The 57,671-nt window shown below is 40.4% G+C and carries 61 protein-coding genes and 2 tRNA genes (2 of these 63 running past the window's edge); 22 read left to right on the forward strand and 41 right to left on the reverse strand.

Annotation, left to right across the window (positions count from 1 at the left end; all coding sequences use genetic code 11):
- The 4 genes from F612_RS0103425 to F612_RS0103440 all read right to left on the reverse strand — a co-directional run.
- Positions 1-1,099 carry the 5' portion of a dicarboxylate/amino acid:cation symporter gene (locus F612_RS0103425; protein WP_019556350.1) on the reverse strand. The gene continues 164 nt to the left of window position 1, outside the view, so the window shows 1,099 of its 1,263 coding nt (coding positions 1-1,099); it begins with the start codon at positions 1,097-1,099; its stop codon lies off the left edge, out of view.
- Positions 1,100-1,220: 121 nt separating this feature from the next.
- Positions 1,221-1,517, reverse strand: coding sequence for a rhodanese-like domain-containing protein (locus F612_RS0103430; RefSeq protein WP_019556351.1), 297 nt, complete (start codon positions 1,515-1,517; stop codon positions 1,221-1,223).
- A gap of 166 nt (positions 1,518-1,683) precedes the next feature.
- A complete protein-coding gene (locus tag F612_RS0103435; RefSeq protein ID WP_019556352.1) occupies positions 1,684-2,190 on the reverse strand; it encodes a phosphatidylglycerophosphatase A family protein in 507 nt (168 codons plus the stop codon).
- A 122-nt stretch (positions 2,191-2,312) separates the two neighbouring features.
- Positions 2,313-3,521 (reverse strand): argininosuccinate synthase, encoded by a 1,209-nt coding sequence (locus tag F612_RS0103440; RefSeq protein ID WP_019556353.1) that lies wholly within the window; start codon positions 3,519-3,521, stop codon positions 2,313-2,315.
- Between the two features lie 1,063 nt (positions 3,522-4,584).
- Between F612_RS0103440 and F612_RS0103450 the strand changes: the two genes are divergently transcribed.
- Both F612_RS0103450 and F612_RS0103455 read left to right on the forward strand, forming a co-directional pair.
- Entirely contained in the window at positions 4,585-4,938 is a 354-nt protein-coding gene (locus F612_RS0103450; RefSeq protein ID WP_019556354.1) for a DUF883 family protein, read from the forward strand.
- 6 nt (positions 4,939-4,944) lie between these two features.
- A complete protein-coding gene (locus F612_RS0103455) occupies positions 4,945-5,226 on the forward strand; it encodes a hypothetical protein (protein ID WP_019556355.1) in 282 nt (93 codons plus the stop codon).
- 1,089 nt (positions 5,227-6,315) lie between these two features.
- On the opposite strand, the gene F612_RS13105 is transcribed toward F612_RS0103455, so the two are convergent.
- A complete protein-coding gene (locus F612_RS13105) occupies positions 6,316-6,480 on the reverse strand; it encodes a DUF1328 domain-containing protein (protein WP_019556356.1) in 165 nt (54 codons plus the stop codon).
- Positions 6,481-6,968: 488 nt separating this feature from the next.
- On the reverse strand, positions 6,969-7,298 hold the full coding sequence (locus tag F612_RS0103465; protein ID WP_157760448.1) for a PRC-barrel domain-containing protein: 330 nt from the start codon (positions 7,296-7,298) through the stop codon (positions 6,969-6,971).
- Positions 7,299-7,649: 351 nt separating this feature from the next.
- Here F612_RS0103465 and F612_RS13110 point away from each other — a divergent pair, with 351 nt between their 5' ends.
- A complete protein-coding gene (locus F612_RS13110; RefSeq protein ID WP_083917282.1) occupies positions 7,650-7,820 on the forward strand; it encodes a PLDc N-terminal domain-containing protein in 171 nt (56 codons plus the stop codon).
- Between the two features lie 427 nt (positions 7,821-8,247).
- On the opposite strand, the gene F612_RS0103475 is transcribed toward F612_RS13110, so the two are convergent.
- Entirely contained in the window at positions 8,248-8,952 is a 705-nt protein-coding gene (locus F612_RS0103475) for a Crp/Fnr family transcriptional regulator (protein ID WP_169335983.1), read from the reverse strand.
- Positions 8,953-9,250: 298 nt separating this feature from the next.
- On the opposite strand from F612_RS0103475, the gene F612_RS0103480 reads away from it, so the two are divergent.
- On the forward strand, positions 9,251-9,451 hold the full coding sequence (locus tag F612_RS0103480) for a CsbD family protein (protein ID WP_019556360.1): 201 nt from the start codon (positions 9,251-9,253) through the stop codon (positions 9,449-9,451).
- Positions 9,452-9,518: 67 nt separating this feature from the next.
- Positions 9,519-11,114, forward strand: a complete 1,596-nt coding sequence (locus F612_RS0103485; RefSeq protein ID WP_019556361.1) for a PRC-barrel domain-containing protein — start codon at positions 9,519-9,521, stop codon at positions 11,112-11,114.
- 380 nt (positions 11,115-11,494) lie between these two features.
- Here F612_RS0103485 and F612_RS13375 read toward each other — a convergent pair whose 3' ends face one another.
- The gene (locus F612_RS13375; RefSeq protein WP_019556362.1) at positions 11,495-11,623 is read right to left on the reverse strand and encodes a hypothetical protein; all 129 of its coding nucleotides are present in this window, start codon (positions 11,621-11,623) and stop codon (positions 11,495-11,497) included.
- Between the two features lie 572 nt (positions 11,624-12,195).
- On the opposite strand from F612_RS13375, the gene F612_RS0103495 reads away from it, so the two are divergent.
- From F612_RS0103495 to F612_RS0103505, 3 genes are all read left to right on the forward strand, one after another.
- Positions 12,196-13,560 (forward strand): mechanosensitive ion channel family protein, encoded by a 1,365-nt coding sequence (locus F612_RS0103495; RefSeq protein WP_019556363.1) that lies wholly within the window; start codon positions 12,196-12,198, stop codon positions 13,558-13,560.
- Positions 13,561-14,079: 519 nt separating this feature from the next.
- On the forward strand, positions 14,080-14,976 hold the full coding sequence (asd, locus tag F612_RS12125; RefSeq protein ID WP_019556364.1) for an archaetidylserine decarboxylase: 897 nt from the start codon (positions 14,080-14,082) through the stop codon (positions 14,974-14,976).
- 33 nt (positions 14,977-15,009) lie between these two features.
- On the forward strand, positions 15,010-15,348 hold the full coding sequence (locus tag F612_RS0103505) for a P-II family nitrogen regulator (protein WP_019556365.1): 339 nt from the start codon (positions 15,010-15,012) through the stop codon (positions 15,346-15,348).
- Between the two features lie 91 nt (positions 15,349-15,439).
- Here the strand turns inward: F612_RS0103505 and F612_RS0103510 are convergent, their stop codons facing one another.
- The 5 genes from F612_RS0103510 to F612_RS0103530 all read right to left on the reverse strand — a co-directional run bounded on the left by F612_RS0103510 (position 15,440) and on the right by F612_RS0103530 (position 19,875).
- Positions 15,440-16,210 carry a hypothetical protein gene (locus tag F612_RS0103510; protein ID WP_019556366.1) on the reverse strand — a complete coding sequence of 257 codons (771 nt, stop codon included), beginning with the start codon at positions 16,208-16,210 and terminating at the stop codon, positions 15,440-15,442.
- A 205-nt stretch (positions 16,211-16,415) separates the two neighbouring features.
- Positions 16,416-17,849: a nitrogen regulation protein NR(I) gene (gene ntrC / locus F612_RS0103515; RefSeq protein ID WP_019556367.1), complete on the reverse strand. Its 1,434-nt coding sequence runs from the start codon at positions 17,847-17,849 to the stop codon at positions 16,416-16,418.
- Positions 17,850-17,854: 5 nt separating this feature from the next.
- Positions 17,855-18,919, reverse strand: coding sequence for a nitrogen regulation protein NR(II) (gene glnL / locus F612_RS0103520; RefSeq protein ID WP_019556368.1), 1,065 nt, complete (start codon positions 18,917-18,919; stop codon positions 17,855-17,857).
- Positions 18,906-19,583: a metal-dependent transcriptional regulator gene (locus F612_RS0103525; protein WP_019556369.1), complete on the reverse strand. Its 678-nt coding sequence runs from the start codon at positions 19,581-19,583 to the stop codon at positions 18,906-18,908. Before F612_RS0103525 ends, glnL begins: the two co-directional genes overlap by 14 nt.
- Positions 19,584-19,620: 37 nt before the next feature.
- Positions 19,621-19,875, reverse strand: coding sequence for a hypothetical protein (locus F612_RS0103530; RefSeq protein WP_019556370.1), 255 nt, complete (start codon positions 19,873-19,875; stop codon positions 19,621-19,623).
- A gap of 143 nt (positions 19,876-20,018) precedes the next feature.
- Between F612_RS0103530 and F612_RS0103535 the strand changes: the two genes are divergently transcribed.
- Together F612_RS0103535 and F612_RS0103540 are read left to right on the forward strand one after the other, a co-directional pair.
- Complete coding sequence (locus tag F612_RS0103535) at positions 20,019-20,792, forward strand: NAD(P)-binding domain-containing protein (protein ID WP_019556371.1); 774 nt, start codon at positions 20,019-20,021, stop codon at positions 20,790-20,792.
- Positions 20,793-21,079: 287 nt separating this feature from the next.
- Entirely contained in the window at positions 21,080-21,532 is a 453-nt protein-coding gene (locus F612_RS0103540; protein WP_019556372.1) for a hypothetical protein, read from the forward strand.
- A gap of 269 nt (positions 21,533-21,801) precedes the next feature.
- Here F612_RS0103540 and F612_RS0103545 read toward each other — a convergent pair whose 3' ends face one another.
- Positions 21,802-22,518, reverse strand: coding sequence for a YebC/PmpR family DNA-binding transcriptional regulator (locus F612_RS0103545; protein ID WP_019556373.1), 717 nt, complete (start codon positions 22,516-22,518; stop codon positions 21,802-21,804).
- A 211-nt stretch (positions 22,519-22,729) separates the two neighbouring features.
- On the opposite strand from F612_RS0103545, the gene F612_RS0103550 reads away from it, so the two are divergent.
- The 3 genes from F612_RS0103550 to F612_RS0103560 all read left to right on the forward strand — a co-directional run bounded on the left by F612_RS0103550 (position 22,730) and on the right by F612_RS0103560 (position 24,108).
- Complete coding sequence (locus F612_RS0103550) at positions 22,730-23,269, forward strand: YaeQ family protein (RefSeq protein WP_019556374.1); 540 nt, start codon at positions 22,730-22,732, stop codon at positions 23,267-23,269.
- Between the two features lie 113 nt (positions 23,270-23,382).
- A complete protein-coding gene (locus F612_RS13115) occupies positions 23,383-23,547 on the forward strand; it encodes a DUF2986 domain-containing protein (RefSeq protein ID WP_019556375.1) in 165 nt (54 codons plus the stop codon).
- A gap of 87 nt (positions 23,548-23,634) precedes the next feature.
- Entirely contained in the window at positions 23,635-24,108 is a 474-nt protein-coding gene (locus F612_RS0103560; RefSeq protein WP_019556376.1) for a YehS family protein, read from the forward strand.
- A gap of 333 nt (positions 24,109-24,441) precedes the next feature.
- Here F612_RS0103560 and F612_RS0103565 read toward each other — a convergent pair.
- From F612_RS0103565 to F612_RS0103640, 16 genes are all read right to left on the reverse strand, one after another.
- Positions 24,442-24,517: transfer RNA gene (locus tag F612_RS0103565), tRNA-Lys, on the reverse strand.
- 40 nt (positions 24,518-24,557) lie between these two features.
- A tRNA-Lys gene (locus tag F612_RS0103570) sits at positions 24,558-24,633 on the reverse strand.
- A gap of 267 nt (positions 24,634-24,900) precedes the next feature.
- A complete protein-coding gene (gene queC, locus F612_RS0103575; RefSeq protein WP_019556378.1) occupies positions 24,901-25,614 on the reverse strand; it encodes a 7-cyano-7-deazaguanine synthase QueC in 714 nt (237 codons plus the stop codon).
- Positions 25,614-26,615, reverse strand: coding sequence for a tol-pal system protein YbgF (gene ybgF / locus F612_RS12880; RefSeq protein WP_019556379.1), 1,002 nt, complete (start codon positions 26,613-26,615; stop codon positions 25,614-25,616). The genes queC and ybgF overlap by 1 nt, the downstream gene beginning before the upstream one ends.
- Positions 26,616-26,765: 150 nt before the next feature.
- Positions 26,766-27,347 (reverse strand): peptidoglycan-associated lipoprotein Pal, encoded by a 582-nt coding sequence (gene pal / locus F612_RS0103585; protein WP_019556380.1) that lies wholly within the window; start codon positions 27,345-27,347, stop codon positions 26,766-26,768.
- A gap of 67 nt (positions 27,348-27,414) precedes the next feature.
- Complete coding sequence (gene tolB / locus F612_RS0103590; RefSeq protein ID WP_019556381.1) at positions 27,415-28,803, reverse strand: Tol-Pal system beta propeller repeat protein TolB; 1,389 nt, start codon at positions 28,801-28,803, stop codon at positions 27,415-27,417.
- A 65-nt stretch (positions 28,804-28,868) separates the two neighbouring features.
- Positions 28,869-29,909 carry a cell envelope integrity protein TolA gene (gene tolA / locus F612_RS0103595; RefSeq protein ID WP_019556382.1) on the reverse strand — a complete coding sequence of 347 codons (1,041 nt, stop codon included), beginning with the start codon at positions 29,907-29,909 and terminating at the stop codon, positions 28,869-28,871.
- Positions 29,909-30,370 (reverse strand): ExbD/TolR family protein, encoded by a 462-nt coding sequence (locus F612_RS0103600; protein WP_019556383.1) that lies wholly within the window; start codon positions 30,368-30,370, stop codon positions 29,909-29,911. The genes tolA and F612_RS0103600 overlap by 1 nt, the downstream gene beginning before the upstream one ends.
- Positions 30,371-30,401: 31 nt before the next feature.
- On the reverse strand, positions 30,402-31,088 hold the full coding sequence (tolQ, locus tag F612_RS0103605) for a protein TolQ (RefSeq protein ID WP_019556384.1): 687 nt from the start codon (positions 31,086-31,088) through the stop codon (positions 30,402-30,404).
- 59 nt (positions 31,089-31,147) lie between these two features.
- Positions 31,148-32,158 (reverse strand): Holliday junction branch migration DNA helicase RuvB, encoded by a 1,011-nt coding sequence (gene ruvB, locus F612_RS0103610; RefSeq protein ID WP_019556385.1) that lies wholly within the window; start codon positions 32,156-32,158, stop codon positions 31,148-31,150.
- Between the two features lie 54 nt (positions 32,159-32,212).
- Positions 32,213-32,851, reverse strand: a complete 639-nt coding sequence (ruvA, locus tag F612_RS0103615; protein ID WP_026329606.1) for a Holliday junction branch migration protein RuvA — start codon at positions 32,849-32,851, stop codon at positions 32,213-32,215.
- Between the two features lie 62 nt (positions 32,852-32,913).
- A complete protein-coding gene (gene ruvC, locus F612_RS0103620; protein WP_019556387.1) occupies positions 32,914-33,432 on the reverse strand; it encodes a crossover junction endodeoxyribonuclease RuvC in 519 nt (172 codons plus the stop codon).
- A gap of 68 nt (positions 33,433-33,500) precedes the next feature.
- A complete protein-coding gene (nadA, locus tag F612_RS0103625; protein WP_026329607.1) occupies positions 33,501-34,568 on the reverse strand; it encodes a quinolinate synthase NadA in 1,068 nt (355 codons plus the stop codon).
- 23 nt (positions 34,569-34,591) lie between these two features.
- Positions 34,592-36,376 carry an aspartate--tRNA ligase gene (gene aspS / locus F612_RS0103630; protein ID WP_019556389.1) on the reverse strand — a complete coding sequence of 595 codons (1,785 nt, stop codon included), beginning with the start codon at positions 36,374-36,376 and terminating at the stop codon, positions 34,592-34,594.
- Positions 36,377-36,548: 172 nt separating this feature from the next.
- Complete coding sequence (locus tag F612_RS0103635; RefSeq protein WP_019556390.1) at positions 36,549-37,256, reverse strand: DUF502 domain-containing protein; 708 nt, start codon at positions 37,254-37,256, stop codon at positions 36,549-36,551.
- A gap of 262 nt (positions 37,257-37,518) precedes the next feature.
- Entirely contained in the window at positions 37,519-38,157 is a 639-nt protein-coding gene (locus tag F612_RS0103640) for a CBS domain-containing protein (protein WP_019556391.1), read from the reverse strand.
- A gap of 235 nt (positions 38,158-38,392) precedes the next feature.
- Between F612_RS0103640 and F612_RS0103645 the strand changes: the two genes are divergently transcribed.
- The 4 genes from F612_RS0103645 to F612_RS0103665 all read left to right on the forward strand — a co-directional run bounded on the left by F612_RS0103645 (position 38,393) and on the right by F612_RS0103665 (position 41,603).
- Positions 38,393-38,995, forward strand: a complete 603-nt coding sequence (locus F612_RS0103645) for a peroxiredoxin (RefSeq protein ID WP_019556392.1) — start codon at positions 38,393-38,395, stop codon at positions 38,993-38,995.
- A 134-nt stretch (positions 38,996-39,129) separates the two neighbouring features.
- Entirely contained in the window at positions 39,130-40,017 is an 888-nt protein-coding gene (locus F612_RS0103650; protein ID WP_019556393.1) for a farnesyl diphosphate synthase, read from the forward strand.
- Between the two features lie 277 nt (positions 40,018-40,294).
- Entirely contained in the window at positions 40,295-40,672 is a 378-nt protein-coding gene (queD, locus tag F612_RS0103655; protein ID WP_019556394.1) for a 6-carboxytetrahydropterin synthase QueD, read from the forward strand.
- Between the two features lie 145 nt (positions 40,673-40,817).
- Entirely contained in the window at positions 40,818-41,603 is a 786-nt protein-coding gene (locus F612_RS0103665) for a prepilin peptidase (protein WP_033394398.1), read from the forward strand.
- Between the two features lie 148 nt (positions 41,604-41,751).
- Here F612_RS0103665 and F612_RS0103670 read toward each other — a convergent pair whose 3' ends face one another.
- On the reverse strand, positions 41,752-42,042 hold the full coding sequence (locus tag F612_RS0103670) for a DUF3579 domain-containing protein (protein WP_019556397.1): 291 nt from the start codon (positions 42,040-42,042) through the stop codon (positions 41,752-41,754).
- Between the two features lie 379 nt (positions 42,043-42,421).
- Between F612_RS0103670 and aroG the strand changes: the two genes are divergently transcribed.
- Complete coding sequence (aroG, locus tag F612_RS0103675) at positions 42,422-43,492, forward strand: 3-deoxy-7-phosphoheptulonate synthase AroG (protein WP_019556398.1); 1,071 nt, start codon at positions 42,422-42,424, stop codon at positions 43,490-43,492.
- A gap of 132 nt (positions 43,493-43,624) precedes the next feature.
- On the opposite strand, the gene thiL is transcribed toward aroG, so the two are convergent.
- The 8 genes from thiL to glyA all read right to left on the reverse strand — a co-directional run bounded on the left by thiL (position 43,625) and on the right by glyA (position 50,862).
- A complete protein-coding gene (gene thiL, locus F612_RS0103680) occupies positions 43,625-44,650 on the reverse strand; it encodes a thiamine-phosphate kinase (protein ID WP_019556399.1) in 1,026 nt (341 codons plus the stop codon).
- A 180-nt stretch (positions 44,651-44,830) separates the two neighbouring features.
- A complete protein-coding gene (gene nusB / locus F612_RS0103685; RefSeq protein ID WP_019556400.1) occupies positions 44,831-45,316 on the reverse strand; it encodes a transcription antitermination factor NusB in 486 nt (161 codons plus the stop codon).
- Entirely contained in the window at positions 45,316-45,777 is a 462-nt protein-coding gene (gene ribH, locus F612_RS0103690) for a 6,7-dimethyl-8-ribityllumazine synthase (RefSeq protein ID WP_019556401.1), read from the reverse strand. Before ribH ends, nusB begins: the two co-directional genes overlap by 1 nt.
- 105 nt (positions 45,778-45,882) lie before the next feature.
- On the reverse strand, positions 45,883-46,998 hold the full coding sequence (ribBA, locus tag F612_RS0103695) for a bifunctional 3,4-dihydroxy-2-butanone-4-phosphate synthase/GTP cyclohydrolase II (RefSeq protein WP_019556402.1): 1,116 nt from the start codon (positions 46,996-46,998) through the stop codon (positions 45,883-45,885).
- Positions 46,999-47,000: 2 nt separating this feature from the next.
- Positions 47,001-47,651 carry a riboflavin synthase gene (locus F612_RS0103700; protein WP_019556403.1) on the reverse strand — a complete coding sequence of 217 codons (651 nt, stop codon included), beginning with the start codon at positions 47,649-47,651 and terminating at the stop codon, positions 47,001-47,003.
- On the reverse strand, positions 47,652-48,809 hold the full coding sequence (ribD, locus tag F612_RS0103705; protein WP_019556404.1) for a bifunctional diaminohydroxyphosphoribosylaminopyrimidine deaminase/5-amino-6-(5-phosphoribosylamino)uracil reductase RibD: 1,158 nt from the start codon (positions 48,807-48,809) through the stop codon (positions 47,652-47,654).
- Positions 48,810-48,859: 50 nt separating this feature from the next.
- Positions 48,860-49,324 carry a transcriptional regulator NrdR gene (nrdR, locus tag F612_RS0103710; RefSeq protein ID WP_019556405.1) on the reverse strand — a complete coding sequence of 155 codons (465 nt, stop codon included), beginning with the start codon at positions 49,322-49,324 and terminating at the stop codon, positions 48,860-48,862.
- Positions 49,325-49,590: 266 nt separating this feature from the next.
- Positions 49,591-50,862, reverse strand: coding sequence for a serine hydroxymethyltransferase (gene glyA / locus F612_RS0103715; RefSeq protein WP_019556406.1), 1,272 nt, complete (start codon positions 50,860-50,862; stop codon positions 49,591-49,593).
- A gap of 204 nt (positions 50,863-51,066) precedes the next feature.
- Between glyA and ettA the strand changes: the two genes are divergently transcribed.
- The 4 genes from ettA (at position 51,067) to F612_RS0103735 (ending at position 54,727) form a co-directional block, all read left to right on the forward strand.
- A complete protein-coding gene (gene ettA, locus F612_RS0103720; protein WP_019556407.1) occupies positions 51,067-52,737 on the forward strand; it encodes an energy-dependent translational throttle protein EttA in 1,671 nt (556 codons plus the stop codon).
- A 2-nt stretch (positions 52,738-52,739) separates the two neighbouring features.
- Positions 52,740-53,651, forward strand: coding sequence for a GGDEF domain-containing protein (locus F612_RS0103725; RefSeq protein WP_019556408.1), 912 nt, complete (start codon positions 52,740-52,742; stop codon positions 53,649-53,651).
- A 40-nt stretch (positions 53,652-53,691) separates the two neighbouring features.
- Positions 53,692-54,183: a DsrE family protein gene (locus tag F612_RS0103730; protein WP_019556409.1), complete on the forward strand. Its 492-nt coding sequence runs from the start codon at positions 53,692-53,694 to the stop codon at positions 54,181-54,183.
- Positions 54,184-54,286: 103 nt separating this feature from the next.
- Positions 54,287-54,727, forward strand: a complete 441-nt coding sequence (locus tag F612_RS0103735; protein ID WP_019556410.1) for a hypothetical protein — start codon at positions 54,287-54,289, stop codon at positions 54,725-54,727.
- A gap of 233 nt (positions 54,728-54,960) precedes the next feature.
- Here the strand turns inward: F612_RS0103735 and soxB are convergent, their stop codons facing one another.
- Both soxB and purL read right to left on the reverse strand, forming a co-directional pair.
- Positions 54,961-56,874, reverse strand: coding sequence for a thiosulfohydrolase SoxB (gene soxB / locus F612_RS0103740; protein WP_019556411.1), 1,914 nt, complete (start codon positions 56,872-56,874; stop codon positions 54,961-54,963).
- A gap of 168 nt (positions 56,875-57,042) precedes the next feature.
- A protein-coding gene (purL, locus tag F612_RS0103745) for a phosphoribosylformylglycinamidine synthase (protein WP_019556412.1) crosses the window boundary here: on the reverse strand, positions 57,043-57,671 show its end. The gene runs 3,241 nt beyond the window's last position; only the last 629 of its 3,870 coding nucleotides appear in the window; its start codon lies beyond the right edge, outside the window; it ends in the stop codon at positions 57,043-57,045.

The following is a 57,671-nucleotide window of genomic DNA, read 5'->3' on the forward strand; positions in this document are numbered from 1 at the left end:
CCAAAATGATACTAATAGCAACCAAACTGGCCGAGGGGATTCCTGCGACTCCAATAGAAGTGGTTAATGCAACCACCACAATTAAAAATTGGGTTGCGAAATCTAACTGAAAGCCAAACAGTTGCGCAATAAATATCGCAGCAACACACTCATAGAGCGCCGTGCCATCCATATTCACGGTCGCGCCTAATGGGAGCACAAAACTGGCTACGCGGTTTGAGACACCCGCTCTATTTTCCAAGGAGTTCATTGAAATCGGCAAGGTAGCAGATGAAGAACTGGTTGAGAAGGCTGTCAGTAATGCTGGCGCCATCGCTTGATAATGTAACCATGGGTTTTTAACTCCGCCAACATACCGCAAAATGAGCGACATGACGATGAGAAAGTGAATTGTTAAAGCGGCCACCACCGTCATAAAGAATAGTGCCAGATTTTCAAATTGATCAAACCCTGTTTTAGCAACGGATGCGGCAACTAACCCAAAAACACCCAATGGTGCAAATTTCATAATCAGGCCAGTCAACAACATCATGATATCAAACACACCCTGCCAGAAGTTTTGCAAAGTCTTTTGTCCATCACCCTTGATTTGCGTCAGGAAAAAACCGAATAACAAACTAAAGAAGATCAAGCCAAGCATTTGTCCTTGGGCAGCTGCATCGACAATGTTGGTTGGAATCATGCGCAGGAAAACATCGACTACATCACCAGCAGATTTACCTTCAATCGCTTGAGTCACATCGGCATTAGCCTCAATCATCGGCGGCGGATTACCGGTCACACCTGGCTGAATAACATTCACCAGTACCAACCCAATCATAATCGCAATAAAACTCGTCGCGACGTAATATGTTAGGGTCTTAATTCCCATACGACCGAAACCACCATTACCACCAATATTGGCTATGCCGGTGATAATGGCAGACATAACAAGAGGGACAACAATCATCTTTAGGGCATTTAAGAACAATGTCCCGATAAAAGTGTAGACGGATAACCAAGGGACCCCAAAAATAGTGCCCTCTATGCCGGAATAGCTTCCCATAATGGCGGCTAAAACCAGTGCGATAAGGATTTGCCAATGTAGCGCTAATGTCATATATCTGCCTTGTTATGTTGAGTTATTTGAGTTTTCTTGAGCTATAAAAAAAGCACTTAAAACGAATCTGCTTTAAGCGCTTTTTCAGGTAAAAGTGCCGGGATCTATGAACCCCAGTTTTTTATAAATCAGGACATTGATCCCAAGCCATAAAAGAGCCTAAGTTATACACTTCATCAAAACTTTGAGATAACAAAATCTGCATTGCCATATGTGAACGTTGTCCAGAACGACAAAAGACAATCACTGGAATATCTTTATCTAAGATGCTTTCACCAACACGGTCAATATCTTGTAATGGAATATTAATAGCACCAGGCAACTTACTCATTGCAAACTCTTCTGGAGTTCGAACATCAACCAATTGTGCATTTTTTTCTTTGATTAAACGCTTTGCATCATCACATGGAATAAACATCTTTTATCTTAACTCCCAAATATTTTAATATATTAATTTGATGCGTAATATACCTTAAAACGCTCAAGATGCCAAATTCAAACTTATTATATCTAACCAAATAAACCGATTGAAATTTTATTAAAAAGATTTCAATCGGTTATAAGGAAAGTCATTCGCAAAGTTATTAACTTATTTTAAACAGATGGTAACCCCAAATCACTGCAACAGCATATATGGCCGCCAAAATATCATCTAGCATAATGCCAAAACCGCCCTCTACCTTGTGATCCACCCAAAGAATTGGCCAGGGCTTCCAAATATCAAATAAACGAAACATGGCAAAAGCCAGCATCCAATACAGGAAACTTTGTTCAGGAAGTAATATCAGCACCAACCAAATGCCGACAAATTCATCCCACACAATACCACCATGGTCATGCACATCTAAATACTCTGATGACTTGCCACAGATAGTGCTACCAAACAACGTTCCTAATAACAAAACCGCCCAAGCCAACCATTCATTCCATAACAATAATGGTATAAACAACAGTAAACCTAATAAAGTTCCAGCCGTGCCTGGGCCCTTTGGAAGAAGGCCTGAACCAAACCCAAAACCAAGCATTAAAACAGGATTGGACCATAATTCGCTAAAACTTGGAGCAAGCACTTTAATCGATTTATTTTTCATCAATACCTCAGTATTAATCTAGTTTGAATAGCGCTTGAGTCCAATGTTTTCGAAACATTCGAATAAAGTCTACATAAAAAAACAGCGCTGAAATCAACGCTGTTTTATGCATTACTCGACCTTTATTTGCGTCGCTTAGCCGCTGTTTTAAGACGTAGAGCATTCAATTTAATAAAACCTTCAGCATCCTTATGATCGTACGCACCACCATCTTCTTCAAAAGTGGCAATCGCTTCATCAAACAGGCTATATTCAGAGGTACGCCCTACTACGGTAATCGTACCTTTGTATAATTTAACACGGACATTACCCGTTACGAACTCTTGCGACTTATCAATCATGGCTTGTAACATTTCACGTTCTGGTGCAAACCAAAATCCGTTATAAACCATCTCTGCATACTTCGGCATTAACTCATCTTTAAGGTGCGCAGCATTACGGTCTAGCGTTAATGATTCCATAGCACGATGGGCTTTAAGCATAATGGTTCCAGCAGGCGTTTCATAACAACCACGCGCTTTCATACCCACAAAACGATTTTCAACAATATCATCACGACCAATACCGTTTGCGCCACCCACTTTATTTAAGTATTCCATGACGGTTGCTGGAGACATGCTTTCACCATTGATCGCGTTGATATCACCTTTTACGAAACTAATATCTAAGTAGGTTGATTCATCAGGTGCATTCTCTGGTGAAACGGTCCATAACCACATATCTTCTTCTGGTTCATTCGCAGGATCTTCGATGATTCCGCCTTCGTAAGAGATATGTAATAAGTTTGCATCCATTGAGTAAGGAGATTTTTGACCTTTTTTCTTCTCTACCACAATGCCGTGTTTATCAGCATAAGCCATTAGCTTTTCTCGAGACAGTAAGTCCCACTCACGCCAAGGTGCAATGACTTTTACATCTGGCATTAAAGCGTACGCGTTGAGCTCAAATCGCACCTGATCATTACCCTTACCTGTGGCACCATGCGAAATAGCATCCGCACCAACGGCCTGTGCAATTTCAACTAAACGTTTAGAGATTAATGGTCGTGCAATTGAAGTACCTAAACGGTACTCACCTTCATAGATCGCGTTAGCACGCATCATCGGAAAAACAAAATCTTTAGCGAATTCTTCACGTAAATCTTCAATATAAATTTCTTTAACGCCCATCGCCACGGCTTTAGCGCGCGCTGGTTCAACTTCTTCACCTTGGCCAATATCTGCGGTAAAAGTAACCACTTCGCACTGATACTCGTCTTGTAACCACTTAACGATAATTGAAGTATCCAGGCCACCTGAATAAGCTAAAACGACTTTTTTTATACCCGACATAATTTTTTCCTTACAGAATTCGATTATTTGCGCGAATTATACATGAATTCAGGTTATTCAACATGAATTTAGACGAATCATTTTCTTATAAAATGGCTGATAGAAGGCAAGTTCAAGAAGTGAAAGAAGGTAATATTGTTGCAACAAAAGCAGACTTTTTCTTCCTACAGAGCAGGTAAACCCACAAAGGAGATAACAGTAACGTCTTTGAATTAACTTCACTTTAAGTCCTCATAAAACCTTCCGAATTTAGGATGTTTTTTAGATGAAAGCTAAAACTCAATTATTAAAATTTTAAGGAAAATCAAACTATTCGGATAGTTTCGCTTTATCCTGATAAACTCAATACTATTATTGATGCAGACATTAAATGTTATCCACCTATATGGTTCGTCTAGAATAGAGATTGAACATTTTCTGGTTACTGGACGGCTCACTTATAACGATACGTCAATGACTGTAGTGTGAGGCATGAATTAGAATATCTTTGTAACACTGTCTGGGATACCCCTAAATTTAATATTCCATAAGTGCTAAGGAATCAGAGCAAACCATAGCAGCGAATTATGTCAATAACGAAATGCGCAAAAATTGATTTCAACTAAAAATGGGGTTAGACAGACATTGACGATTATTTTTTTAATGACATTATTCCAATCTAATTTCAGACTATCAGAAAATGCGCTATCACAATCAAATCACTCGTAAATTTCCTTAATAAATTGCTCGTTTTTGCATTACTTTCACCGCCACTTGGAGATACGATTTTCTTTTTTCCCCGGCCATTTAGAAGAAAAAACACTGCACTGATTCTAATTTCAGTTTCCAACAATATCATTTGTAAACAGTGCAAAAGTTTGTGATTTCACTCTGATAATAAATAAGTATAAATACTTGCGATAATCACACTCAGTGAGTAAAATTAAACTTAATCTATAAAAAATTACTTATTACTATTCTACTAACTGAATATAGTGATTTTTGAATAGTAAAAATACATAATTTCATCAACGTACGATGAATTTATATTTGAAAAGCAACCTTAAATTAAGAGGATTAACCCATGGCAACACTAGATAACAGAAATAGCACAACACAAGACAACAAAGATAACACTAAAGGCAACGACAACGAATTACGTAAAGAATTCAATGAGCTTAAAAATCAGGTTAATAGCTTGGTAGGTCTCCTGAATGAACAAGCACATGAAAAATCATCAAGCATTAAACATAAACTTGGTGAAGATTTGGAGAAATATCAGGAGAAAGCAAAAGAACAAATGCGACATGCTCTTGAGTTAGGTTCAGAAAATTTGGATAAGGTTGAAGAAAAAATTCAAAGCCATCCACTTGTGAGTCTGGCATTGGCATTTGGTGTTGGTTATGTACTTTCTAGAGCCATCAGTAAGGACAAGTAACTTCACATGAAAATGTTATCTGAGGCCTTCATTAGTCTTTGTGATCTAGTCGAGGCTGAAGGCCGCTTACTAAAACACAAAACACTGAAAATGGTAGGTACCATACTGCTGATGATATTGGCATCACTGCTTTTTTTAATGACATTGATATTAGTGATGATTGCAATTTATCATGTATTGATTCTAAATTGGAGTGAGCCCATCGCTTATCTTGGTATTGCATCTTTAAGTTTACTTTTCACGGGAGGCATACTTTGGGTAGCCGTTTATCTGAACAAGAAGCCGTAGTACTGGCTAAAAATAAACTAAGACTTGCGTCCGCGCAAGTCGATTATTTTGCAGCAATTACCAACCCTGTGAAACAACATCCACTAACAAGTGTTGGTGTTGCTTTCGCTGCAGGTATTGTAGCGAGTAGAGTCTCAAAAAAAGGTTCATCAACGAGCCTAATAGGCCTACTTATAAGCACAATAATGAAGCTTTAATATTTAGGAATAACGGTTCAAAGACAGAACATAATTCACAAATACACCCTTCACTTTCTGCCAATCCAGGGCTTACTCATATGCACTGTCATTGGCATTTACATCTCGTCCGCTCAAAATTACTTTAGGTGAGATGTGCAGTACCATTGAGGCTAGTTTTGAACATCTTTTACTTTCAACATAGACACTCATTCAACATATTTTTATGTTGAAATAACATGAACAGCCGAGTAAATATGATTTCAAGGATTGATTTGCAAGTATTTATAAGAGGACAAAATCTATCACTTAATTTTACAAAAAAGATAAACATAAAATCTAAATACCGTTAATCTTATCGATATTGCTGAAGAATCTTATTGATTAAATACATCTAATTCTTCTTGCGAGGGCTTCAATAAAAATAAAAGATGCCTGCAAACTCTTCCTTTACAACTCTTTCTGTTTTTTTCAAGATGACACTTTCATATTCAATGGGTGATAGGCCTTGAACACGACCATAAAGCTCTCTAATACTGTAAAAAATCACCCTATAATTCGATGGGTTCGCACAGATTGGAACTTTAATCTTTACAGACAGTTTATTTACTTTTGGATTTTAAATAGATATTTTTAAAGAGAGAGACCGCTTTATACAACGGCATTAAGATAACACGAACATTACTGCTTCGACCCGCATGGGTTGGTTGCTAGAACATGCATGATATTCGAAAAAAATTGCCCACTGACACTCGAATATTGTATGTCAAATCTGGAGTAAACCAGTTCTCAATTGACCATTGCTTCAAAAGCCATAATCTGATCTAGGCTCACAGTGAAAGCGACATGAATAGTTAATTATCATGTCGCCAGCATAAACCATACTTATAAATCTTATCGTTTTATAAGTCGTCTATAAAGGAGGTCTTCTTCCTGTTATGAAGAAAATAATGGCTAATATTAAACCAACTACAAATAATATCCACGCGATACTTGTGGCTGTACCTGCTATTCCAGAAAACCCTAATACACCGGCTATTATGGCGATAATTAAAAACGTAACTGCCCAACTAATCATGACGAACTCCTTGGTTATAAATTATTCTGTTAATAAATCATTCAGCCTAAAGTCAATTTTGATTTTTGATATTGCCAGAAGCGCTTTAATATTTTACCGCTACTTTAAATATCACAACCAATGCCTCTAAAGATTAACAAGCCATTTCAAATGCTAAAACGACTATCTCAAGATTTTTCAATTTACTTTTCTCACTAAAGCTATCGATACTTACGATATCAAGAGCATAACAAAGCCAACTAGGGCTCTACCTATCCACCTTTATCGTCCGTCGCCATCTGAGAAATCTCTATCCAAGAATCAAATGCACAATCTGATACCGGATATAGGCTCAATGACTCTGGCTTTTATAGACCCTTTTTCCGATGTCAAGCTATTGCACGCTATGTCATCATGGATGCAACCAAGTTTTTAACTTAATTACCAGTGTGTCTAACTTGGATGATTAATTTTAGTCATACTCAATATCAAATAAATAGAGTCAGTGTCTAAAATCTATAGTAATCAGATATTGACTGCTGCCACGTTAAATCGGCTGTATTCGGCCAATTATCTTTGTCAAATCCAGGTGCATTTTCCAACCTCTCTTTGCTGACATTCATGACAAAACATTTGTCACTGGCATCTAGGGTTAAAGCTTCAATTGGCACTGCAAACAATTTATTGCCCATTCCGAGAAAACCGCCAAACGTTAGGACAGCGTATTTTATATCGCCCCTGTCTGTGTCTATCATGAAATCTTCAATTTTACCTAAGCTTTCGCCTGAGGCATTTTTTATATCATCGCCGATGAGTGTAGTTGCTGATAAAAGCATCATATCTTCCTTTATAAAATAGTAAATAAAAGCCCTAACAATATAGTTAAACCTAAATTAGCAATATAACTAATCATTTCAAATCAATATCCATATCCATATACTTGAAATAAAGGGCTACTTACAGTCACTAAACGACTGGTTAAGTTAAGTATAACTACTAGTTTTTAGGCTTGCTTTAAAGTAAAGCAAAGGAGATATTCTTTTTTCTGTTCTAAAATATTTTCTATTAAATCGTTAGTTTGAGACTAATAATCTAGCTTAACTACCTGATATATAATACATTTAACTATACATATTAAACCTAATGCATTAGAACTTCTGCATTTTATATAAATTTTTTAGGATAAAATCATGTTAACAACAACTTTAGGAATTCTTCATTTAATCATCGCTGTATGGGCCATTCTGAGTATTTTTAAATCGGGGGCATCCACTCTAAGTAAAATAATTTGGGCACTCATTGTGCTTATTTTCCCTATCGTTGGTTTGATTATATGGTTTGTGGCGGGGCCAAAACCTTGATCTAAAAAATCAGTGAACATTAGAATCTGCTCATTCAACAAGTGAACACTCCCCTCTGATTTATCGCAATAAATTCCGATTATGGGGGGGGGTATCACTATAAATAATTCGGCTCGCCAATAAAAAAATTTAGTAACCATTTCCTTAATAACCCTTATCAAGGTGATTTAATGATTATCTAACGTGCACTTTTCACAGATTGACTCAATAAATATAGAGTCATACTGCACTGAGTATTAAGCTGAATAAAACAAGTATAAAAACTTACAGATCCAGAGGTTCCACCCTTAATTTTTTAAATAGAAAACAATCATCCTTCTGTTCAAGTAATAAAACCCTCGATGGTGCCCTTTCACCCCTCCTTGGTTATTATTAGAATGGGTTCAACTTATAGTCATATGACTTTATGAAAAAACTATTGAACATCTTAGTCACAAGGAAACCATGAAGTGTCCATTTTCGTGTAACGATCTTCATAGTCACATAATTTCATCAAGCTCAGTTCGTCCAATAGTTTGATACTGGCATTCGTGCGTTTCACTAACTGCATCCCCACCAAATAGCTAAACGCACGACTAACGGACACGTTTGTTAAACCAATCGAATCACCGATTTCCGTTTGAGTGAGTGGCAAATGAAATTCATTCGTCATACTTGAATTTGTTATTCTCAAACGAAAAATAAGATCAAGAAGAAAATACGCGAGTCTAGCCTGAGCCCCCATACGACTCACGGCCTTTAAGCGATCAGTCGCAACAATTTGCTCACGCACAGAGATACTAAATAAAAGTGCCGACAACTTCGGCGAACACCTGAAAATTTCATCTAAATTCTGTTTGGAAAATGGACACAAAACACCTGCTGTAGTGCTTTTAAGGTCAGCCGGCTGTTCATGATAAATGCCTTCAAATCCGATTATATCACCAGGGTGATGAGTTTTAATTACCATTCGTCGACCGTCATATAAATCGGTATAACTTATAAACCAACCCTCTTTTACGACATATAAATTTTTTGATTCATCCCCAGAATAATGAACTACAGCATCCTCAGCGTAATATCTTTCATTTTTTTCCAGAATAGTCAGTAGTTTCTCCAGTCTATCGTCTATATCTATGTAATTATTAAGCATTATCACAAGACAACTTTTTTTATTTACCATGAGTTTATTCCTAATTATCTGATTTTAATACTGAATTTTTACGATCACGTCCTCTTTAAACAGTTGTATAACGGGTTTAAACAACTGTAATTTGCTACGAAAACGGCCTTATTATACTACGCACTTTTAATTATTATATATTTTTGCTTTAGTTTAAAGCACGTCATTCTGTAGCGTGAGATTATGTCTTCAGTAGATATCGTCATATCTATTGTTTAACGACTGGTTAAATGACCAACCAGACAATTAATAATGCAAGGAGAAAAAAATGAATACTGATATTTTAGAAGGTAAGTGGGATCAACTTAAAGGTAAGGTTCAACAACAGTGGGGCGAGCTAACCAATGATGATGTCGATGTGATTGATGGGAATGTACAAGAATTAGCAGGCAAAGTGCAGGAACGTTATGGCATTGAAAAAGACGAAGCTGAAAAACAGGTTGATGACTGGTGCAACAAGCACAAATAAGTTATTTAATACCCTAAAAAATAGCGCTCTACCCTTATTTATATACTCACTCTTAATGGAGAATACTATGAAAATTAACAAACAGGCAATGGCTGTCACATTTCTTATCGGTAATGCAGCCTTATCTAGCCAGGCATTTGCAGAATCACACTCTGAGATGAAGAGCAATTCATCGAGTGCCATTCATTCTAACACTATGAATTCAAATAAAAATTCTTTTAATTCCTCGGTTGAGTATGGAAAAAATCGAAATGCTCAGAGTCCATATCAGGTTAGAATCAGTGAGGTTCTTGGTGAAACGGTTGAAAAATCAAATGGTGATAACATCGGCGAGATTGATGATATCGTTTATTCAGGTAAAGACCAAAAGCTCATGGCAATTATTTCGGTGGGTGGATTCTTAGGAATTGGTGAAAAGCTTGTGTCAGTGCCTTATAACGAACTGCGAGTGAGTGCAAATGGTGATGATGTTTATCTTGACTCGACTAAAGATGCATTAAAAGCGAAGCCTGAATTTAAATACAATGATGGTGAAATGACAGGTCATGAAAGAAGAATGAACAGAATAAAATCCTCTGCAAACTCCCGTAAAAGCACTTATGCCAATTCAATTGAATATGGAAAAATGCGTGGCGATAAAAGCCTTTATCAAGTTCGTGCGAGTGAGCTTATTGGTGAAACCGTTGAAAAATCAAACGGTGATAACATAGGTGAAATTGATGATTTAGTCTACTCTGCTACGGACCACAAATTGATGGCTATTATTGCGGTTGGTGGATTTTTAGGTATGGGTGAAAAGCTTGTTGCTGTGCCTTACGACGAGCTGCGTGTTAGTGCCGATGGTGATAATGTTTATCTTGATTCGACTAAAGACAAATTAAAGGCTAAGCCTGAGTTTAAATATAATAAAGGCGAAAAAACCGGTATGAAAATGAACAAAGAAAATTCATCCGTTAATTCGAATAGCCTTTATGCCAACTCTGTCGAGTACAATAAAATGCATGGTGCTAAAAGTGCCTATCAGGTACGTGCTAGTGAGCTTATTGGGGAAACTGTAGAGAGACCAAATGGGGATAACATCGGTGAAATTGATGATTTAATCTATTCTGGTAAGGACCAAAAGCTTACAGCCATTATCGCAGTAGGTGGATTTTTAGGAATGGGTGAAAAACTAGTTGCAGTACCTTACAATGAACTGCGTGTCAGTGCGGGTGGCGACAATGTGTATCTCGATTCGACCAAAGACGCGTTAAAAGCTCAGTCTGAATTTAAGTACAATGATGGTGAATTGTCAGGCATGAAAATAAGAGCCGATAGAGAGAAGTCATCCACGAGTTCTCACAAGAGTTCTTATGCTGATTCAGTAGAATATGGAAAAATGCGTGGTGCTAAAAGCCTCTATCAAGTTCGTGCGAGTGAGTTGATTGGAGAGACCGTTGAACAATCAAACGGGGATAATATCGGTGAAGTCGATGATTTAGTCTACTCTGCTACAGATCATAAGCTGATGGCCATTATTTCGGTCGGTGGGTTTTTAGGGATGGGCGATAGACTGGTTGCAGTACCTTACAATGAGCTCCGTGTCAGTGCAAATGGAGACAATGTCTATCTTGATTCGACTAAGGATGCTTTAAAAGCTAAGCCTGAATTTAAATATAATTAAATACAGACCACTGTACAAGCAATGAAAAACTAAATAAATTCAAGAATATTACACTATCTTGAAGCAATACCTATTTAGTTTGTAATCGAAGAGGCCCCATTTGGGGCCTCTTTTTTTATGAAACCTAAAAGCTTTAAAAGCGGTCCTATTTCACTACAGTCTTTACTGTCTTTTTTTGAATAGAATCATTTAAAGGGTATCTTTGCGCAGTTTAAACAGGTATTTTCAATCAAAGTATCTAAACAATTACGTACTTATGGCAAACTCATTTTGAAATCAACACCCTTTAAAATGCTCCGATAGCATAAAGACCTAGAGCAATACGGTGAATTTTCCCAATCTTATCGAAGTAAATCAATTAGAGCGCTTTTCTTCTGTCTTCATACTCGTTTAGCGAAAGCAAAAGTGATCAAAATAATGACTAAAGAGATAAACAATTGAGGCATTATCTCAATGGTACTTCGGGCCATATCTTTCAGTTGCAGAATTAGAATTTTAATGGGTTCCATCTATACTTCCTTTTTCAGGTAAATAATTTTTAAGAAATGCAAAAGACTGCAAGACTTTACTTAGTACTTTTAAGTATAATAAATCTATTGTAAGTAATACTACCGTCTAAGTTCTGAATGAATGGCTTACAAATAAGTGCTTAAGCACTTGCTGACAATATTACTTACGCGTACATTATTGCCAAAATAAAATGATCCATAAAAGCAGAGACAGTTATTGATGCCCTGCTATCTTGATAAGAAACAACACACTAAGCCTTTTACCACTTTAGCACCGTTTATCACCTTAAAAAATCATAGATATTTTTAGATTAGTGGTTTTAGAATGTCTATTTTTTTGCTTAATAGCGATTACATTATATTTATATGTAACGTTTTATGAGATTTCATAATGTGGTTAACATATTAAACAAAATCTATATGTGAACTCGCTAAATAAAATAGTTTAGAGTGAAGAATCCTAAATAATAATCTATGAAACAGTCAATCTATTTATGAAAAAATTTATAACCATCTTTTCAACAACAACTTTATCTGCACCCTCGTCAAGGAACATAGTCTTTTTGTCTGTGATGTTTTTAGTGCTTGCAGTATCGCCATCTGTTTCTCATGCAGATGTTATCAATAATCTACTCGGCGGAACATCAGATAAAATAGAAAATACGCTCCCCGAAAAGGTAATAACAACTGAAAATACGCAACTGAGTGACCTTAAAATTCAGAAACGCTTAAGTGAAATTTTTGCAGAATTAGAGACTTTGAATAAATTAAAAATTGATGTTAATAAAGGAGTCGTCACTCTTAGAGGGAATGTCACATCATCCAATATAGTTAGTAAAGCAATTCGTTTAGCAAAACAAGTTGAAGGGGTTGTTGAGGTTGAAAACGAAATCGTTATTACACGAAGTGTTGAAAAAAGACTTGAATCTACCTGGAACAAAATATTAAAACTGGGTAACCAAATCATCACCTCCTTACCATTATTTATATTGGCCCTGATTGTGTTTTCACTTGCATGGTTTATCGGAGGCTGGATCTCCAACAAACAGGGTTTTTTTAGACACCTTACAAAAAATCCATTTATTGCAAATTTACTGGGGCAAATCACTCATCTGATGTTCATAGTCATAGGCTTGGTGCTAGCACTTTCACTGCTCGATGCAACGGCCCTGATTGGGACGATCATAGGCGCAGCGGGTATTCTTGGACTCGCGATTGGTTTTGCGGTTAGAGATACCGTCGAAAACTATATTGCAAGCATTCTACTCAGCTTACGTAATCCTTTCCAAGTAAATGAATATGTTGATATTGATGGACATTCAGGCAATGTAGCAAGGCTGACCTCACGTGCCACGATTTTAATTTCGGCAGATGGCAACCACATTAGAATCCCAAACTCTCAGGTATTTAAAGCCGTTATAATAAATTACACTCGATTTTCTGAAAGGCGTTTTAGCTTCGATCTTGGTGTTGATGCGGCTCAAAATTTGAGTGATGCACAGCAAGTGGCCATAGAGACATTGAACTTAGTTGAAGGCGTGCTTAATGACCCTAGCCCACTTGCCCTGATCCAAGAGTTGGGGGAATTCAATGTCATTATCCGTGTTTTTGGATGGGTTGATCAAGATCGCTATAGTTTTGCAAAAGTCCGCAGTGAGGCAATTAAAAGATCAAAACAGGCGTTTGATGATATGGGTATTGTAATGCCTGAGCCAATCTATCAAATCAGAATATCAGATGATAATTTGGCTTCTGCAACCTCCGCCATTATGAACAAGCCCCAAACATCAACCAAGAACAAAGCTGTTAAAACGACTACAAGCACGAACCAAGAATTCAGTGATGTCAAACCTGATGAGACTGCAAAGGAACATATACAAGAAGAAACAACAGCTGATAATGAAAACCTCCTGAGTCAACAAGCACCAAATGAATAATCCGAACTATAGTCTCCCCATAGATTAGAGAAGTCCTGTCTAATTCACTTAGAAATTGCCTGTAAATATGACTTGGCACAGTTGAGCAATTTGAATTGCTCTATTTTGGCTTATTTGTCTGAAGACTAAATGAACTACCGGCAAGTAGCTCTGTACTACCTACCTACCTCACTCTACGCACGATGCTACAAAGATACAGACCATGATGCTGGCTGAATGAGTTAGCACGAGCGTTCTTTAAAAAGACCATCTCCCTATTTTTTATAAATGCATTTTATTTAAAGTTGAGCACTCTTAAAAATACTCAAAACTAGTGAGTGAACCCATGACAAACCACAAAATACCTCTTAGCCAAAAATAAAAAGTCTTTGCCATGTCCTTGCAATGAATAAATACCTTATTAATGCATTTTTAAAACCTCAGAGCTTTGCAAAGTGAATTAGATAGCCAGCTTGTAATATTTACTTTAAACTCCCATTTATTAATAATATGTCCCTCACTTTTAAGGAAACCTTTGCAATGACAAAACTCATGGACTTTATCAAGGTCGCCCCTCAGTACTTCATTCCGAAACATCTATTATCATCAATTATGCACTGGTTTATGCAAGTTGAAACGCCATGGATAAAGAATGGAATTATTAAATTACTGACCAAGACTTATGGCATTAATGTCAGCGAAGCTGCGGATGAAAACATTAATAACTACCCACACTTCAATGCTTTTTTTACACGAGCTTTGAAAGACAATGCACGTCCTGTTGATCAACGTGAAAGCTGTTGGGTCAGTCCTGTTGATGGTTTAATCAGCCAATCAACCCACATTGATGGTAATAAAATTATTCAAGCTAAGTGCCAGCATTATACTGTTGAAGCATTGGTAGGCGGAGACATCGAATACGCCAAGACCTTCCGTAATGGTGATGCAGCGGTTATCTACCTTTCTCCGAAAGATTATCACCGCATCCATATGCCTGTCACCGCAAAACTATTATCGATGACTTATGTACCAGGCGACTTATTTGCAGTTAACCCAGCCACTGTACGAAATATTGAAGGGTTATTCGCGAGAAATGAGCGTTTAGTGATCCGCTTTGAAAACGATCATGGGGCTTTCTGCTTGATTATGGTCGGTGCCATTTTTGTCGGTAGCATGGAAACGGTTTGGGAAGGGAAAATCACCCCGGAGTATTCTCCCACGATTCAACACTGGGATTACACAGAACAAAATCTAAGTTTTGAAAAAGCAGAAGAGATTGGTCGTTTTAATATGGGATCGACGGTTGTTTTATTAACTCCCGATAGACAATTGCCACAATTAGGGAAAATAAATATTAACACCCCTATCCAAATGGGACAGCATCTGGCAGACTATCCAATAATAAATAGCCACTCCGAAGCAGATATTTTGGCTTAATCTACATTTAACTACTCGTTTTAAGGAAATTACATGAAATTAATTACAGCGGTTATTAAACCTTTCAAATTGGACGATGTACGTGATGCCTTGCATGAAATTGACATTCACGGCATGACGGTCAGCGAAGTGAAGGGTTACGGTCGTCAAAAAGGCCATACTGAAATGTATCGTGGAGCTGAGTATGTGGTTGATTTTCTGCCTAAACTCAAGCTGGAAATTGCAGTGACGGCAGACTTAGCTGAAGCAGCCATTGAGTCGATTATTAATGCGGCTCAAACGGGTAAAATTGGTGACGGCAAAATATTTGTCACCAATATTGAACAAACCATCCGTATTCGTACTTCAGAAACAGGCCCAGAAGCCATTTAAAACATGGGTTTATAACGTTTATTTTTTTCTTAAATAAAAAACGCCGTTGAAATAAACTATTTTAACGGCGTTTTTATACTCAAATTTCAAACTATAACGTAGAAACCCCTATTACGTTTTTTTGACTTTTGGAAGCACTACTTTCACCCAAAGGCATGACCTCCCATTCCCAATGGATATCCGCTTTAGGCTGCTCAACATCCCACCAGGGATCAAAACGATCCAGCTCTACACCTTGCGAATCTAATTCAATATCTACTCTATCAGCGATAAGACACACCTCGCCACTAAACTGTTTTAGATACCTAAGATGGGCAAAGATGAGTTGTTTACCAACAATATCTGCTTCAGATTCAGATAAATCAAATTCATTCATTAACCATCTAACCGGGATAAGTGGTAATTGGGTGATTAGGTTCAATGAAATAACCAAGTCAATCGAACTATCATCTAACCACATGAATGGCGACTGTACTAAAGTTTGTCCCTGGCAGAGCCACTCCAGTGATTCTGTAACATCATGCTCTATCAACTCAATATTGCTGTAATTGGACGCCATTCGACGCGCGGGTTTTAAAAAAACCAAATCAACTAAGACTACCTTAAAAAACTGCGATGATAAATAACTTAATGGAATGTCATTTAACGAGCCAGCACCAAATATCAATACTGTACGTTTTTGAACGGCTCTTTGAGTCGCTGCAAAAATCGTTTGTTTACACCTTAAATAATGAGCATCCCACTGTCGCTGACATCGTTTAGAACGAGCGCCCATCGCAATCGCTTCTTTCAAAAAACCCATCTGTTTGGCGACTGGCAGTTCCGTTGAACTTGCAACATATTGCCAAAGTTCTTTAATCATATTAAGACGTCCTAATTTGGATCATATTGAATACTATTTGTTAAACCTGAATTGTCCTTAAATCAATACTGAGCAGGCCAAGTCAACTTATCATGAAACTTACCCGAACTATTTAAACTTGTTTAAAGGTGATAAAAACTAACTTTAAACAGTTCTTAATATTGAAGTCATAAATAAGTCTCTAAGTTCGACACTATCACATATTTTAGTCTTCCAAACCTAATGACTGTATCTTACGGGTTAATGTATTACGTCCCCAGCCTAATAAAACAGCGGCTTTTTGTCGGTGGTTTTGGCTTGCTTTCAATGCGGCTTCTATCAGGACTTTTTCGAACATCGCTTCAGCCGTGGTATGCAAACCTTGTTTGCCTGTCATCAAAAAAGCATCTGCCCACTGCTTTAATGGCATTTCCCATTGGTCACCTTCAACATCGGCAGGTGCTAAAGAGATAGGCGACTGTAATTCAAGCGGCAAATCTTCTATAAACACGGTCTTATCCGGAGCCATAATCGTCAGCCAAGTGCAAAGACTCTTAAGTTGTCTGACGTTTCCAGGCCAAAGCAAAGTAGATAAAAATTTCTCAACTTTCGGACTTAATGTTTTCTCTTCCAGGCCTAATGATTTTGCTTCTAGCTCCATATAAAAACGTAACAGTAAAGGTACATCTTCACGGCGCTCACGTAAGGCTGGAACTTTAATGCGAATGACATTTAAGCGATAAAGTAAATCTTCACGGAAGCGCCCTTCTCGGACCAGTTCTTCCATATTTTGATGCGTCGCTGCGACAATACGCACATTGGTCAAAACAGGATTTCTACCTCCCACTCGATAAAAGCTTCCATCATTTAAGACTCTTAAAAGACGGGTCTGTAAATCTACTGGCATATCCCCTATTTCATCTAAAAAAAGAGTGCCGCCATCTGCCTCTTCAAAGCGACCAATACGTCGTGAATGTGCTCCGGTAAAGGAGCCTTTTTCATGACCAAACAGCTCTGATTCCAAAAGTTCTCTTGGAATTGCGGCCGTATTTAAAGCCACAAAGGGGCCATCAGCTCGCGGACTAAGTTCGTGTAATGCTTGCGCTACCAGCTCCTTACCGGTACCCGTTTCACCATTAATTAATACCGTAACATCCAATTGAGAAATGCGCCCTAAAATACGGAAAACCTCCTGCATTGCGGGAGCTGCACCAATGATATTCAAAGGCTGCTTACTTGTTTTAGTGACTCGTTTTGGTTTAGAAACCCCACCTGATAAGCGACGTTTTACAGCACGGGCTATCAAGGAAGTGGCTTCATCTATATCAAAAGGCTTAGGAAGGTATTCAAAGGCTTTACTTTGGAAGGACTTCACTGCGGTATTCAAGTCAGAATGCGCCGTCATAATAATGACCGGAATTTTGGCATCCTTTTCATGAATCGCTTCCATAAATGTTAAGCCGTCCATTCCGGGCATTCTGATATCACTGAGCACGGCCACTGGTGGAAATTCGTCAAAAACAGAGAGCGCGGTGAGGGGTGAGTCAAACACTTTCACAATATACGGCTTATCTTCGAGAGCGGCTTCTAATACCCAGCGAATTGAGGCATCATCATCGACAATCCAGACGATTGGATTTATTTCTTGTAGGTCACTCATGTTCGTTATTCCTTTTGTTTCAATGGTAAATAAACATTGAATACTGTTAGTCCAAGTTGACTCTCAGCGACAATTAAACCGTCATGTTTACGCAAAACATTTTGCGACACTGGTAGACCTAATCCCGTACCCTGTTCTTTACTGGTCACCATTGGGTAGAAGATAGAATCAAATACAGCGTCTGGAATTCCCTCCCCTTCATCCATAATACTAATGACAGCCACTAATGGATACGTTTGCGTGCCAAGCGTAAACTTGTGTTCAACACGGGTTTTAATGGTTAAAAAACCACCGTGTTTTTCCATTGCTTGGAGCGCGTTTTTAATCAAGTTAAGTATGGCTTGAACCATCGCTTCAAAATCCATCAATATTTCTGGAATACTTGGATCATAGTCAAGTTTTATGTAAACATTAGGCGGTTTTTCTCCCTGAATGATCTGCAACACATAACGAATAAGCTCATGAATATTATGCAGTTCTTTTTTTTCACCGCTTTTAGGGCCTAACATACTATCGACAAGATTCGTTAGACGCAAAACCTCTTTAGAGATAATTTCTAGAAAGGCCAAGTCTCGATCACCTGGCTCATGGCGTTTCTGAAGTAGTTGAGTGGCTCCTAAAATACCTGCTAAGGGATTTTTAACCTCATGAGCAAGCGTCTTTATTAGAAGATTTCCTGCCTCGTACTGGTGCCACCGTTCATCTTCCTCGACAATCCGATGATGGCGTTCGGTATTGTATATTTCGAATAGCCAGCCTTTTTTACCTTTGAGTTCACAAGGTGAGACAGTACAACTGACACGGATTTTATACAGATCTGGTAAATCAATTGAATACTCATGTATGGTGACTCTTTTTTCCGCGGCCAACTGAATATCACTGATCAGCCCGGGGAGTAAAGCAGACCATGGTTTACTTTGAACTCGGCTTTGACTCATCTGAAACAACTCACTTGCTGCCACATTAAGGTACTGTATCCTTTCAGCATCATCGATCCAAATAACGGATGTGACGAGCCCATCAAAGATCTCTTCGCAGAATTCGACTGAGCTTTTGTTAACTGTGTTCATTTTCTTCACTCACCATTAATGCCATTGCCAATCGATAATCAATGGCATGTAGTTCAGTATCATTAACCGCTATCAATAAAGGACCGTTTAACGGTGCGCTATTTTTCACTTCGATCCATTTTCCGGTCGTTAAACCAATAGAAGATAAATACCTTAACTCCTCAGGACTGCGATTTTTGATACGTTTAAGTTGAACCGACACACCTAATTCAATTTCATTTAAAGGTGTCCAATTTTGTGGGGTCATAATGCCTTCTACAGAAGGAATGGGTGCTCCGTGTGGGTCATGGGTTGGTTGTCCCAAATCATTCCACATACGGTTGGCTAGCATATTTGAAATTGAATGCTCTAGAACCTCGGCTTCCGCGTCCACTTCATCCCAAGAATACCCTAGACGTTCCACCAAATATTGCTCTAATATTCTGTGTTTACGAATCATATTTAAGGCTATTTTTCGCCCAGAAAACGTTAAGCTCACCCCATAATAAGGTGCATGCTCAATATGACCTTTTTCAGACAATTTCTTCAGCATATTTGAAACAGATGCTTGAGAGATAGATAACCTTTCAGCAATCGCGGAGGTTTGCACACCCTTACCTGATGGCGCGTGATCCTCTAGCTTATAAATAATTTTTAGATAATCTTCTAAGGCTTTCGACACCATAATGTTTTCCTTAAATGTGAATCGAGGATGTAATGATTTAATCAACACCCATCATCATTGCACGTACCACGTCCGCATCTGGAAATGAAAACACATACAAAATCACGAATGTAATCATAAAGAAAATTCGGGTAACCGTTTTAAGTGGAATACGAGGATGACTGATAATAACCAATGCAAGACCCGAAACAATACCACCACTCGCGCCAAGCGTCGCCGCTAGCATGGCTAATAAAGCACCCAATGCCATGACATAATAATGCCAAGTAAACTTTGCTTTTTGTTCATTCATTGCTAAGATTCCTATCATTCAAATTTAATCGCTATTTTACAAGAAAAGGCATCTCTAAAAACGCTATTTTCCATTTTAGGGTTCCATTTTGGTGCATTTTATAATTTTCTGTAACAAAGACATAACTTAAAAAGAGGTTTGCTATGAAAGATCCTATTATTGTCATCGGCTTAGGTGAATTAGGCAGTGTGTTTGCACGTGGCTTTTTACGCTTAGGCCATCCTGTTCAGGGAGTGACACGTCACATGGACAAACAAGCACTGGCGGATCAGATACCCAACCCCGCTGCAGTCTTGATTTCGGTGGGTGAAGCGGATATCAGTGACGTACTGACCACGTTGCCCAAACAATGGACAAACCAAACGATCCTCATTCAAAATGAGCTATTGCCTCGTGATTGGGTCGCCGCGAATATCTCAAATCCGACGGTAGTTTCTGTCTGGTTTGAAAAGAAAAAAGGCATAGATAGTAAAGTCGTTCTACCTTCTCCGGTGTATGGTCCAAATGCCAAGTTAGTATTTGAAGCGTTGGCACAACTTGATTTACCAAGTTTTATTCTCGATTCAAAAGAAGAACTCAATTATGAATTAGTGCGTAAGAACCTATATATTCTTACGACTAATATAGCCGGTCTAGAGGTCGGTGGGAATGTTGAAGCCTTAACCAAACAACATCACGAGTTCATGACAGCGGTGGCCAATGATGTGCTTGATATTCAAGATTGGCTAACTGGCCAAAGCAATGATCGAAGCCGTTTAATGGAAGGTTTACTTGAAGCGATTAGGGGTGATTTAGAACATGGCTGCATGGGACGCTCTGCATCGGCACGATTAAAGCGCGCCATGAGGTTTGCCCGTCAGGCTGAACTTGAGGTCAAAACACTCAACTTAATAGCTCGCAAACACCTTAAAACATAACTCCTTGAAGACGTTATAAAACCACCAGGCCTGGTGGTTTTACTAGATCTCTATGATGCCTAAGTCTTTGACATACCTTTCCTACTCAGCCTCATATGACATATTTATTGATTATTGTTTATCAGCAACACCGAATTAACGAACCATTATAGCCAACCGAATCATTTTATAAATACCTCTATAAAATGCATTTTATATACGTATACTCTCTCCACAGATTCTGTCTTCTAGAATGTTACTAACTCGTCAGCATTTGCTGTCAACAATATAATTTATGAAGGGCTTGTATGACTAAAAGTTTTAACCGTTTTTCTCCGAAATTGATGTTTGCAAAAATGTTTTCTTTTATCTTCTTTGCACTTTCTGCATCGATTATATTTTTACTGATCAAAACAGTCGTTATGGGCATTGTAAATAACACCGACATCATGCAAATATTTTTAAACAGTATTAATACCGGCATTATTGCTCTAGCGGTTTTCGAACTCGCTTTGGTTATAAATAAAGAATACGGTACTGAAAAAGAAGAGCATGATGCCATTAGCAGTTTAAGACAAACATTACCGCGATTCATTGGTACAGTTTGCGTGGCTTTGTCACTTGAAGGACTGATTATGGTTATTAAGTATAGCCAGTTAGATATGGCCGGAAATTTATATTATCCAGTAGCCATTATTACCAGCACCGCTTTATTGTTAACAGCATTAGGTCTTTTTATACATTTAACGCGTGAGAGATAAAACAGATAATGGTTCACTTGATCGCTGCATCCAAATTGAATCCGATGCTTAGAAGTGATCGCTTTGACAAGTAGATCGGGATGAAGGCAGTCAATGTCAGTACGTAAACTGTATTCATTTAATTCTGCTTTCATTAAAAAATGTTCTAAAAAGTACTCGTTACACCTTTCAAGAAGCTTGCGTATAACACGGATAAAAGGGAATAAAAAACCGCCTACTTCTTTCCCAGAAGTAAGCCGTTGTTTTGAAAGAACCTTAAAAAGTTGTCTTTAAAATTCTGCATCGTAATAGAACTTTTGGACATCATCCAAATCATCCAATAAATCGAAGAACTTGTTTAATTGTTCCAAATTCTCTCCGCTCACCGGGTTGAGAATTTTAGGTAGAAATTGAATTTCATCAATTTCAAAGTCAAGTTCACCGAAGGCATCAATCAATGCATTTTTTGCTTTAGCGTATTCAGTATTAGGCGCATATACTGTAATAAAACCCTCTTCAGACTCAATATCAGTCACATCTACGTCGGCCATCATTAAGGCTTCTAAAGCGGCTTCTTCATCCTCTCCTTGAAAGGAGAGCACAGCTGAATGATCAAACATATGGCTCACGCTACCTTGGGTACCGATTTTACAATCAACCTTAGTAAAGCAGTGACGAACATCGCCAAAGGTGCGATTAGGGTTATCGGTTAAGCAGTCGATAATCATCATGGTATTTCCTGGACCATACCCTTCATAACGTGCCAAGGCAAAATCTTCACCACCACCACCTTGCGCTTTGGCAACTGCTTTTTCAATAACATGTGTTGGTACTTGGCTCTTTTTAGCGCGCTCAATCAAACCACGTAATGCTAAGTTACCATCGGTATCTGCACCTCCGGTTTTAGCACAGACATAGATTTCGCGACCAAATTTACCGTAAACTTTTGTCTTCGCATCTGCCGTCTTAGCCATAGATGCTTTACGGTTCTGATAAGCTCTTCCCATTACGTTATTGCTCCTTTAATTTTTAACCCCAAATTTTACACGATTACACACTTGTTTAAACAGACTTTTAAGGAATATATCGGCCAGGCCTGGTTAAAAACAAAATTATTCATCTTTTTCATGTATTTCCCTGTAAAATCACTGCCCAAACTTCGTATAAACTGCTCCTAAATGTTAGTGACGAATTTTCTACTAACCAAAGGTGTGTTCCGTGGCTTTAAAACCCAAAATTTTCAAACTAAAATTAACTCTGTCTGATCTCAATCGAAATTATTATGACACGCTTAATTTAACACTCGCCCAACACCCTTCTGAAACCGCTGAACGTATGATGGTGCGAGTCGTGGCGTTTGCATTTAATGCTCGAGAATTCCTCAGTTTTACCAAAGGACTAAGCGCCATTGAAGAGCCAGATCTTTGGGCGAGAACCTTAGATGATCAAATCGCTTTATGGATTGACATTGGTGAGCCTGCGACAGAGAGAGTCAAAAAATCAACTCGATTGGCGCACGCCGTAAAAGTTTACAGTTTCAATACCAAATCAGATGTTTGGTGGAGTCAAAACCAAGTCGCCTTCAGTAAACTAGATGCCTCTCTTTACCGCTTAGAATGGCCTCAAATTCAAGGCCTTGCTAAACTCATACAAAGAAGCATGGACTGGTCTGTCACCATTACAGGTGATTCAGCCTACTTTGCGACGGAGTCAGGGGAAGCCGAGATTACAGTACAAACCTTACAATTGGCTGAGTAAGCTCTTTACAAAGAGCATCCTTGGCTATCAATTATTTCGTAGTTAAGATAACGCTTGCTGTATAGTTAGAATTAAATCCTGAATTTTAAAAACAAATTAGATTAAGACCTTTTATGAATAGACGCAAAAAAATTATCCAAAAATTATCCAAAAATCATAAGCGGGCTCAGGCTAAAAAACAGCCTAACAAGAAACCTCCTTATATTGCCAAAGCGGATAGAGAAGAAATTGAAGCAAGTTCTTCAGAAAATCAGGCCGAGCAGTCTACAGGCGCTTAAATTCTACCCAAACAATTCCACTCTCTTTACAATCCATCCAACCCACTGCGCCGTTGCACAATAAGGGTTTTGACCAGGAAACACTAAATGACACATAATGATATCTTACGCCGCCTTCGTTTCACCTTTGATTTAGACGACGCTAAAATGATTGCAATCTTTGCCTCTGCGGGTCAGGAAACAACGCGTGAACAGCTAAGTAATTGGTTAAAAAAAGAGGATGATGAATCTTATGTCGAAATGGCTGAAGTTGAATTAGCGGCTTTTCTAAATGGATTCATCAATGAAAAACGCGGTAAAAAAGAAGGTGAACAACCTGTCGCAGAAATGCATTTAACCCACAATATCATTTTCATGAAACTGAAAATTGCTTTAAATCTTAAAGCTGAAGACGTCTTAGAAATCTTAGCATTAGCAGACTTCCGTTTAAGTAAGCATGAACTGAGTGCTTTCTTCCGTAAGCCAGGCCATAAGCATTATCGTGAATGTAAAGATCAGATTTTACGCAACTTCTTAAATGGTCTCCAAAAAATGCATCGCCCCACACCCGAACAAGCTTAAAACTTTCCCGGCTGACGGTACACACCCTTCTCAAACTCAAATAAATTCGGTTCCATACCAAAAGCCTAACTTTAACATTACATTGCTTAAATAGGCTTTCCAGTGTCTTTAATCCAACTTATTAACCTTCTTTGCTAAACACCTTGATCGACCCTCTTCTATTCATGTCATTAAAGCATTTTTAATGGCATAATTTAACCAGGTCTAATGACTCCTTATTAACAGGAGTGAACGGTTAGAAATTGGATTACATACCAGGAAGAAGAGTAAAGACATAAATTGTAGTCAATAAAAAAGCCCCGTACTTCACAAGAAATACGAGGCTTTAGAATATGGTGGGCCGTGTGCGATTCGAACGCACGACCAATTGGTTAAAAGCCAACTGCTCTACCAGCTGAGCTAACGGCCCTGATAGGAGGTATTCTGTAAGTGATTCCATTAAACATAAATGGTGGGTCGTGCGCGATTCGAACGCGCGACCAATTGGTTAAAAGCCAACTGCTCTACCAGCTGAGCTAACGACCCTCACTGGAATGCGCGTATTATACAAGCCTGAGAGAACTCTGCAAGCCTTTTTAGAAATAAATATCAGGTATTTTTCATCTGACTCTAAATCACTTCCCACTGCAAATTCGTACAAAAGGAAAACTTGCTTTAATCCCAATACCTTAGAGAGCAAACGGGCTTTAAACGCTAAATTAAAGATAAAATATAAAAGTTCATATAAAGAGTCTAAGAAAGCGTTGGGAGGTTTTTTTTGATCTTAGTCTCGATTATTGAGACCATACATAATTACGCTTGATAAAGTGTAGGGTCTACAACACCTACCTCTACGAATCCCTGTTTACGTAAACGACAGGAATCACAGACACCACAAGCTTCGCCTAATTCATTTGCTTGGTAACAAGAGACCGTTAAACTGTAATCAACCTCTAGTGCGAGGCCTGCTTGAATGATCTGCGCTTTTGTTAAGTCAATTAAGGGCGTTTGAATGTTTAAGACATGACCTTCGACACCGGCTTTGGTCGCTAAATTTGCCATGATCTCATACGCTTGAATATATTCAGGTCGACAGTCAGGATAACCAGAATAATCTACGGCATTTACACCAATGAAGATATCATTGGCATCAACGACTTCTGCCAGGGCTAATGCAAATGAAAGAAAGACCGTATTTCTAGCTGGAACATAGGTAACAGGTATATCCGATTTATCAACACCACCAACCGGTACATCAATACTGTTATCTGTTAAGGCTGAGCCACCAATCTGACTCATATCCACATTCATCACTCGATGCGATGCAGCCCCCATCTGTTTCGAAATCTTTTCAGCCGCATAGAGTTCAGAACGTGTTCTCTGGCCATAATCAAAACTAATAGTATGACACTCAAACCCTCGTGATATTGCCATTGCAAGCGTTGTCACGGAATCAAGACCGCCTGAAAGTAAAATGACTGCGGGAACCGTTGCCTGTGATGATTTAGTCTTTTTGGGTAAAGCCATTATTTCAAGCCGTTTAATCTTTTAGAGGCCGTTTGTGCTGCACCACTGTGAGGACGACCATTTATAACATTTTGGTACATTTGTTTAGCATCATCAATTCGATTCAAATTTGCTAAGCTGTCGGCAGCTCTCAGTTGAGCATCAGCCACTTTAGGAGCGTCCGGATAACGATTAATGACGATCATAAAAGAGTCTAAAGCCACTTGGTTTTGTTTTTTTATCAGGTGGCCTTCCCCAGCCCAGTAAGCGGCATTGCTTGCCAATTCGCTTTGCGGGTAGACAGACAAAAACTGCTCAAAGGCCTTGGTTGCAGCTTCATATTGCGAGGCTTTCATCCGTGCAAAAGCCTTGTGATATTTATCTTTTTCTACACCTGTCGCAGGAACCGTTTTGATTGGCGTCACAACTGTTTTATCCACTTGGCTTTTAGCAGGCTCAGGGTGTTCTTGTCGTTTAGAATGAAGATTACGAGCCTCATCGGCTGTGCTTTCTTGGAAGGTTGAGTGCGCTACAGCCCTACTGTCTTGTTGCCCAAGTACTCGCTTTTGAGTCGTCTCGCCTGAAGCGGTAAGGGAGGCATCATGAGTAGAAGACGATAAAGCATGACCCGTTTGAGCTGTCTTTTCAAGTTGGATTTTTGACGACTTAACAGGTAATTCAAGTGTAGGACTTACCATGGATGAATTTTGTCTATTAACGCCAGCACCAGACTCAAGAACACTTAAACGATCATCCGTCTCTTTATAGCGTTTATCCGACTCGTGACGGGCATTACGTAAATCACGTTTGAGCCGGTCTATAGCATCATGCAGCTCTTGAATTTCACGTTGTTGTTCACCCAAGCGACGGCTTAATTGTAGTAAAACAGGGTTTTCAGTCATGCGCTCTAAACGCTGTACTCTCTCTTCAATAGAGGTACCTGCAGCATTAACCGATGTAATAGGCATCCAAAGGGTCGCCGCGACTAACCCCAAAAGACTTACCGGAAATTTTTTTTTCATAGGGAATGAACCTTTGACGAAACTTTTTATGAACGTTTCATTCTGAATTAAATGATAAGTCGCCAATGATTTTCATATACAAAGTGAGATGAATGACGACTCAAATTAGTGGTAGTTGACTAAATGGAACTCTAGCTGAGAAATCTACAATTATTGAATAATGAGCTCAACACGACGATTTTTTTGCCATGCATTTTCATTACTACCTGCCATAGCAGGCTGCTCTTCTCCATAGCTAACTATATCAATCCGTGATTCTGCAACCCCAAATAGCATCAATGCTTGAGCTACTATTTTTGCACGCTTCTCACCGAGCGCTAAATTATATTCTGGCGTACCACGCTCATCAGTATGGCCTTTAAGCACAATTTTTTGACTTGGGTTAGCCATCATTTCTTGTGCATAGAATTTTACAATTTCAGTGGTTTTATCATCTAGCTCATACTGGTCATAACCAAAGTAGATAATTGGCTCATGTAGCTCACCGATATCGACCATCTTCATCCCGTCTAAAGACTGCCCCACCGAGCTGCCATCAGTAGAAAGACCGCCATTAGCGGATAAGACTTCAACACCCATCTTATCCCCATCAATGCCCGGAGCAGTATCCGAAATAACGTCTGCATCGGAAAGATCACCACCACTTCCAGAAGCACCTCTTTCAGGGGCACTACTACAAGCTGTTAATGTGGCTATGATAGCGAGCGTAAATAAACTTTTCAAATGATTCATAACTAATTACCTTTGCAAAATATTCAATTAACTTGTGAATGGTAAAACGATTAAATTATATTTAATATTAAGGATTTAAATATGGCCCCCATGCAGGCTCTCTCACTTCACCATCTTTAACTTTAAGCGTTTGTGATGTTTTTCCATCAATCGCCACTACGGCTAACTGGCCTTTACCATCCTGATTCATTGCGTACAAAATCATCTCACCATTTGGGGAAAATGTAGGGGATTCGTCTAAAAACGTATCGGTTAAGACTCTGAATTCATTGGTGTACAAATCTAATAACCCAATATGAAATCCTCCCTCCCCGTGTACCACAGAGAGATAACGTCCATCCGGTGATATTTCCGGATTTGCATTATAATTACCATTATAAGTCACACGATTGATTTCACCTGTATCCAGAAACACCTGAAAGACTTGGGGTTTACCACGACGGTCAGAGTTAAAGTATAGGGATTCTCCATTAGCCGCCCAAGCCGCTTCGGTCTCAATCGAAAACTTTCTCGTTAACTGTTGTAACTTGCCGGTTTCAAGTTCCATCACATAAATATCTGCACTACCGCCCTTTGATAGAGTCATTGCTAACTTAGTGCCATCTGGCGACCAAGCTGGCGCACCATTAATACCTTTAAACTTCGCTATATTTTTACGAAACTTACCATCTAAACTTTGTATAAAAATTTGAGAGCGACCATTTTCAAAAGAGACATAGGCAAGTTTTTTACCATCGGGAGACCAACTCGGTGACATGATAGGTTGGTTTGATTTTAAAATAGGTTGAGGATTAAAACCATCCGAATCGGCAACCTCAAGGGTATAGTGGCGCTTTCCTTCAATTTTTCTAAGGGTCACATAAGATATTTGGGTATTAAAGGCACCCCGCACGCCTGTTAACTCTTCATAAATTAAGTCACTCATTTGATGGGCTATCTGACGAAGATTCGATTTAGGGATATGATTCCAGCGTTTACCGATCACTTGATTTTTACGCAACACATCTATAAAACGCATTTCAATTTGATAGAAACCATTGCCTTCGGCTATTATTTTTCCCATCAATAGATTATCAAGATCAAGGTCTCGCCACTGCTCAAAATTAATCGTGTCAATATCAGTTGGTTGCGCAGGCAATTCCTCATTTGAAAGAGGACGAAAACGTCCACTGCGGCGTAAATCGGCAGCAATGATATAAGCTAAATTTTCAGGAGATTGGGAGTTTGATGTTTGTGATGAAGTTGAAGCCACAGAGTTATTTGCTTCATAATGAAAAGGAACAATCGCAATAGGAATGGCATTATCATACCCTTCGCTGATTTCAATCGTCAGTTCAGCCATGGCTGACACTGCAAACAAAGACATTGAAAATGCTGTAATGGATAACAATAGCAGCTTTCTAATTTTGGCTATGCGTTGAAAGAAAGTGACGAACTTAGAATTTACAATAGTCATTATCGGCCTCTTGTTATCTGAAATATTATGAATGTTACAGGCTATAAAACCTATGTATTAAATGATTAAGGTTTAAACTCAAAAGTAATTACTCTTTCGAACAATTCTTTTACCGGTGGTGCGGGCAGTGGCTCTGATCGATAAACAGCCTTCTCGGCAGCATCTTTAAATTGTTTAGATGCATAACTATTACAATTTACAATCCTTACACTCGTCACACTGCCTGCAGGCGTCTGGGTAATTCGTAAATCACACTGAGCTTCTGGGGAGATCCTTGCCGGAGTCCGCCAATTATCTTTCACCTTAGCAGAAATAGAAGAAATGTACGTTTGGCGTAATGACAATAACTGTTGTCGTTTTTGAATCGCTCGTTGGGCCGCAGACTCTTCGTCTAGTTGGCGCTGTAACGCCGCTGCCGCCACAGCCTCTGCTTGCGTTGCTTTCGCCTTTTCAGCCTCGAGCGCTAACGCTTTATTTTCTTTATCTTTACGTTCAATCTCTAAGACTAAAGCGTTCTTTTTTTCTTCCTCAACTTGGCGTTGTTTTTGAGCGAGAGCCATTTTTTCATTTGCTAATTGACGTTCTTTTTCAGCTAACAGGCTGGCTTTTTTAGCCTTCTCTGCTTTTGCGCGCTCATTGTCGGCCTTTTTCTTCTCTAGACTTGCTAAGCGTTTGGCTTCTTCAGTTTTTTTACGTTCTGCTTCTGTTTTAAGGATTTGATCTGCTGTTTCTTTAGCCGCTTTTTCAGCTTTTAATTGCTCTTCTTTTTGGCGTAGTTGTAACTCTTTAAGGTGCTGACGTTCTTTGTCTGTCTTAGCGGCCAACTGTTCTTGTTCCCGTTTTTTTGCTAATTCTACGGATTTAATTCTTTCGAGCTGTTGCTTTACTAAAGCTGAATCAACCGCAAAGGTTTTTAATGGTTCAATGTTAACAAACGGCTTATCTTGTCTATCTTGATGAAGAGCATTATCTGCTTCACCTTGAACAGATATTTTGATTGATTTAGTTGAATCATGCCATTCATAGGTGATTAACACACCTATAGCGATATGCAGAATTAACGCCAGAATTACGGCTATTGGATGTCTTGTAATAAAACTAAGCATTAAGAATTACCACCTTCAGGCTCTGTGAGTAAAGAAACATTTTCAACTCCATTGGCTTTTAATAATACAAATATGTGTAGTACCTTGCCATAAGGAGCCTCCTTATCACCTTGAATATAAATTCTTTGCGTACGATTTAACTGTGAACGAGCAATCACCTCAGCGACCAGACTCTCTAAATCCTTATTGCCCAATACAGTATCAGGTTGCTCAGACGTTTTATACCGTCCCTTTTCTGTCACGGTAATGACAAAAGGCGCCGTCTCGTCCTCCAGCTGTTGCTGTTTTTTATCAATTATTTCGGGTGTTTGTGGCAAATTTACCGTCACGGCTTGCTGCACAATGGGTGCGGTCACCATGAAGATAATCAACAGCACCAAGGTGACATCAACATAAGGCACCACATTAATTTCCGCGATTAAACGTTTTTTTTGTCGTTGGTTTCGAAATCCAGTTTGCATCTTTAGTTCCAGTCAATGAACGGTAATGGGCTTAAGCTTGTTTATCTATGCTATGTGCCTGTCTTTGCAGGATAGTTAGAAGTCCATCCGCAAAGTTCTCGTATTCACCCAGTAGACGATCTACCTGAGTACTTAAACGGTTGTAATAAATAACTGCAGGAATTGCCGCAAAAAGACCAATGGCTGTCGCTATTAATGCTTCAGAAATTCCTGGTGCAACCGCCGCTAAAGTGGCATGTTGAACATCTCCAAGTGACTGAAACGCATGCATAACACCCCACACAGTGCCAAACAAACCAATATAAGGAGCCGAAGAACCCACTGTGGCTAGTAACGACAATCTATGCTCTAAACGATCTGCTTCCTTTGAAAAAGCAATTCGCATACTGCGCTGAGCTCCTGCAATTAAATCCGATGCCTCATGTACACCTTGATGTTTAAGGTTATCAAACTCTTTAAACCCTTCAACGAAAATGTTCGATAGTCCACGTGGCTCATCGTGAATCGTTGCCTCTTGGTGATAAAGCGTATGCAGATCCGGGGTTGCCCAAAAAGTTTTTTCAAACTGTTTTGCAGTACGTTTCGATTTACGAATCTGCGCGGATTTAGCCAAAGCAACCGACCAGGATGCCAAAGACATTGCTGCTAATAAAATCATTGTAGCCTGCACAACAGGGCTGGCGTTCAATATAATTTCAATCAAATTGCTATCGTTCATGGAGCTTTCCTTAATCGTTAAACTTGGTTTTATAAATTATTTTAAAAGATTCTAATTGATTAATTCACTTCTGGTTGAATAACCTTTAGATGTCTATAAGCATTAGGGGTTGCGACTCGTCCACGAGGGGTTCTTATTAAGAAGCCTTGCTGTACCAAAAAAGGTTCAATAACATCTTCGATGGTCCCTCTTTCTTCCCCTAATGCGGTCGCCATACTATCAATACCCACCGGGCCACCTTCAAACTTTTCAATCAATGTTTCAAGAAAACGTCTGTCCATTTTATCAAGTCCGAGTGGATCAACCTCTAATAAATTCAGCGCTAAATCTGCGATGGATGCTGTGATAATGCCATTTCCACGCACTTGAGCATAATCCCTAACACGTCTTAAAAGCCGATTGGCAATACGCGGTGTTCCACGAGAACGACGAGCAATTTCTTGTGCCCCTTCATGTTCCGAATGCATGCCTAAGATATTAGCAGATCGACTGACAATCTGTGTTAATTCTTCATGACTATAGAACTCAAGTCGCTGCACTAATCCAAAACGATCTCGTAAAGGGGATGTCAGTAATCCTGCACGTGTGGTAGCACCGACTAAAGTAAAAGGTGGAAGATCAATCTTAACACTCTGAGCAGCAGGTCCATCTCCAATGACAATGTCAATTTGGAAATCTTCCATCGCTGGATACAAAACCTCTTCTACGATTGGACTTAGCCGATGAATCTCGTCAATAAAGAGGACGTCATGGGGCTCTAGTCGGGTTAAAATAGCAGCTAAGTCACCTGGCTTTTCAATCACCGGACCGGATGTTTGTCGCAAAGTAACGCCCATTTCCTGAGCAATAATATTTGAAAGCGTGGTTTTCCCCAGGCCTGGTGGTCCGTAAAGCAAAACGTGATCAAGTTGCTCATTACGCATTTTAGCAGCATCCATTGACAGTTGTAACTGCTCACGAACCGCTGTTTGGCCAATATATTCTTTAATTTGTTGAGGTCGAACCGAAGGTGCAGTGTAGATGTCGTCAGCAACTTCTTGACTCGCAATAATACGATCTGTTTCAATCATGTTGAACTACCTGAATAGACGCTTGATAGAAGTTCCTAGTAAAATAAAATACGCTCATAACTTTACGCCTTGTAGCGCGCGTTTAATAAGCTCTTCCAAAGAAAGGTCCTCATCAAAAACTGAAGCAATCATTTTTTCAGCTTGAATATTTTTATAACCTAATGAAATCAGTGCTTCGCCAGCAGAATGTTTAATCGTATTTGCAAAGGCGACGGGTTGAATATTTAAGTTACCTTGAGTATCGACAGCGACAGATGGTTTTTCATAACTTAATAAGCCTGATTCCACCACCACTTTAAGGCGGTCTCGCATCTCAATCTGTAAGCGTTCGGCGGTTTTCTTACCGACACCTGGAATACGTGTTAACGCACTGATATCACCACTATCGATATAAGCGCAAAAATCATTGACAGACATCGCTGATAGAATACCTAGTGCCATTTTCGCCCCAACACCATTTACCTTCAGCAACGTTTTGAAAAGCACTCTTTCGGACTCTGTAGCAAAGCCAAATAACAGCATGGCATCTTCACGAACATGCATATGCGTCAGGATAGTGACATCTTCTAGCACTTTTTCCAACTGATAAAAAGTCGACATAGGCGCTTCTATTTCATAACCCACCCCGTGAACATCTAAAACAAGCAAAGGGGGACGTTTGTGGACGAGTTGCCCGCGTAAAAAGCCAATCATAAAGAGTACAGTTCCTAGTTTAATGTCAAACCAAATAACAAAGCAAGTCAATAACATCCTGCTCAGAACTTAGTGCCTTTGGAGATCAATTCAGGATCAATGCCTAAAGACATATAACGATCATGACACAATGCACAGGCTAATGCATCTGCCGCATCCTCTTGCGGTGGTTCGGATAATTTCAAAATATTCTGAACCATATATTGAATTTGGTCTTTCGTGGCGTGCCCCTTACCAACAATCGTACTTTTAATTTGGGTAGGGGTATATTCCATAATCGGCACATCTTTGATGGCCGCTGCACAGAGAATAACACCTCGTGCCTGGCCAAGAATAATGGCAGACTTAGGGTTTTTATGTACAAAGACCTTCTCTACAGCCATCACTTCTGGTTGGTATTGATCGATAATTTGACAAATGGATTCAAAAATATTTTTTAGACGTTGCGCACCTGAAAATTTCTCAACCCGAATCACACCACTGACCACATAGGTTGGATGGTAACGACCTGATTCAACCACACCAAATCCAGTCTTACGCGAGCCTGGATCAATCCCTAAAATTCGTTTTAATTTTGCCAAACTTTTCTCTATTTAAAGTTTAAGAAACTATTGAAATACCAAACGGATCAAGCTAAACAAGATGAACTTTACTTAACTAAACCTACTTTTCTTGAAAAGTTAAGCATTTTTTCAACTGAATTGAGCGCTTTGAGGCGAATGGATTCTTCAATCAAAATCTCACCTGTTTGTTTCTCTAAACATTCAGCTAAATTCTGCAAACCATTCATCGCCATCCAGGGGCAGTGAGCACAACTTTGGCACGTTGAGCCATGACCACTTGTCGGTGCAATCAACAATTTTTTATGCGGAGCTAACTGCTGCATCTTATAAAAAATACCGTCATCTGTAGCGACTATAAACTCTTCATCAGGCAGTGTTTGCACAGCCGTTAGCAAGACTTTGGTTGAACCGACGACATCTGCCAAATTCACTACCTCTGCTGGCGACTCAGGATGTACTAATACCTTGGCTAACGGATGTTTTTCCATCAGTTCTTGTAATTCGAAAGCCTTAAACTCTTCATGCACCAGGCAGTAGCCTTGCCAACAAATCATATCGGCACCCGTCTCTTGCTCAATCCAATGACCTAAATGACGATCAGGCGCCCAAATGATTTTTTTTCCCTGTTCTTTCAAATGAGTCACAATCTGCAATGCATTTCCAGAGGTGACAACCCAGTCGGCCAAAGCTTTGACCTCAACGCTAGTGTTAGCATAAACCACGACGGTATGATCAGGATATTGTGCGCAGAACTCAGCAAACTCCTTGGCAGGACACCCTATATCTAGAGAACAATTTGCCTCTAAGTCTGGCATTAAAACCGTTTTTTTAGGGGCAAGCATTTTGGCCGTTTCACCCATAAAGCGTACGCCACACACCACTAACTCATCCGCAGTAGACTGTGCACCAAAGTTGGCCATCTCTAAGGAGTCTGCCACCACTCCGCCCGTCTCTTCCGCCAAGGCCTGGAGTTCAGCATCTACATAATAGTGAGCGATCAATTGTGCATTATGTTGCTTTAATAAGGCCTTAATTTTGGTTTTAAGGTGCTCTTTTTCAGTATTATTCAACCAGGGTTGAGTTTTTGCTTCAACCGCAAGTTGCTGAATACGAGCTTCTAATTGTGCTGGAATTTCAACTATTTTCTCATTCATAGCATCTAAATCACTCAATTTTATTACTTCGACTGTTCGAGTACTGGTTTCTTATAACGTAACCCTAAATCATCAAGCTGGCTATTATCCACCAGGCCTGGTGCCGCCGTTAATAGGCACGCAGCCGACTGTGTTTTAGGAAAGGCAATCACGTCACGAATGGAATCAATTTTACCCAAGATCATAATGAGACGATCCAGACCAAATGCCATACCTGCATGCGGTGGACAACCGTATTTCAATGCATCTAATAAGAAACCAAACTTCTCACGGGCTTCTTCATCGGAAATACCCAGCAACTTAAACACAGCTGCTTGCATCTCAGAATTATGAATACGGACAGACCCTCCACCAACCTCAAGACCATTGATCACTAAATCGTAGGCTTTAGAGAGCATTTGCTCTGGTTCATCATGATTCAGAATTTCTTCAGTGGTCGCTTTTGGCTGGGTAAATGGATGGTGAATTGCTGTCATTCGCGCCGTTTTTTCATCTGCTTCAAACATTGGGAAATCAACGACCCACACAGGCTTCCATTCACCCTTAAGCATATTCAGATCTTCACCAATCTTAACGCGTAATGCGCCTAAGGCTTCATTTACGATCTTGGCCTTATCCGCACCAAAGAAAACGATATCGCCATCTTCAGCACCGACACGTCTCATTATTTCCATCACTTGATCAGGGAAGAATTTAACGATTGGTGATTGTAGACCTTCAATGCCGGCCGCCAGGTCATTGACCTTAACATAGGCCAGACCTTTAGCACCATAGATAGAGACAAACTTAGTATAAGCATCAATCTCTTTACGAGAGATCTTGCCCCCACCCGGGACACGCAGTGCTGCAACACGCCCCTTAGGATCTTTAGCTGGTGCGGCGAATACTTTAAAGTCGATCTCTTGCAATAAGTCGGCAACGTCGACCAACTCCATATCGATACGTAAATCAGGACGATCAATCCCGAAACGTTGAATCGCTTCAGAGTAGGCCATGCGAGGAAAATCATAATCAAAATCGACGCCAATTGATTCCTTGAATATCGTTTTAGTCAGACCTTCCATCAGATTCATCACCGCATCTTCTTCCATAAAAGAGGTTTCGATATCTAACTGCGTAAATTCAGGTTGGCGATCGGCACGCAAGTCTTCATCACGGAAACAGCGAGTAATTTGATAATAACGGTCGAAACCAGACATCATTAACAACTGCTTAAACAACTGTGGAGACTGTGGCAATGCGAACGATTTATTCTGATGAGTTCGACTTGGCACTAAGTAATCACGAGCACCTTCTGGCGTTGACTTAGTCAACATCGGCGTTTCGATGTCCATGAAGTTCTGATCATCTAAATAACGACGCATGGTACGTGTCACTTTATAACGTAACATCATGGTTTTTTGCATCTCGTCACGGCGTAAATCGATGTAACGGTACTTTAAACGCACCTCTTCACTGATGTTTTTATCATCTAACTGAAAAGGAATCGGTTCAGCCATGCTCAATACTTCAATATCAGTGGCCACAAGTTCAACTTTACCCGTCACCATGTTTGGATTAATGGTGCCTTCAGTGCGTGGAATGACTTTCCCAGTCACCTGTAGAACGCATTCTGCGCGCAAACGCTCCGCTTTTTCAAATATGTCCGCGGTATCAGGGTTAACCACGATTTGAACCAAGCCTTCTCTATCTCTTAAATCGATAAAGATAACCCCACCATGGTCACGTCGGCGATGAACCCAGCCAGCAACGGTAACGGTTTGATCAATAAATGACTCTGTGACTTGCCCACAATACTGCGTACGCATATTTTTTAACCCTTTTACAAATGTTTAGTGATGAGGCAGTGGTACGAGAGGCTAAAATTATCCTTAACAGATGAGTAACCTTAAATCTCTCTATTCCAATACCCTGTACTTAAAATAGTTCTATCCGAATTGGATACATTAATTTTTTGGGTTTTAAAACCCTTTGAATTTATTACTTTTTTCCTATACCCGAATCCGGTTTTATCGCCAGCGAACTTTCTTCATTAACCGCGGGATTAATGTCTAATTCAACTTGTGGGCTCATGGATTTAGATGCATTGGCATCAGGCACGATGACACCACCAGAGATGACCATTTTCAAAGCATCATCGACATTCATCTCCAACTCGATGACTTCATTTTTTGAAGCCATAATAAAAAAACCAGAAGTTGGATTAGGGGTTGTCGGAACAAACAAGTTCACAACATTGTTCATACCCGTTTTCTTTTGTGCCTCTCCCTGCAATGCACCTGTTTGAAAGGCCAACGTCCACAGACCTGCACGAGGATATTGGATGAGGTAAGCCTTTTGAAAGGTTTGCTCTCCAGACCCTAAAACAGCTTCGGCAATCTGCTTCACCGCATGATAAATCGAGCGCACTAGCGGAATACGTGATAATAACGATTCCCAGATAGCCACTAAACGACTTCCCAGAAAGTTAGCGACAACAACGCCTGTCACTAAAATGAGAGTGAGCGAGAGTAACACGCCAAATCCTGGAATATCAACGCCTAATAAAACATCAGGTCGATATTTATGCGGCAATAACAGGAGACTTTTATCAAACAAATCTACTAAGAATTTGACGACAGCCAACGTCACCCCTAAAGGCAACCAAACCAACAATCCTGCAATTAAATACCGTTTAAAATACGACACAAGTTAAACCTAATGAATAAAGGGCGATCAAACGAATTATTATAAAGGATTACAAGGGATGTTTAATGGATATTTGAAAAGTAAACGCAAAGAAATGAAGTAAAGACAACAACACTCTACAAGTGTATTAGAAGACCTGTAAAGGACAAGAAATTAATTTATAAGGTCTAGTCGCATAGCGGCAGTAGAAAATCTGCTGCTGATAATATTTCAACCACCTATCTACCTACCTATTTATTCTAGCATCCCCTCTAAACATTATTTAGACATACAGTTCCACTGGCGGATCATTAGCCAATCGTTTAACCAAATCGCCTTCCGTAACTATTCCGACGACTTCATGAAACTCACTCATAATAACCAAAGCACCAATATCATAATCACTTAAAACCTGTGCAATGTGCCGAATATCTGTATCACTACTGGTGGTCACTACTTGGGAATGCATAACCTCCGCAACGGTCTCTTGTTTTACCCCTTCTAACACCCCGTCTTTATTCACAATAACACGTCCTAGCAGATCAGCCTGAGAACACAACCCCACTAAGATGCCCGCTTTTATCACAGGCAAATATGAAACCTTATGCTCTTGCATTAATAGCCAAGCCTCCTCTAGACTATTTTCATCTGAAACCAACACAACCGGAGCAGACATAATTTCTACCACTTTCACAATTACCCGACGACGCTTATCTTCTTGGGTCACTTCATAAGCATGCACAGCCGACTCTGTTTTTTGATGAGTTTGCGCAGAAGAGGTTATCTCTGAGCTGGAATCCCTTCCATCAAGCACATCTTTTTCAATCGGATTAATGGGTATCAAAGGATCGACTTTAAGGGGAGGTACTTTTGGTTTCCGTCCAATAAAGCTCCTTCCTTCAGGTGCATAAACAATGAACATAATTCAACCTCAACTTAAATGATTTGAAAAAAACCAGCCACTGCAATGGACAATCATAACTTGAATCCAAAAAATGGGTACCCTAATAATATCTTATCGACTATACAATCAAAATACTTTAATTTTTAAATTCAACTTGAGCATGCTTTAGCCCCAATCTTACTAGAAAATAACCTAGCAATTGACTATACTAATTGGGTTTTCTAACTCATTCTATTTATTAAGGATTTAAATTATGTCAGTTCTTGTCACGAAACAAGCTCCAGATTTTACTTCAGCAGCCGTCCTTGCAGACGGGTCAATCGTCGATGACTTCAACTTAAAAAGCCATATCACTGGTAAGTACGCGGTTGTATTTTTCTACCCGTTAGACTTCACTTTTGTATGCCCTTCTGAAATCTTAGCATTTGATCACCGTGTTGAAAAATTTAAATCCCTCAACACTGAAGTTATCGGTATTTCTGTTGACTCTCAATTCACCCATAATGCATGGCGTAATACGCCTGTTGATAAAGGTGGATTAGGACCGGTTAGATTCCCTCTAGTTGCAGATGTTGGCGGATCAATCATGCAAGCATATGGCATTGCTCATCCAGCTAACATCGCTTTACGTGGTGCCTTTTTAATCGATCTCAATGGAGTCGTTCGCCACCAAGTCGTTAACGACTTACCGCTTGGTCGTAATGTTGATGAGATGGTTCGCATGGTTGAAGCACTTCAGTTCCACGATGAAGTTGGTGAAGTTTGCCCTGCTGGTTGGAATAAAGGGGATGAAGGGATGCAGGATACACCAGATGGCGTTGCTGATTACCTAAGCAAGCACTCTGATAAACTGTAATCTCCGTCGTTTTTGAATGTCTGTTTATTTAATCCTCACAAACGGATAAAATAACACCATTCAATCAAACTGCTAAAAAGGCTGTCATTATTGATGGCCTTTTTTATGGTTTATAACCAGCGATGGAACCCCTCTTGCAAACTCAATTACAAACTTACCAAACCCGAGTCAATCGGGCACTTGAAACGCTGTTTAAACAACTCAGCGAACAACAACCAAACACGTCTACAAGACTCATTGAAGCCACTCAATATGCGACCTTGAACAAGGGAAAGCGGCTCAGACCGGCCCTCGTTTATGCCATGGGTGAAGCGCTTCAAATCCCACTCTGTCAATTAGATACTGCAGCTTGCGCCATCGAACTCATTCACAGCTACTCACTGGTGCATGACGATCTGCCCGCAATGGACAATGATGAATTGCGCAGGGGCCAACCTACCTGCCACATTCAATATGATGAAGCCACCGCTATTCTAGTCGGGGATGCTCAACAAACCTTGGCTTTTCAAATTCTCAGTGACGATCCATTTGTGAGCGATGCACATAAAATACAATTGATACAGAAACTCAGTCGAGCCAGCGGACTTGGAGGCATGATTGGTGGGCAAATGATTGATATGCAATCCGAAGGCTTATTACCAGATTTGTCGCATTTGAAAGCCATGCACCTTATGAAAACCGGCGCACTGATTAAAGCTGCTTTATTAATGGGCGCTTGTCAAAGTCAAGAGTACGCAAAATTGGCCAATCACATCACTACATTTGGTGACGCCATTGGGCTCGCGTTTCAAGTTCAAGATGATATTTTGGATATTGAGAGTGACACTCAAACCTTAGGAAAACCGCAAGGCAGCGACTTACAAGCTAATAAATCGACCTATCCAAAACTCCTCGGATTAGACTCCGCTAAAAGATACCGTGATGAATTGATAGCAGAGGCATTGCAAACCCTACAAAAAATGGACTTAAATACGACTTTTTTAAAAGGTTTAACACGTTATATAGTACAAAGGAAACATTAACTGATCAGCCTGTCTAATTGACAAGTTAATGACACTCAATACCATCCTAAATAGATTGACACGCAATGGCATCGATTGAACTTGGTAGGTTACACTGCTAAAGTCTCGTCAAAAATCAGCGTTAAGTAACTTCTACATAAATAATTTGTTAAATAACAGCATGATTTCAAAGGAAAATCACCTTCGATTAAAGTAATTCTTTCTAGCAGATTACTTTGAATAACACCTACTTTCCGTTATAATGTGTTCCTTTTAGATTGGCATAGAATCAAACGTTATGGCTCAAACATTTATTTTAAAAACCTTATTGGATTTTGCCTCCGCCCACAGTCTTCGTGGCTACCCTGGTGATTGTGCGAAACTGCATGGCCATAACTGGAAAATTGAAGTACAGGTCTCTGGCACTCAATTAAATGAAATCGGCATGGTGATTGATTTTAAAGAGATTAAACGTCACGCTAAAGTCGTTATTAAAGAGTTGGACCATAGCTACTTGAATGATCACCCACACTTTAAAGAAACCAATCCAACCGCAGAAAATATCGCCGTATATCTATTCCGTGAAATAGAATCGCGCATTTCGGCCCCTGGTGTTAAAATGCATAGCATTACCGTGTGGGAAAATGATCGGAATTGCGTCATTTACTCTGAATAATGTTAGAGATCAATTGAATATTGACACTTTCTTTATAGAAATTTTGCGGCAAGATTATCAATATCTGTGCAAATAACATCGCCCTCCTTCAATGGCCTGCTAGAATTGTTTAAACAAAACTCTCTCGATTACCAACAGGCTTGCAATGATCTCTCTCTCTCTCTATCAACTACTCTTCTTTAGCGGCCTTTTCGGCCTAATAATTGGCAGCTTTATCTCAATGTTAAGCTGGCGCTTACCTCGAATCATGATGCTTGAAGGCGATGAACAATTCAAAGCCATTAGCATTGGGGGTTCCAAATGTCCTCACTGTGAGACTAACCTTCCCTGGTATCGACTTATCCCCTTATTCAGCTGGTTATCAACTCGAGGAAAATGCCATCACTGTCAAGTAAAAATCTCATCACGCTATCCACTTATAGAACTCAGTTCAGCCCTTAGTACCGTAACGATTATGTGGTTCTTTGGGCTCACTTATGAAGGAGTTGCAGCGCTTATTTTCACTTGGATACTGATCACGATTTGTGTCATTGATATTGAACACCATTTGATTTTAGACAACCTCAGCTTGCCCCTACTATGGCTTGGTTTACTGTTTAATACGCAATCACTTTTTACATCCCCCATAGAAGCCATATGGGGCGCGGCAATCGGTTACCTGTTATTATGGCTTGTCTTCCACAGCTTTAAATTTTTTACGGGTAAAGAAGGCATGGGGTATGGTGATTTTAAGATGCTTGCTGCACTCGGTGCTTGGTTTGGATTTATTGCATTGCCGCAAATCATTCTGATTGCAGCCTTGAGCAGCATTTTGATCGGCTTAATTGGGATCGCGCTAAAATTAAGGAAAATGGATACACCTTTAGCTTTTGGTCCATTTCTCGCATTGGGAGGTTGGGTAACATTAATAGCTGGACCGAATCTATTTTAGATTTCAGGAAGAACGACTTTCAAAACCCTATCACCCCCCTTTAAACATAAAAAAAGCGCTCTATATAGAGCGCTTTTTTGTATTCAGATCTTTAGGAGATGTTTCTCCTTCTGAATTCAGTCAAAGCAAATTGCTTTGCGAAACCCAACTAAGCGCCTAGTTTTTCCTCATCTATATCACAAACTTTGGACATTTTTAGACTATTGCTTTTAACGAAGTTCATCAAATACTGAAACATACACGGATTTTTTATCTCAAGTTCCGTATCGATAATCAGACATTTTTGCCCTTCATACAGCTCAGGGTGCAACAAGTCAGAGTAAACCAATCGGTGCATATGATAGCTTGCGCCCATAGATGCAATCCGATCAATCCAATCACTTGGTCTAAACTTGCGACCATCTTCGGTCACGCCTTCAATAATATATTTACAGTACACTTTTGCTTTAGCCCATTAGAAAATTCAAAACCACATGATTTTAGCATAACTTATTTACTAGGTCTGTTAAATAACGCTGTTATTCCTTTAAAAATCACGCCAAAACCCCATTAAATGTCACAATAAAAACCTTTAAAACATTCATTTTTCAGCCCTATTTAAGAATGGCCAGGCCTGGCCGTGATAGTAAACCCTTTTTTTAAATACTCAATACTCCAATGCCGTAGTATTGTGTGAATTCTTAAAGCATTCATGCTCGTAAAATGGCATAATATTGCGCTTACTTGAAGGTGAAATTCGATTTATCCCGACATTAAGACAAAGCCCCCTTTACAAACAAAACATGCTTTAAGCAAATCAAGAGTATATAAGGTCGATTATGACGCAGTATCAAACGGATGATTTACGAATCAAAAACATCACAGAAGTTCAATCGCCAAGTGAACTACATGAAAAATATCCTTTGACAGAAGCATCTGCTCAAACAGTTTATGATACTCGTCAACAAATTCATAATATTCTGGTCGGTCGTGATGACCGCTTGCTTGTTGTTATTGGGCCCTGCTCTATTCATGACCCTGCAGCGGCGCGTGATTATGCCGCGCAACTTAAAACCCAAATTGAAAAATTTAAAGACACTCTATTGATTGTGATGCGCGTTTACTTTGAAAAGCCACGTACGACGGTAGGTTGGAAAGGCTTGATTAACGATCCCAACCTCAATGAATCCTTTGAAATCAACATAGGATTGGGACTTGCGCGCTCCTTACTTTCCGACATCAATAATATGGGCGTCCCTGCTGCTACAGAGTTCTTAGACCTCATCTCACCACAATATGTTGCCGATTTAATCGCTTGGGGTGCCATTGGAGCACGCACAACAGAGAGCCAAGGTCATCGTGAATTAGCCTCAGGTTTATCTTGCCCAGTTGGTTTTAAAAATGGTACCGATGGTGGTTTTAAAGTCGCTGTAGATGCTATCCGCGCGGCTAACAACCCTCACATTTTTATGTCCTTGACCAAAAATGGCCATTCTGCAATCTTTGAAACCAGTGGTAACGAAGATTGCCATGTGATTTTACGCGGTGGCAATGACGGGCCTAACTATGAGGAAAGTTTTGTTAAAGATGCGGTCTCTCAATTGCAAAAAGCAGGAGTAAACGATAAATTAATGATTGATTGTAGCCATGCAAACAGTAGTAAACAACATGAAAGGCAAATGGTGGTGGCTGATTCCGTTGCTGATCAACTTGCGAAAGGAACGCCACATATTATGGGCGTTATGGTCGAAAGTCATTTAATCGGTGGCCGTCAAGATGTTGAACCTGGTAGGCCGCTCACCTACGGCCAGAGCATCACTGATGCTTGCATTGATTGGGATGACAGCCTAACGGTTTTAGAAACACTCGCCAAGGGTGTCAAAGCTCGCAGAGCCATGAATAAAGCTTAAAAAGAATAGTACTGATGATTTAAAGCGCTGGAAACAAGGCTAGCGCTTTTGAATGATTAACACTCACACCCTTCAAACACCCTCACGCTATTCAGCTTTTTTGACAACATATTAACCCAACTTCTTCATCTTCTAAAAATGACTATAACCGGTCGCTCTCACGAATTCGTCCGCAACAGGTTTACCTGACATTAAACAATGAATGCCCTCTTGCTCAACCACCCGGCCGATCTGAGTAATCCTTACACCGTGTTGTTGTGCCATTTGCTGTAACTGCGGCCAGTTATTCTGGTTGAAAGTCATGCATAATTGATAGTCATCACCTCCCGATAAAACAGGTGACCAGTCATGTGTTTGAGCAATATATTTCTCAACAGCGGATGACAGAGGCAGTTTTGTTAACTCAATTTCAGCACCTAATTCTAAAATTAACCCTGCACTCAACCTAGACTGCTTACCACTAGCTTGCTCTAATATATGACCTAAATCGGCCAGTAAACCATCCGAAATATCAATCGCACTATTCACCAGCCCGCGTAAATCAGCCGCAATGGCTAATTGAGGCACTGGATGATTTAGAGCCGACAGCAATGCCTGCTTTTCAATTTCATTCAGCCCAGAGGTGAACTCTTTATCCAACTGATGCAACGCTAATTTCAACCCCAAAGCACCATCACCGATGGTCTCGGTAACACAAATCAGGTCACCGACTTGTGCACCTGAACGCAAGATAGCTTGTTGATTAGGCACCCAGCCATGCGCCGTTACCGTCAGTGTTAAAGGTCCTTTGGTGGTATCTCCACCAATTAAAGGAATTTTGAATTGCTTTGTGATAGCCTCCAAACCACTGGAAAAGTCTTTTAACCAGGCCTGGTCATGATCAGGTAACGTTAAGCCTAATGAATACCCACCAGGACTTGCCCCCATGGCAGCTAAATCACTTAAATTAACCGCAACAGCCTTCCAAGCAATGTCATAAGCCGCGGTCTCTAGCGGAAAGTGCACACCTGAAACTAAAGTATCGGTTACCACTACCATTTGATGATTTTCCGGCACCGATAAGACTGCGCCATCGTCACCGATACCGACTTCTTCCCCGGACAAACTTTGAGATAAGGGCTTGAAATACGTTTCAATCAAATCAAATTCTAATGCCATGAACCCTCTCGAACACCGATGAGCATAAACCTAAAATTAGGTAAAATACTCTTAACAAACAAAAAAAGCCCTGTAGAATTTCTACAGGGCCATTTCAAATAATACAGACAACTCAAGCATGCAATGAAAAAGTAGCCGCTCACATTAAAATAAGGACTTCATTCTTATGCTCTGTGCAATTTAGGATGCATTCAACTCAAGCGGACGTAATTTTTTAGCCACTTTATCCAAAATACCGTTCACAAATTTATGACCTTCTTCTGCACCAAATCGCTTCGCAAGTTCGACGCATTCGTTAATGACGACCTTATATGGAATTTGCTGTTTTGACTGTAACTCATAAACCCCAATACGCATAATCGCGCGTTCAATCGGATCGATCATATTAACCGATCGGTCTAGCAGATCTGAATACAATGTATCCAAACCCGCGACATCTGTTATGACATTTGTTAGAAGCTCTTTAAATAGATCTAAATCCAAATCTATCAAAAGACCATCTTCACTAAAGTTTTTGATAATGAGATTGATATCATTATTTGTCATTTCCCAAACATAAAGTGCTTGCACAGCAACACGACGCGACTGAGTACGAGGGGTAACTTGCCCTTCTACTTCAATAATTTCTTCACCTTGGCCAGGCTGAATATCTTTTAGAGTTCTCATTAAAGTTGCTTCATTACGTTAACCATCTCAATGGCGGCTAAGGTACATTCTTCGCCTTTATTGCCCGCTTTAGTGCCTGCTCGCTCAATCGCTTGTTCGATACTGTCCACCGTCAATACACCAAAAGCGACTGGAACACCCGTATTCAATTGAACCTGACCAATTCCCTTAACACACTCTCCAGCAACATAATCAAAGTGTGGTGTACCGCCACGAATCACGGCACCTAATGCGATAATTGCATCATATTTACCTGATTGTGCCATTTTTTGAACGGCTAAAGGAATTTCGAAAGCACCCGGCACCATCACTTTAACGATATTATCGGCATCACCACCGTGACGCACAATTGTATCAATCGCACCATTGACTAAATGATCCACAATAAAGCTATTAAAGCGCCCGACCACTAGACCAACCTTCATTCCTTGCGCGGTTAAGTTCCCTTCAACTGTATTCATTTTAGCGTTCTCTTTTATCTGGTTAAATTTTAATTTTGAATGTCGTTATTGTGCCATATTTTCAATTTCAAAGGAGAGTTGATTCTCGCCCTCGATAGACTGAAATCAATCTTTTTTAGGAATTATTTCTGAAATTTCTAGGCCAAACCCACTTAGAGCGTTCATTTTTAAAGACGAACCAATAACCTTCAATTTTTTCAAGCCGAGATCTGACAAGATTTGTGCGCCTAAACCATATGTCTTAGTATCATCGTCATATGCCGTATCCGGTACATGAACGCCTAAATCCTTCATTTGGAAAGCTTGAATCTTATCCAATAATTCGGAGGCCTCTTCACGTTTACGCAATACCACAATCACCCCAGAACCGGCTTCAGCAATCTGCTTCATCGCGGAACGCAAAGGCCAACCGCACTCTGGGCGATTTGAACCGAATACATCGCATAATGTATCCAACATATGAACACGAACCACGGTCGGTGTTTCAGATTGTAGCGACCCAAATACTAAGGCAAAATGTGCTTTATGCTCAAGGATATCTTGATAGCCCATTAATTTAAAATCGCCAAATTCTGTCGGCAACTTGCACTCTGATACACGCTCAATGGTTTTCTCATTTTGTAAACGATACTCAATCAGATCAGCAATCGTCCCGATCTTTAACTTATGCAATTGCGCATATTCTTCTAAATCATCTCGGCGTGCCATTGAACCATCTTCATTCATGATTTCGACAATCACCGATGAGGCTTCCATTCCTGCTAAACGTGCCAAATCACAACCCGCTTCTGTATGTCCTGCTCGGGTTAAAACACCACCTGGCTGCGCCATTAATGGGAAAATATGACCTGGTGTGACAATATCAGCAGGCCCTGCGTTATCAGCCACTGCCGCTCTTACGGTAACGGCACGATCTGCCGCAGAAATACCCGTGGTCACCCCTTCTGCGGCTTCAATAGAGACCGTAAAGGGTGTGCCATGAGGATCTGAGTTATCCTTGACCATTAAAGGTAAATGCAATTGATGACAACGCTCACGCGTCATGGTTAAGCAGATCAATCCACGGCCGTAACGCGCCATAAAATTAATGTCTGCTGCCGTCACCATTGAAGAAGGGATTAATAGGTCCCCTTCATTCTCACGGTCTTCATCATCCATCAAAATGACCATCTTGCCTTGCTTGTAATCTTCAATCAGTTCTTCAATTGTATTTAACTGCATTTTTATATAAATCCCTTTTGAGCGAGAAATTCAGGGGTAATGTTTGATTCCTCCTTGGTTTGCGGTGCCGACATCATTCGCTCAAGATAACGTGCCAGCAAATCCACTTCAAGATTGACCTTACTCCCAACTTTTAATTCTTTAATTGTCGTTTCCTGACGCGTGTGTGGCACGATATTAATGCCAAAAACAGCCCCATCAACCTGATTGACCGTTAAGCTAATACCATTGATACAAATAGACCCCTTAGCAGCAATATACTTACACAGCTCAAGTGGTGCTTCAACCTCATAACGCCATGAGCGTGCCTCTTGAGAAATTTGGCGAATCGTCCCCACACCATCCACATGTCCACTGACCAAATGGCCACCTAAACGATCCTGTAACCGTAAGGCTTTCTCTAAGTTGACCCGCGTACCCACCTGCCAATCTGCAGCGGTGGTGACACGCATTGTTTCCCCCGAAACATCTGCGACATAGCGGTTTTTCATGATTTCAATGGCCGTTAGACAAATTCCATTGGTGGCGATACTGTCACCAACTTTGACATCCGACATATCCAGCTTTCCAGTCTGAATCGTAACTTTCCAGTCACCATTTTGAGAGGCTATTTCTTCAAGCACACCCTGTGATTCAATGATTCCAGTAAACATTTAATTCCTCACTACAATGGGTTTTGAAATGATACAAATATCTTCACCAAACGTTTCAACTGAGCCTATTTGTAATTGAATTTTATCTGCCATATGCTCAACACTTGGCAAAACAAACATTGGCTTTGCTAGATGACCTAATAAACTTGGGGCCACAAAGCAGTAAAGTTCATTGACGAGACCTGATTCTATAAAAGCGCCTGCAACAATCGCACCTGACTCAACCATCACCTCATTAACGTTCTCTTCTTCTGCCAGATAATTTAAAATGGAACGAATGTCTAAACGCCCATCCTCAGCGGCCACGGCGACTAACTCAACCTTTTTAGCCTGAAACAGCTCCACTAATTCAGGGTTAGCCTTAACCGAATCTCTAGACGTCATGATAATGATGCGGCCCGAAAGGTCGAACATCTTGGATTCCAACGGCATGCTCAAATATGGATCTAATACCACACGAAGAGGTTGGCAACTTTCAGAGGTTAAATTCATTTCTGCCAAGGTTTCGGCAGGCAATCTAACCGTCAGGCTAGGATCATCAGCCAAAACCGTACCAATCCCTGTTAGCAAAGCACCACTACGAGCGCGCATCTTATGCACTTCAATGCGAGCCTCTTCACCGGTAATCCACTGACTCTCACCATCGGCCATTGCCGTACGACCATCCAAACTACTGGCCATTTTCAAACGAACAAACGGTAATTTATTTTGCATTTTTCTGATAAACCCTGGATTAAGTTGTTTTGCCTGATCTTCTAACAAACCAATTTTTACGATGATATTCGCTTGGGTCAATTTATAAATGCCTTTACCAGCCACCAAAGGATTCGGGTCCAACATGGCCACAAACACTTTGGCAACCCCCGCCTCAACTAAACCATCTGCACACGGTGGTGTGCGCCCAGTGTGCGAACAAGGTTCCAAAGTGACATAAGCCGTTGCGCCGGAAGCTAACTCACCCGCTTGAGCGAGCGCAATTCGTTCGGCATGAGGCAAGCCAGCTTGTTGGTGCCAACCCTCCCCAACTACTTGGCCATCCTTGACTAACACACAGCCCACCGCAGGATTAGGCTTGGTCGAGTAGCGTCCTTTATCGGCCAATTCAATCGCTCTTTGCATATGCTCAACATCTACACCCGAAAAGTGTGAGGGGCGCATAGCCTGTTCGTTAGATAAACTAATTTTAATAGTTTTCGCCTAATTGAATATTATTTAGAGGACGTTGCATGAACCAGCTTTTCGATCTCTTCTCGAAAGGCATTCACATCCTGGAAAGAACGATACACTGAAGCAAAACGTACGTAGGCGACTTGATCTAAATCACGTAAGGCATCCATGACCCACTCCCCTAATTGATGGGAGGGTATTTCACGCACGCCTTCAGACATTAAACGTTTAGTGATCTGACTCGCGACAAAATCGATCGATTCACTGGCCACTGGACGTTTTTCAAGAGCTTTAATCAATCCACGACGTATCTTATTTTCGTCAAAACGTTCACGATTTCCGTCACTTTTAACGACTCTTGGCAATGACAGTTCTGCTGATTCGTAGGTTGTGTAACGTTCACCGCATTGCATGCACTCACGACGACGCCTGACCTGAACACCTTCGGTCGCCAACCTTGAATCGACCACTTTCGTTTCAGGTGTATTACAAAATGGACAATGCATGAATATAGAGCTCCGTTGTTATCTGAATCGTTTTTACGCTAAATAGTACAATAATGCCCCTCTCAACCGGCCTGATTGTATTTAAAATCAGCTTGAGTGAACGCATTATAACGAATTATTTAAAGCATCAATTTTAGACGTTTTCTCTTATAAATTAGCCAATTTTAAATACTAAAAAACCACCAGACCTGGTGGTTTTTTTAGCAACTACACGAACATTATATCATGCAAGAAGATAACTGACTGTTTTGCTCAGTTATTCAGCCTTATCTATAGACAGGCTTCTCTTCACATAACGCCGAAACTTTTGCACGAACGTCAGCTACAACGGCTTCGTCCCAAGAGGTTGTCTCTTGATCACAAGCATCGATAACATCACACATCCAAGTTGCCAGGTTGGTACAGTCTGTTACATTAAACCCTCGTGAAGTTGCCGCTGGCGTTCCGACACGAATACCACTGGTTACAAATGGGGACATTGGATCATTAGGCACTGAATTTTTGTTGACCGTAATATGCGCTGAATCTAAAGCGGCATCGACCAACTTACCTGTTAGCCCTTTTTCAATGAGGCTTACAAGGAACAGATGGTTCTCTGTACCACCCGAAACCACATCACAACCACGAGACATAAAGACTTCAGCCATCGCTTTAGCATTGACAATCACATCCTTACAATAGGTGGTCCAAGAAGGCTCTAAACACTCTTTAAATGCAACCGCTTTTGCTGCGATCACATGAACTAAAGGCCCACCTTGTCCACCCGGAAAGATAGCAGAGTTTAATTTCTTTTCCAAATCAGGATTTGACTTACATAGGATTAAACCACCACGCGGGCCACGTAATGTTTTATGCGTTGTGGTCGTAACAACGTGAGCATGCGGTAATGGGTTAGGATACTGTCCACCTGCAATTAAACCGGCAACATGAGCCATATCGACAAACAAATATGCGCCGACAGAATCTGCAATTTCACGGAATTTAGCCCAGTCAATAACTTGTGAGTAGGCAGAGAAACCAGCAATAATCATTTTAGGCTGATGCTCATCAGCCATTGCTTGAACTTCTGCATAATCAATCTGCCCTGAAACAGGATCAATTCCGTACTGAACAGCATGATAGATTTTCCCAGAGAAACTCACGTGAGAACCGTGTGTTAAATGTCCACCATGTGCAAGACTCATTCCAAGAACCGTATCACCAGGGTTTAATAACGCCATGAAAACGGCGGCATTTGCTTGAGAACCAGAGTGTGGCTGAACATTTGCATAGTCCGCACCAAACAACTCTTTAGCACGGTCAATCGCTGCTTGTTCAACAACATCTGCAAACTCACATCCACCGTAATAACGCTTTCCAGGATAACCTTCAGCATACTTATTCGTGAAGTAAGACCCCTGTGCTTCCATCACACGTGGGCTGGTGTAGTTTTCAGAAGCAATTAACTCAATGTGAGATTCTTGACGCTTCTCTTCGTTCTTAATTGCATCTGCAATCAAATCATCATAGCCTGCAATAGTCATATCTTTAGTAAACATTATTACGGTTCTCCGTCTTTGAATTAAGTAAATTTAATGTTCAGAATTCTACCTGCTTTCTAACTAAAAACCAATTAATTCGATTTTTTTATACTTCAAGCCTCATTAAACGGTTAATCAAGCCAGTTTCTTCTTTCACTGTTAGTGCTTTTTCGGTAAAGTGTCTCACATTATTATCTAGTTGCTTAATTAGGAGATCATTACATGGCTCAATTTGTTTACACAATGAACCGCGTAGGTAAAGTCGTTCCACCCAACCGCCACATTTTAAAAGACATTTCACTCTCCTTTTTCCCAGGTGCAAAAATTGGTGTCTTAGGTTTAAATGGTTCAGGTAAATCCACTTTACTTAAAATCATGGCGGGTCTTGATACAGATATAGTCGGTGAAGCCCGTCCACAGCCCGGTACCAAAATAGGCTACCTTTCACAAGAACCGCAACTGGATGAAACCAAAGATGTACGTGGCAACATTGAAGAAGCTGTGTTTGAAGTAAAAAATGCTCTCGCTGAACTAGATGGCGTGTACGCGGCCTACGCCGAACCTGATGCGGATTTTGATGCATTAGCTAAAAAACAGGCTGAAATCGAAGACATTATCCAAGCCAAAGATGGCCACAATATTGACCGTACTTTGGACATTGCCGCTGATGCACTACGTTTACCACCATGGGATGCAGATGTCAGCACCTTATCGGGGGGTGAGCGCCGCCGTGTTGCTTTGTGCAAACTGCTCTTAGAAAAGCCTGATATGCTGTTATTAGATGAGCCAACCAACCACTTAGATGCCGAATCTATCGCATGGTTGGAACGCTTTCTACTGGACTTTCCTGGAACCGTTGTGGCGATTACGCATGACCGTTATTTCTTAGATAATGCGGCTCAATGGATTTTAGAATTAGATCGGGGTGAAGGTATCCCTTATGAAGGCAATTACTCTTCGTGGCTAGAGCAGAAAGAAAAACGCCTAGAACAAGAAGGTAAGTCCGAAGCAGCACGCATGAAAACCATCAAAGGTGAGTTGGAATGGGTTCGATCCAACGCGAAGGGGCGACACGCTAAATCTAAAGCACGTATGTCACGATTTGAAGAATTGAGTAGCCAAGAGCATCAAAAACGGAATGAAACCAATGAAATTTTCATCCCTGTAGCAGAGCGTTTGGGTGAAAAAGTGATTGAAGTCAATCACGTCTCTAAAGCTTTCGGCGACCGTCTTTTGATAGATGATTTAAATTTTAGACTGCCGCAAGGTGGAATCGTCGGCATTATCGGTGCCAATGGTGCAGGTAAATCCACGCTCTTTAAAATGCTGACAGGTCAAGAGCAACCGACATCAGGTACCATCGAATTTGGTGAAACGGTACAACTTTCTTATGTGGACCAAAGCCGTGATGCGCTGAACGATAATAACTCAGTGTGGCAAGAAATCTCTGGTGGAGATGAAAACTTCATGGTCGGAACCACTGAGGTTAACTCTCGAGCTTATTGCGGTCGTTTTAACTTTAGAGGCGCTGACCAGCAGAAAAAAATTGGCACCCTTTCCGGTGGAGAGCGCAACCGAGTTCACCTCGCTAAGACCTTAAGAACGGGGGGTAACCTTCTACTGTTAGATGAGCCGACCAATGATTTAGATATTGAAACACTCCGTGCATTAGAAGAGGCCCTTCTGGAGTTTGCCGGTTGTGCCGTCGTCATTTCCCATGACCGTTGGTTCTTAGACAGAATCGCGACGCATATGCTCGCGTTTGAAGGCGATTCTCATGTGGAGTGGTTTGAAGGTAATTTCACTGACTATGAAACCGATTACAAAAAACGCAAAGGGGCGGATGCAAATCAACCTCATAGAATTAAATATAAGCCGATTTCGAAGGACTAAAGATGACTGAATCCAATACGACTTTATCGCATTTAGAAGCTATTGCTAACGCCATGCCCGATCCAATTTTTGTGATGGGGCAAGATGGCACCTATCTTGATATTATTGGTGGGCAAGAACGTAGCTTATATGCCGATGGCTCTGGCTTAATCGGTAAAACCTACCATGACGTTTTACCGGACGGCATGGCGAATCGGTTTTTAAAGGTAGTACAAAGGTCCATTGCCTCAAACCATCTTCAAGAAATTGAATATCAATTGGCTAACAATGAAGTCGATGGGGTCACTGAAGGTCCTATGGGCGGCCAGTGGTATGAAGCACGTGTCTACCCCGTGAAAGCGGGTACCTATGATCAACCAGCAGTAATTTGGCTGGCCATCAACATTAGTAGCCGCAAACATATGGAAGAACAGATCGAACACCTCTCTTCCACGGATCCACTCACACACCTATATAACCGTGACTTCTTTCTAGGTTTAGTTGACGAAGAGCTCAATAAAGCCCGCTTAAACAACCAAGCACTCTCAATGATTAAAATCAATTTAGACTGCTTCAAACGAATCACTGATGCTTATGGACATGAGGCAGGCGACAAAGCGATTTTAACGGCGGCACACTCTATTACAAATGTCATCAAAGAGCTTGGCTATGTAGGCCGCTTGAGTTGTGACCAGTTTATGATCGTTCTGCCTGAGGTAAAAGCGGTCGATGCATTCCGTATCGCCAAGTTGGCTCAAGAAACCATCCGTTCACAAACGATTAAGCTGGAGGATGATGTCACTACCTGCTTAACCAGCCATGCTGGAATCACAGAACTACGTGATGCAGATAAAGACAGCCAGACCTTATTTATGCGAGCCAATGAGGCCATTAAAGCCCTTGAAGGCACTCGAGAAACTGCCCGTATATTGTAAAATCACCCACCGGATTACCAGTAACTCTCAAGGAGTAAATATGAAAAACACACTACAGCGTTTTGCGACAGCACTCTGCATAACGGCATTTTGTTGGCTACCATTAAATGCGACGGCGGCCGATGAAGGGGCTAAAGTGGTTTATCATGTTGATTTTAAAGACCCTACTCGTTATTCGGCAACCTTAACCTCCATCAATAATATTCTAGACTTCTATGATTCACAATTGATGGAAGCCGAAGTACACCTAGTGTTTGTCGGTTACGGGTTACGCTTTACCACCAATGATGCGCTGAAAGACACGCCTTATGAAGCCGACCAACAACTGATAGAACGCCGTAACGAACTTAAAGGTCGTCTACAGTCATTAATTGCAGTTCGTGGTGTCAAAGTAGAGTTATGTGATAAAACACGTAACGAGGTCGGTTTAGCGCAATCTAAAGTCTATAAAGGCATTCAGTTCGTCCCGTCTGGCGTGGCGAAGATTGCCATTCTGCAAAGTGAAGGTTTTGCTTATTTAAAAATTCAATAACATTATAAACATCGCAACCAATACAGTAGCACTCTAATACTAGACACTGTCTTTATAAATTGTATGAGTCTAGTTGAAATTTATTGATAACTGATCGAGACTCATGAAACAACTACTTAGAACAACTCTTTTAACAGCATTGTTAGTCCAAAGTCCGCTCAGTAGTGCAGACGATAGCGCGATACAACTATTAAATTACCTGAATACAAACTTAAAACATTATTTACTCGACAAAGATTCTGTCATTGATGATATTCAAAGGCTTTCGACCTTTCAAAGAAATAACCAAATCATTGTACAAGTCACTCACAATCCTAAATCCAGCTATTCTCATCTAGTGGAAGAAATAGCCCAAAGGGGCGGACGAGTGAACGGCATTAATTTTCAAAATGTTTTCACTCTTTATGTGCTTGATAATTACTGTCAGGAGCAGGCCTTTAGCACGATTATCTCTTCAGGACTAAATGAAACTGTTTTAATCCAATATCAAGACTTAAATGGCCGTTTCATTGTTACTCATACGATTAATAACAAAATGTGCTAAATTTAAGTCGTTACTTTGCCTTACAACGTCCCAATAAATCCGTTCACCACATCTGCAAAGCTTTATTAAAATCACTCCAAACTAGCAATAGATTCAATTAAACCTACCAGGCCTGGTCAAAATAAAACCAATCTTTTGATTTATACTATCGGTAAAACGATCAGTACTTTCTAAAAGACATAAAAAAACCCGGCATAAGCCGGGTTCTTTTTAAAGGTCAAACTGACTTAAAATTAAGCCATTTCACCAGGGTATGCTTCGATACCTGGGTTGTTTTTAACACCTTTAAGCTTAGGATGGTTAACCTTCTTAAGCTTCATATCGTTCTTGTTACGACGTAGGTAATCAGCGGCAACATCCCACATAAGACGACCATCACCCACTGATTCAACCTGTGCCCAACCTGCGACAGAGTAAGTTTTCTTGGCATCTAATGGCGTACCATCATCAAGACGCATATCTGAAATACGGCTACCAAGCTTACCATTCGGCTCACAAGTATAGTCCATACCACCCAAACGCACCATATCACCACCAGACTGTAGGTATGGATCTGCCTGGAATAAGTTCTCACAGATACCTTCTAGAATATCTTTCATTTGAGCACCCGTAATTTCAGACTTATACGTTTCACCATAAGTCATAGAGGTCTGATCCATAACATGTTCCATAGTGATTGTATCACCCGCTAGAGTCGAAGTACCCCAACGAACACCCGCAGACATAGCAATTTGCGAATCATGCTCTTCACGTAAAGAGTTTACTAGGATTTGATCCCATGTCCCCATGAAGTTACCACGACGATAAAGCGTATCTTCAGCAACCGATAGCTCTTCACCCATAATCTCACCATACGATTTACCTAGACGCTCTTTATTATAGGCACGTGAAGGGTCACGAGACTCTACAATGTTAGTGTCATATTTCTTAGTGGACAGGTGCTTGATGAAGCTATCCATCTCAGCATCCGCCGCTAGGACGTTTGAGAATACTGGTAATAAACTGTAGTTAACACCTCTTAGCTTACCGTTTTGGATATCTAAATCCATAACACCAACGAACTTACCGTTAGAACCAGCGTTCGTTACGTGACAAACGCCACCAGCAGGTGTTTTAATTGGAGTTGTTACAGCAACACCATCGTGGGTATGACCACCGAAGATCGCATCGATACCACTGACACGAGATGCCATCTTAAGATCGACATCCATACCATTGTGAGAAATCATGACAACAGCAGCAACCTTCTCTTCTTCACGGATTTTATCAACGGTATCTTGAAGTGCACCTTCGCGCAAACCAAATGACCAATCAGGAAAGTTAGCTTGTGGGTTAGCATTCGCAGTACGTGGGAATGCTTGACCCACAATAGCGATACGCTCACCATTAACAATTTTAATAGTATAAGGCTTGAAAGCACGCGCTTCATCTTCAGCATAAAGACCAACACCGTTGTTGCGAGCAACTAAGTCACGGTAATCATCACCGAATAAAGCATCTTCTTTAATACGAACGTTTTGTGCTAGGAATTCACCTTTAAACGCGTTCAAGTTCTTGAAAACTTCTTCTTCTTTATACGTGAACTCCCAATGACCTGTCATAACATCAACACCTAAGATATTAGATGCTTCAACCATGCACATACCACGCGTAAATAACGCAGCACCTGAACCGTGCCATAAATCGCCACCATCCATAGTCAGGGTGTTGTCAGTTCCACCAGCTTGCTCACGCAACTTGTCTAATAGTGTTTTAATATGTGCGAAACCACCCACTTTACCGTACTGTTCTGCAGCATCTTGGAAGTTTAGGTAAGAAAATGCATGCGCTAAAGGCGTGTTTTCAGCAACACCAATTTTCTTCAATAACTTATGACCAACAACGTGAGGTAACTGACCAAATGCTGGACCCGTTCCTAAATTTACGTTCGGCTCACGGAAATAGACAGGGTTTAACTGCGCGTGAGTATCTGTAATGTGTAGTAAACGAACCTTACCTTGCATTGGTTTATTATAGATTTCTGCAGATGCTTTTGCGGCAGCAGCTTTATCCACTCCACCAGACATTGCATTCGCAGTACCAGGCAACATACCTGCAGCTGCTGCCATTGACATTACGTGAAGAAATTCGCGACGATTTAAAGACATAGGTCTCTCCGTTGTTGTTAAAAATTGCCTACAAAATCCATAGGCTTTTAAAAAAGTTGTATTAATTTAATGGGTAAATAGATTAAAGTCAAATAAAGAAAACTTGTCTATTATTAGAATTTGCTTATAACCTGGCTTTCACCCAGTCATAATTTTTGGTATTTTATTTTATCCAACCCACTTACGAGCATTTCTAAAAAGGCGCATCCAGGGAGCATATTCTTGCCACTCGTCAGGATGCCATGAATTCTGAACCGTTCTAAAAACACGTTCAGGATGCGGCATCATAATCGTTACTCTTCCATCCGGTGTCGTTAGGCCAGTCATACCATTCTCAGTTCCGTTTGGATTAAATGGATAGCTTTCCGTTGGCTGCCCGACAGAATCAACATAAGTTAATCCTACTAAACCGCTTACATCAGCTGCTGACCCTTTGCCGAAGTCCATACGCCCCTCGCCATGAGAAACCGCAACAGGAATACGCGTACCTTCCATGCCTTTCAATAGAATGGAAGGTGATTTTTGAATTTCTACCTGAGAAAAACGCGCTTCAAACTGTTCTGACTCATTACGCACAAATGCAGGCCAGCTTTGGGCACCAGGAATAATTTCTTTTAGATTGGACAACATTTGGCAGCCGTTACAGACTCCTAATGTAAAGGTATCTTCTCGATTGAAGAACTGCTCAAACTCGGAACGTGCTATAGCGTTAAAGAGAATAGAATTGGCCCAACCACGGCCAGCACCTAAGACATCACCGTAAGAGAAACCACCACATGCAACAAGGCCTTTAAACC

It is taken from the genome of Thiomicrorhabdus arctica DSM 13458 (assembly GCF_000381085.1).
Classification (GTDB): Bacteria; Pseudomonadota; Gammaproteobacteria; order Thiomicrospirales; family Thiomicrospiraceae; genus Thiomicrorhabdus; species Thiomicrorhabdus arctica.

Coding starts and splice junctions, on each gene's coding strand:
- F612_RS0103535 (WP_019556371.1), top strand. CDS start 20,019: ATGAAAGATCCTATTATTGTCATCGGCTTAGGTGAATTAGGCAGTGTG.
- glyA (WP_019556406.1), bottom strand. CDS start 50,862: ATGTTTACTAAAGATATGACTATTGCAGGCTATGATGATTTGATTGCA.
- F612_RS0103730 (WP_019556409.1), top strand. CDS start 53,692: ATGAAAAACACACTACAGCGTTTTGCGACAGCACTCTGCATAACGGCA.
- F612_RS13110 (WP_083917282.1), top strand. CDS start 7,650: ATGTTAACAACAACTTTAGGAATTCTTCATTTAATCATCGCTGTATGG.
- F612_RS0103645 (WP_019556392.1), top strand. CDS start 38,393: ATGTCAGTTCTTGTCACGAAACAAGCTCCAGATTTTACTTCAGCAGCC.
- ruvB (WP_019556385.1), bottom strand. CDS start 32,158: ATGATTGAAACAGATCGTATTATTGCGAGTCAAGAAGTTGCTGACGAC.
- F612_RS0103735 (WP_019556410.1), top strand. CDS start 54,287: ATGAAACAACTACTTAGAACAACTCTTTTAACAGCATTGTTAGTCCAA.
- pal (WP_019556380.1), bottom strand. CDS start 27,347: ATGAATCATTTGAAAAGTTTATTTACGCTCGCTATCATAGCCACATTA.
- nusB (WP_019556400.1), bottom strand. CDS start 45,316: ATGAGAACTCTAAAAGATATTCAGCCTGGCCAAGGTGAAGAAATTATT.
- tolA (WP_019556382.1), bottom strand. CDS start 29,909: ATGCTTAGTTTTATTACAAGACATCCAATAGCCGTAATTCTGGCGTTA.
- F612_RS0103430 (WP_019556351.1), bottom strand. CDS start 1,517: ATGTTTATTCCATGTGATGATGCAAAGCGTTTAATCAAAGAAAAAAAT.
- F612_RS13375 (WP_019556362.1), bottom strand. CDS start 11,623: ATGGAACCCATTAAAATTCTAATTCTGCAACTGAAAGATATGGCCCGA.
- nadA (WP_026329607.1), bottom strand. CDS start 34,568: ATGAATGAGAAAATAGTTGAAATTCCAGCACAATTAGAAGCTCGTATT.
- F612_RS0103525 (WP_019556369.1), bottom strand. CDS start 19,583: ATGGTGTCGAAAGCCTTAGAAGATTATCTAAAAATTATTTATAAGCTA.
- ribD (WP_019556404.1), bottom strand. CDS start 48,809: ATGCGCCCCTCACACTTTTCGGGTGTAGATGTTGAGCATATGCAAAGA.
- ribH (WP_019556401.1), bottom strand. CDS start 45,777: ATGAATACAGTTGAAGGGAACTTAACCGCGCAAGGAATGAAGGTTGGT.
- aspS (WP_019556389.1), bottom strand. CDS start 36,376: ATGCGTACGCAGTATTGTGGGCAAGTCACAGAGTCATTTATTGATCAA.
- ribBA (WP_019556402.1), bottom strand. CDS start 46,998: ATGCAGTTAAATACAATTGAAGAACTGATTGAAGATTACAAGCAAGGC.
- F612_RS0103505 (WP_019556365.1), top strand. CDS start 15,010: ATGAAATTAATTACAGCGGTTATTAAACCTTTCAAATTGGACGATGTA.
- F612_RS0103700 (WP_019556403.1), bottom strand. CDS start 47,651: ATGTTTACTGGAATCATTGAATCACAGGGTGTGCTTGAAGAAATAGCC.
- queC (WP_019556378.1), bottom strand. CDS start 25,614: ATGGCTTTACCCAAAAAGACTAAATCATCACAGGCAACGGTTCCCGCA.
- F612_RS13115 (WP_019556375.1), top strand. CDS start 23,383: ATGAATAGACGCAAAAAAATTATCCAAAAATTATCCAAAAATCATAAG.
- F612_RS0103485 (WP_019556361.1), top strand. CDS start 9,519: ATGAAAATTAACAAACAGGCAATGGCTGTCACATTTCTTATCGGTAAT.
- glnL (WP_019556368.1), bottom strand. CDS start 18,919: ATGAACACAGTTAACAAAAGCTCAGTCGAATTCTGCGAAGAGATCTTT.
- F612_RS0103725 (WP_019556408.1), top strand. CDS start 52,740: ATGACTGAATCCAATACGACTTTATCGCATTTAGAAGCTATTGCTAAC.
- F612_RS0103475 (WP_169335983.1), bottom strand. CDS start 8,952: ATGCTTAATAATTACATAGATATAGACGATAGACTGGAGAAACTACTG.
- F612_RS0103540 (WP_019556372.1), top strand. CDS start 21,080: ATGACTAAAAGTTTTAACCGTTTTTCTCCGAAATTGATGTTTGCAAAA.
- nrdR (WP_019556405.1), bottom strand. CDS start 49,324: ATGCATTGTCCATTTTGTAATACACCTGAAACGAAAGTGGTCGATTCA.
- ettA (WP_019556407.1), top strand. CDS start 51,067: ATGGCTCAATTTGTTTACACAATGAACCGCGTAGGTAAAGTCGTTCCA.
- soxB (WP_019556411.1), bottom strand. CDS start 56,874: ATGTCTTTAAATCGTCGCGAATTTCTTCACGTAATGTCAATGGCAGCA.
- F612_RS0103510 (WP_019556366.1), bottom strand. CDS start 16,210: ATGATTAAAGAACTTTGGCAATATGTTGCAAGTTCAACGGAACTGCCA.
- F612_RS0103665 (WP_033394398.1), top strand. CDS start 40,818: ATGATCTCTCTCTCTCTCTATCAACTACTCTTCTTTAGCGGCCTTTTC.
- F612_RS0103455 (WP_019556355.1), top strand. CDS start 4,945: ATGAAAATGTTATCTGAGGCCTTCATTAGTCTTTGTGATCTAGTCGAG.
- F612_RS0103545 (WP_019556373.1), bottom strand. CDS start 22,518: ATGGGAAGAGCTTATCAGAACCGTAAAGCATCTATGGCTAAGACGGCA.
- thiL (WP_019556399.1), bottom strand. CDS start 44,650: ATGGCATTAGAATTTGATTTGATTGAAACGTATTTCAAGCCCTTATCT.
- F612_RS0103465 (WP_157760448.1), bottom strand. CDS start 7,298: ATGATGCTTTTATCAGCAACTACACTCATCGGCGATGATATAAAAAAT.
- F612_RS0103530 (WP_019556370.1), bottom strand. CDS start 19,875: ATGAATGAACAAAAAGCAAAGTTTACTTGGCATTATTATGTCATGGCA.
- tolB (WP_019556381.1), bottom strand. CDS start 28,803: ATGACTATTGTAAATTCTAAGTTCGTCACTTTCTTTCAACGCATAGCC.
- F612_RS0103600 (WP_019556383.1), bottom strand. CDS start 30,370: ATGCAAACTGGATTTCGAAACCAACGACAAAAAAAACGTTTAATCGCG.
- F612_RS13105 (WP_019556356.1), bottom strand. CDS start 6,480: ATGATTAGTTGGGCAGTTACGTTTTTAATTATCGCCATAATAGCCGGT.
- ntrC (WP_019556367.1), bottom strand. CDS start 17,849: ATGAGTGACCTACAAGAAATAAATCCAATCGTCTGGATTGTCGATGAT.
- aroG (WP_019556398.1), top strand. CDS start 42,422: ATGACGCAGTATCAAACGGATGATTTACGAATCAAAAACATCACAGAA.
- F612_RS0103440 (WP_019556353.1), bottom strand. CDS start 3,521: ATGTCGGGTATAAAAAAAGTCGTTTTAGCTTATTCAGGTGGCCTGGAT.
- asd (WP_019556364.1), top strand. CDS start 14,080: ATGACAAAACTCATGGACTTTATCAAGGTCGCCCCTCAGTACTTCATT.
- queD (WP_019556394.1), top strand. CDS start 40,295: ATGGCTCAAACATTTATTTTAAAAACCTTATTGGATTTTGCCTCCGCC.
- F612_RS0103640 (WP_019556391.1), bottom strand. CDS start 38,157: ATGTTCATTGTTTATGCACCTGAAGGAAGGAGCTTTATTGGACGGAAA.
- tolQ (WP_019556384.1), bottom strand. CDS start 31,088: ATGAACGATAGCAATTTGATTGAAATTATATTGAACGCCAGCCCTGTT.
- ybgF (WP_019556379.1), bottom strand. CDS start 26,615: ATGAAAAAAAAATTTCCGGTAAGTCTTTTGGGGTTAGTCGCGGCGACC.
- F612_RS0103495 (WP_019556363.1), top strand. CDS start 12,196: ATGTTTTTAGTGCTTGCAGTATCGCCATCTGTTTCTCATGCAGATGTT.
- F612_RS0103450 (WP_019556354.1), top strand. CDS start 4,585: ATGGCAACACTAGATAACAGAAATAGCACAACACAAGACAACAAAGAT.
- F612_RS0103480 (WP_019556360.1), top strand. CDS start 9,251: ATGAATACTGATATTTTAGAAGGTAAGTGGGATCAACTTAAAGGTAAG.
- ruvA (WP_026329606.1), bottom strand. CDS start 32,851: ATGATTGGCTTTTTACGCGGGCAACTCGTCCACAAACGTCCCCCTTTG.
- F612_RS0103435 (WP_019556352.1), bottom strand. CDS start 2,190: ATGAAAAATAAATCGATTAAAGTGCTTGCTCCAAGTTTTAGCGAATTA.
- F612_RS0103560 (WP_019556376.1), top strand. CDS start 23,635: ATGACACATAATGATATCTTACGCCGCCTTCGTTTCACCTTTGATTTA.